The organism is Streptomyces cinnabarinus, from assembly GCF_027270315.1.
Taxonomy (GTDB): Bacteria; Actinomycetota; Actinomycetes; order Streptomycetales; family Streptomycetaceae; genus Streptomyces; species Streptomyces cinnabarinus.
Genome location: NZ_CP114413.1, coordinates 4,837,850 through 4,893,542, shown reverse-complemented (window position 1 = coordinate 4,893,542; position 55,693 = coordinate 4,837,850). Strand labels below are relative to the sequence as shown.

53 protein-coding genes (2 of these 53 cut by a window edge) are annotated in these 55,693 nt (G+C 72.0%); 16 read left to right on the top strand and 37 right to left on the bottom strand.

Features of this window, described 5'->3' with window-relative positions:
* Both STRCI_RS22115 and STRCI_RS22110 read right to left on the bottom strand, forming a co-directional pair.
* A protein-coding gene (locus tag STRCI_RS22115; RefSeq protein ID WP_269660692.1) for an aspartate-semialdehyde dehydrogenase crosses the window boundary here: on the bottom strand, positions 1–531 show its 5' portion. The gene continues 528 nt to the left of window position 1, outside the view; the window shows 531 of its 1,059 coding nt (coding positions 1–531); the start codon lies at positions 529–531; the stop codon falls past the left edge of the window.
* Positions 531–1,808: an aspartate kinase gene (locus STRCI_RS22110; RefSeq protein WP_269660691.1), complete on the bottom strand. Its 1,278-nt coding sequence runs from the start codon at positions 1,806–1,808 to the stop codon at positions 531–533. Before STRCI_RS22110 ends, STRCI_RS22115 begins: the two co-directional genes overlap by 1 nt.
* A gap of 187 nt (positions 1,809–1,995) precedes the next feature.
* Here STRCI_RS22110 and STRCI_RS22105 point away from each other — a divergent pair, with 187 nt between their 5' ends.
* Together STRCI_RS22105 and STRCI_RS22100 are read left to right on the top strand one after the other, a co-directional pair.
* Positions 1,996–2,685 carry a response regulator transcription factor gene (locus STRCI_RS22105; RefSeq protein ID WP_269660690.1) on the top strand — a complete coding sequence of 230 codons (690 nt, stop codon included), beginning with the start codon at positions 1,996–1,998 and terminating at the stop codon, positions 2,683–2,685.
* Positions 2,682–4,034, top strand: coding sequence for a sensor histidine kinase (locus STRCI_RS22100; protein WP_269660689.1), 1,353 nt, complete (start codon positions 2,682–2,684; stop codon positions 4,032–4,034). Before STRCI_RS22105 ends, STRCI_RS22100 begins: the two co-directional genes overlap by 4 nt.
* On the opposite strand, the gene STRCI_RS22095 is transcribed toward STRCI_RS22100, so the two are convergent.
* From STRCI_RS22095 to STRCI_RS22070, 6 genes are all read right to left on the bottom strand, one after another.
* Positions 4,000–4,494, bottom strand: a complete 495-nt coding sequence (locus STRCI_RS22095) for an SgcJ/EcaC family oxidoreductase (RefSeq protein ID WP_269660688.1) — start codon at positions 4,492–4,494, stop codon at positions 4,000–4,002. The two genes, STRCI_RS22100 and STRCI_RS22095, sit on opposite strands and share 35 nt — an antisense overlap.
* A 101-nt stretch (positions 4,495–4,595) precedes the next feature.
* On the bottom strand, positions 4,596–6,683 hold the full coding sequence (locus STRCI_RS22090; RefSeq protein ID WP_269660687.1) for a tetratricopeptide repeat protein: 2,088 nt from the start codon (positions 6,681–6,683) through the stop codon (positions 4,596–4,598).
* A complete protein-coding gene (locus STRCI_RS22085) occupies positions 6,683–7,096 on the bottom strand; it encodes a hypothetical protein (RefSeq protein WP_269660686.1) in 414 nt (137 codons plus the stop codon). Before STRCI_RS22085 ends, STRCI_RS22090 begins: the two co-directional genes overlap by 1 nt.
* A 154-nt stretch (positions 7,097–7,250) precedes the next feature.
* Entirely contained in the window at positions 7,251–7,910 is a 660-nt protein-coding gene (locus STRCI_RS22080) for a DUF5063 domain-containing protein (RefSeq protein ID WP_269660685.1), read from the bottom strand.
* Positions 7,903–8,502, bottom strand: a complete 600-nt coding sequence (recR, locus tag STRCI_RS22075) for a recombination mediator RecR (protein WP_269660684.1) — start codon at positions 8,500–8,502, stop codon at positions 7,903–7,905. Before recR ends, STRCI_RS22080 begins: the two co-directional genes overlap by 8 nt.
* A 59-nt stretch (positions 8,503–8,561) precedes the next feature.
* Complete coding sequence (locus STRCI_RS22070) at positions 8,562–8,900, bottom strand: YbaB/EbfC family nucleoid-associated protein (protein ID WP_269660683.1); 339 nt, start codon at positions 8,898–8,900, stop codon at positions 8,562–8,564.
* Between the two features lie 260 nt (positions 8,901–9,160).
* On the opposite strand from STRCI_RS22070, the gene STRCI_RS22065 reads away from it, so the two are divergent.
* Positions 9,161–9,910, top strand: coding sequence for an SLATT domain-containing protein (locus tag STRCI_RS22065; protein ID WP_269660682.1), 750 nt, complete (start codon positions 9,161–9,163; stop codon positions 9,908–9,910).
* 3 nt (positions 9,911–9,913) lie between these two features.
* On the opposite strand, the gene STRCI_RS22060 is transcribed toward STRCI_RS22065, so the two are convergent.
* The 4 genes from STRCI_RS22060 to STRCI_RS22045 all read right to left on the bottom strand — a co-directional run bounded on the left by STRCI_RS22060 (position 9,914) and on the right by STRCI_RS22045 (position 14,619).
* On the bottom strand, positions 9,914–11,467 hold the full coding sequence (locus tag STRCI_RS22060; RefSeq protein ID WP_269664612.1) for a PstS family phosphate ABC transporter substrate-binding protein: 1,554 nt from the start codon (positions 11,465–11,467) through the stop codon (positions 9,914–9,916).
* A gap of 129 nt (positions 11,468–11,596) precedes the next feature.
* The gene (locus STRCI_RS22055; protein WP_269660681.1) at positions 11,597–13,486 is read right to left on the bottom strand and encodes a serine/threonine-protein kinase; all 1,890 of its coding nucleotides are present in this window, start codon (positions 13,484–13,486) and stop codon (positions 11,597–11,599) included.
* 78 nt (positions 13,487–13,564) lie between these two features.
* Positions 13,565–14,023: a MarR family winged helix-turn-helix transcriptional regulator gene (locus tag STRCI_RS22050; protein ID WP_269660680.1), complete on the bottom strand. Its 459-nt coding sequence runs from the start codon at positions 14,021–14,023 to the stop codon at positions 13,565–13,567.
* Positions 14,020–14,619 (bottom strand): type 1 glutamine amidotransferase family protein, encoded by a 600-nt coding sequence (locus tag STRCI_RS22045; protein ID WP_269660679.1) that lies wholly within the window; start codon positions 14,617–14,619, stop codon positions 14,020–14,022. Before STRCI_RS22045 ends, STRCI_RS22050 begins: the two co-directional genes overlap by 4 nt.
* Positions 14,620–14,776: 157 nt before the next feature.
* Here STRCI_RS22045 and STRCI_RS22040 point away from each other — a divergent pair, with 157 nt between their 5' ends.
* The 3 genes from STRCI_RS22040 to STRCI_RS22030 all read left to right on the top strand — a co-directional run bounded on the left by STRCI_RS22040 (position 14,777) and on the right by STRCI_RS22030 (position 17,767).
* Positions 14,777–16,132 carry an aspartate aminotransferase family protein gene (locus tag STRCI_RS22040; protein ID WP_269660678.1) on the top strand — a complete coding sequence of 452 codons (1,356 nt, stop codon included), beginning with the start codon at positions 14,777–14,779 and terminating at the stop codon, positions 16,130–16,132.
* A 143-nt stretch (positions 16,133–16,275) separates the two neighbouring features.
* Positions 16,276–16,974 carry a GntR family transcriptional regulator gene (locus STRCI_RS22035; RefSeq protein WP_269660677.1) on the top strand — a complete coding sequence of 233 codons (699 nt, stop codon included), beginning with the start codon at positions 16,276–16,278 and terminating at the stop codon, positions 16,972–16,974.
* A 142-nt stretch (positions 16,975–17,116) separates the two neighbouring features.
* On the top strand, positions 17,117–17,767 hold the full coding sequence (locus tag STRCI_RS22030; protein ID WP_269660676.1) for a hypothetical protein: 651 nt from the start codon (positions 17,117–17,119) through the stop codon (positions 17,765–17,767).
* Here the strand turns inward: STRCI_RS22030 and STRCI_RS22025 are convergent.
* From STRCI_RS22025 to STRCI_RS22000, 6 genes are all read right to left on the bottom strand, one after another.
* Positions 17,760–21,143, bottom strand: a complete 3,384-nt coding sequence (locus STRCI_RS22025; protein ID WP_269660675.1) for an NACHT domain-containing protein — start codon at positions 21,141–21,143, stop codon at positions 17,760–17,762. The genes STRCI_RS22030 and STRCI_RS22025 overlap by 8 nt on opposite strands.
* Positions 21,144–21,270: 127 nt before the next feature.
* Complete coding sequence (locus STRCI_RS22020) at positions 21,271–21,567, bottom strand: hypothetical protein (RefSeq protein ID WP_269660674.1); 297 nt, start codon at positions 21,565–21,567, stop codon at positions 21,271–21,273.
* Positions 21,568–21,664: 97 nt separating this feature from the next.
* Positions 21,665–25,147 carry an NACHT domain-containing protein gene (locus STRCI_RS22015; protein ID WP_269660673.1) on the bottom strand — a complete coding sequence of 1,161 codons (3,483 nt, stop codon included), beginning with the start codon at positions 25,145–25,147 and terminating at the stop codon, positions 21,665–21,667.
* A 16-nt stretch (positions 25,148–25,163) separates the two neighbouring features.
* Entirely contained in the window at positions 25,164–25,550 is a 387-nt protein-coding gene (locus STRCI_RS22010; RefSeq protein ID WP_269660672.1) for a hypothetical protein, read from the bottom strand.
* Positions 25,551–25,622: 72 nt separating this feature from the next.
* Entirely contained in the window at positions 25,623–26,312 is a 690-nt protein-coding gene (locus STRCI_RS22005; RefSeq protein ID WP_269660671.1) for a response regulator, read from the bottom strand.
* On the bottom strand, positions 26,309–27,586 hold the full coding sequence (locus STRCI_RS22000; protein WP_269660670.1) for a sensor histidine kinase: 1,278 nt from the start codon (positions 27,584–27,586) through the stop codon (positions 26,309–26,311). Before STRCI_RS22000 ends, STRCI_RS22005 begins: the two co-directional genes overlap by 4 nt.
* Before the next feature lie 211 nt (positions 27,587–27,797).
* Here STRCI_RS22000 and STRCI_RS21995 point away from each other — a divergent pair, with 211 nt between their 5' ends.
* Together STRCI_RS21995 and STRCI_RS21990 are read left to right on the top strand one after the other, a co-directional pair.
* A complete protein-coding gene (locus STRCI_RS21995) occupies positions 27,798–28,520 on the top strand; it encodes an ABC transporter ATP-binding protein (RefSeq protein ID WP_269660669.1) in 723 nt (240 codons plus the stop codon).
* Positions 28,517–31,039 carry an ABC transporter permease gene (locus STRCI_RS21990; protein ID WP_269660668.1) on the top strand — a complete coding sequence of 841 codons (2,523 nt, stop codon included), beginning with the start codon at positions 28,517–28,519 and terminating at the stop codon, positions 31,037–31,039. Before STRCI_RS21995 ends, STRCI_RS21990 begins: the two co-directional genes overlap by 4 nt.
* Before the next feature lie 58 nt (positions 31,040–31,097).
* Here the strand turns inward: STRCI_RS21990 and STRCI_RS21985 are convergent, their stop codons facing one another.
* Positions 31,098–32,381, bottom strand: coding sequence for an adenylosuccinate synthase (locus STRCI_RS21985; RefSeq protein ID WP_269660667.1), 1,284 nt, complete (start codon positions 32,379–32,381; stop codon positions 31,098–31,100).
* Between the two features lie 186 nt (positions 32,382–32,567).
* Between STRCI_RS21985 and STRCI_RS21980 the strand changes: the two genes are divergently transcribed.
* Positions 32,568–33,413 (top strand): diacylglycerol kinase catalytic domain-containing protein, encoded by an 846-nt coding sequence (locus STRCI_RS21980; protein ID WP_269660666.1) that lies wholly within the window; start codon positions 32,568–32,570, stop codon positions 33,411–33,413.
* A 398-nt stretch (positions 33,414–33,811) separates the two neighbouring features.
* Here STRCI_RS21980 and STRCI_RS21975 read toward each other — a convergent pair whose 3' ends face one another.
* Complete coding sequence (locus tag STRCI_RS21975) at positions 33,812–34,324, bottom strand: GbsR/MarR family transcriptional regulator (RefSeq protein WP_269660665.1); 513 nt, start codon at positions 34,322–34,324, stop codon at positions 33,812–33,814.
* Between the two features lie 73 nt (positions 34,325–34,397).
* On the opposite strand from STRCI_RS21975, the gene STRCI_RS21970 reads away from it, so the two are divergent.
* Genes STRCI_RS21970 through STRCI_RS21960 form a run of 3 tightly spaced genes read left to right on the top strand, consistent with a single transcriptional unit; the run spans position 34,398 to position 37,141 of the window.
* Entirely contained in the window at positions 34,398–35,288 is an 891-nt protein-coding gene (locus tag STRCI_RS21970) for an ABC transporter ATP-binding protein (RefSeq protein ID WP_269660664.1), read from the top strand.
* The gene (locus STRCI_RS21965) at positions 35,285–36,865 is read left to right on the top strand and encodes an ABC transporter permease (protein ID WP_269660663.1); all 1,581 of its coding nucleotides are present in this window, start codon (positions 35,285–35,287) and stop codon (positions 36,863–36,865) included. The genes STRCI_RS21970 and STRCI_RS21965 overlap by 4 nt, the downstream gene beginning before the upstream one ends.
* 51 nt (positions 36,866–36,916) lie before the next feature.
* Positions 36,917–37,141, top strand: a complete 225-nt coding sequence (locus STRCI_RS21960; RefSeq protein WP_269660662.1) for a hypothetical protein — start codon at positions 36,917–36,919, stop codon at positions 37,139–37,141.
* Here STRCI_RS21960 and STRCI_RS21955 read toward each other — a convergent pair.
* On the bottom strand, positions 37,125–38,327 hold the full coding sequence (locus tag STRCI_RS21955) for a cytochrome P450 (protein WP_269660661.1): 1,203 nt from the start codon (positions 38,325–38,327) through the stop codon (positions 37,125–37,127). The genes STRCI_RS21960 and STRCI_RS21955 overlap by 17 nt on opposite strands.
* A gap of 74 nt (positions 38,328–38,401) precedes the next feature.
* Between STRCI_RS21955 and STRCI_RS21950 the strand changes: the two genes are divergently transcribed.
* Positions 38,402–39,220: a hypothetical protein gene (locus STRCI_RS21950; protein ID WP_269660660.1), complete on the top strand. Its 819-nt coding sequence runs from the start codon at positions 38,402–38,404 to the stop codon at positions 39,218–39,220.
* On the opposite strand, the gene STRCI_RS21945 is transcribed toward STRCI_RS21950, so the two are convergent.
* From STRCI_RS21945 to STRCI_RS21880, 14 genes are all read right to left on the bottom strand, one after another.
* The gene (locus tag STRCI_RS21945; RefSeq protein WP_269660659.1) at positions 39,221–39,886 is read right to left on the bottom strand and encodes a response regulator; all 666 of its coding nucleotides are present in this window, start codon (positions 39,884–39,886) and stop codon (positions 39,221–39,223) included.
* Complete coding sequence (locus tag STRCI_RS21940; RefSeq protein ID WP_269660658.1) at positions 39,883–41,211, bottom strand: sensor histidine kinase; 1,329 nt, start codon at positions 41,209–41,211, stop codon at positions 39,883–39,885. Before STRCI_RS21940 ends, STRCI_RS21945 begins: the two co-directional genes overlap by 4 nt.
* A 96-nt stretch (positions 41,212–41,307) precedes the next feature.
* On the bottom strand, positions 41,308–42,168 hold the full coding sequence (locus STRCI_RS21935; protein WP_269660657.1) for an alpha/beta hydrolase: 861 nt from the start codon (positions 42,166–42,168) through the stop codon (positions 41,308–41,310).
* Between the two features lie 179 nt (positions 42,169–42,347).
* Positions 42,348–43,535 (bottom strand): kynureninase, encoded by a 1,188-nt coding sequence (kynU, locus tag STRCI_RS21930; RefSeq protein WP_269660656.1) that lies wholly within the window; start codon positions 43,533–43,535, stop codon positions 42,348–42,350.
* Positions 43,528–44,367 (bottom strand): tryptophan 2,3-dioxygenase family protein, encoded by an 840-nt coding sequence (locus STRCI_RS21925; RefSeq protein WP_269660655.1) that lies wholly within the window; start codon positions 44,365–44,367, stop codon positions 43,528–43,530. The genes kynU and STRCI_RS21925 overlap by 8 nt, the downstream gene beginning before the upstream one ends.
* A 149-nt stretch (positions 44,368–44,516) precedes the next feature.
* Positions 44,517–44,930, bottom strand: coding sequence for a DUF3151 domain-containing protein (locus STRCI_RS21920; RefSeq protein WP_269660654.1), 414 nt, complete (start codon positions 44,928–44,930; stop codon positions 44,517–44,519).
* A 60-nt stretch (positions 44,931–44,990) separates the two neighbouring features.
* The gene (locus STRCI_RS21915) at positions 44,991–46,439 is read right to left on the bottom strand and encodes an MFS transporter (protein WP_269660653.1); all 1,449 of its coding nucleotides are present in this window, start codon (positions 46,437–46,439) and stop codon (positions 44,991–44,993) included.
* 78 nt (positions 46,440–46,517) lie between these two features.
* Positions 46,518–47,540, bottom strand: coding sequence for a class II fructose-bisphosphate aldolase (gene fbaA / locus STRCI_RS21910; RefSeq protein ID WP_269660652.1), 1,023 nt, complete (start codon positions 47,538–47,540; stop codon positions 46,518–46,520).
* Between the two features lie 153 nt (positions 47,541–47,693).
* A complete protein-coding gene (pyrE, locus tag STRCI_RS21905) occupies positions 47,694–48,242 on the bottom strand; it encodes an orotate phosphoribosyltransferase (RefSeq protein ID WP_190017087.1) in 549 nt (182 codons plus the stop codon).
* A gap of 10 nt (positions 48,243–48,252) precedes the next feature.
* Entirely contained in the window at positions 48,253–49,041 is a 789-nt protein-coding gene (locus STRCI_RS21900) for an aldose epimerase family protein (protein WP_269660651.1), read from the bottom strand.
* A gap of 31 nt (positions 49,042–49,072) precedes the next feature.
* Positions 49,073–49,909, bottom strand: a complete 837-nt coding sequence (locus STRCI_RS21895) for an SRPBCC domain-containing protein (protein WP_269660650.1) — start codon at positions 49,907–49,909, stop codon at positions 49,073–49,075.
* A 51-nt stretch (positions 49,910–49,960) separates the two neighbouring features.
* Positions 49,961–51,601, bottom strand: a complete 1,641-nt coding sequence (locus tag STRCI_RS21890; RefSeq protein ID WP_269660649.1) for a polyamine aminopropyltransferase — start codon at positions 51,599–51,601, stop codon at positions 49,961–49,963.
* Positions 51,602–51,680: 79 nt separating this feature from the next.
* Entirely contained in the window at positions 51,681–52,199 is a 519-nt protein-coding gene (locus STRCI_RS21885) for a DUF2617 family protein (RefSeq protein ID WP_269660648.1), read from the bottom strand.
* 385 nt (positions 52,200–52,584) lie between these two features.
* A complete protein-coding gene (locus STRCI_RS21880) occupies positions 52,585–52,854 on the bottom strand; it encodes a hypothetical protein (RefSeq protein WP_269660647.1) in 270 nt (89 codons plus the stop codon).
* Between the two features lie 139 nt (positions 52,855–52,993).
* Here STRCI_RS21880 and STRCI_RS21875 point away from each other — a divergent pair, with 139 nt between their 5' ends.
* Positions 52,994–54,208, top strand: coding sequence for a pyridoxal phosphate-dependent aminotransferase (locus STRCI_RS21875; RefSeq protein WP_269660646.1), 1,215 nt, complete (start codon positions 52,994–52,996; stop codon positions 54,206–54,208).
* 97 nt (positions 54,209–54,305) lie between these two features.
* On the opposite strand, the gene STRCI_RS21870 is transcribed toward STRCI_RS21875, so the two are convergent.
* On the bottom strand, positions 54,306–54,836 hold the full coding sequence (locus STRCI_RS21870; protein WP_015658966.1) for a YbjN domain-containing protein: 531 nt from the start codon (positions 54,834–54,836) through the stop codon (positions 54,306–54,308).
* A gap of 140 nt (positions 54,837–54,976) precedes the next feature.
* On the opposite strand from STRCI_RS21870, the gene STRCI_RS21865 reads away from it, so the two are divergent.
* Together STRCI_RS21865 and STRCI_RS21860 are read left to right on the top strand one after the other, a co-directional pair.
* Entirely contained in the window at positions 54,977–55,105 is a 129-nt protein-coding gene (locus STRCI_RS21865) for a hypothetical protein (protein WP_269660645.1), read from the top strand.
* A 16-nt stretch (positions 55,106–55,121) separates the two neighbouring features.
* Positions 55,122–55,586 carry a hypothetical protein gene (locus STRCI_RS21860; protein WP_269660644.1) on the top strand — a complete coding sequence of 155 codons (465 nt, stop codon included), beginning with the start codon at positions 55,122–55,124 and terminating at the stop codon, positions 55,584–55,586.
* Between the two features lie 58 nt (positions 55,587–55,644).
* On the opposite strand, the gene clpB is transcribed toward STRCI_RS21860, so the two are convergent.
* On the bottom strand, positions 55,645–55,693 hold the final stretch of the coding sequence (gene clpB, locus STRCI_RS21855) for an ATP-dependent chaperone ClpB (protein ID WP_269660643.1). The gene runs 2,564 nt beyond the window's last position; only the last 49 of its 2,613 coding nucleotides appear in the window; its start codon lies off the right edge, out of view; the stop codon is at positions 55,645–55,647.

Sequence of the window (55,693 nt, the reverse complement as noted above, 5' to 3'; positions counted from 1 at the left end):
CAGTTGCTGCCGCAGCGTCTCCACGCCGGCCCGGCCGGCGCCGCTGACCGCCTGGTAGGAGGAGACCACCAGCTCGCGCAGGCCGAACTCGGCGTGCAGCGCGCCGAGGGCCACGATCATGGACAGCGTCGTGCAGTTGGGGTTGGCGATGATGCCGCGCGGCCGGGTCCGGGCCGCGTGCGCGTTGACCTCGGGGACGACCAGCGGCACCTCCGGGTCCATCCGGAAGGCCCCGGAGTTGTCCACGACGACCGCGCCGCGCGCGGCGGCGATCGGCGCCCACCGGGCGGAGACCTCGTCGGGTACGTCGAACATCGCGACGTCGACCCCGTCGAAGGCCTCCTCCGCCAGGGCCACCACCTCGACCTCCTCGCCGCGCACGGCCAGCTTGCGGCCGGCCGAGCGCGGCGAGGCGATCAGACGGATCTCGCCCCAGATGTCCGCGTGCTGGGACAGGATCTGGAGCATGACCGTGCCGACGGCTCCGGTCGCTCCCACGACCGCGAGCGTCGGTCGTCCTTGAGGGGCCATCAGCGCCCGGTGCCTCCGTAGACAACGGCCTCGTCGCTGTCGGAGTCGAGGCCGAAGGCGGTGTGGACGGCGCGTACGGCCTCGTTGACGTCGTCGGCGCGGGTGACGACCGAGATACGGATCTCGGAGGTCGAGATCAGCTCGATGTTCACGCCCGCGTCGGACAGGGCGGTGAAGAAGTCGGCCGTGACCCCGGGGTTGGTCTTCATACCCGCGCCGACCAGGGAGATCTTGCCGATCTGGTCGTCGTAGCGCAGCGAGTCGAAGCCGATGCCGTGCTTGTTCTTCTCCAGGGCGTCGATGGCCTTGCGGCCCTCGGCCTTGGGGAGGGTGAAGGAGATGTCCGTCAGCCCCGTGGAGGCGGCGGACACGTTCTGCACGATCATGTCGATGTTGATCTCGGCGTCCGAGATCGTGCGGAAGATCGCGGCGGCCTCGCCCGGCTTGTCCGGCACACCGACGACCGTGATCTTGGCCTCGGAGGTGTCGTGCGCGACACCGGAGATGATGGCCTGCTCCACCTTCTTGTCCCCTTGCTCGATCGGCTGGCTGCTGACCCACGTGCCCTGAAGTCCGCTGAAGCTGGACCGCACATGGATCGGGATGTTGTAACGGCGGGCGTACTCCACACAGCGGTGGAGCAGCACCTTCGACCCGGAACTGGCCAGCTCCAGCATGTCCTCGAAGGAGATCCAGTCGATCTTCTTCGCCTTCTTCACCACGCGCGGGTCGGCGGTGAACACACCGTCCACGTCGGTGTAGATCTCGCACACCTCGGCGTCGAGCGCGGCGGCCAGGGCGACGGCCGTGGTGTCGGAACCGCCGCGGCCGAGCGTGGTGATGTCCTTCTTGTCCTGGCTCACGCCCTGGAACCCGGCGACGATGGCGATGTTGCCCTTGTCCAGGGACTCCCGGATCCGGCCCGGCGTGACATCGATGATGCGCGCTTTGTTGTGGACGGAGTCGGTGATGACGCCCGCCTGGCTGCCGGTGAAGGACTGGGCCTCGTGGCCCAGGTTTTTGATCGCCATGGCCAGCAGGGCCATGGAGATACGCTCTCCGGCGGTCAGCAGCATGTCGAACTCACGCCCGGCGGGCATCGGAGATACCTGCTCGGCGAGATCGATCAGCTCGTCCGTCGTGTCGCCCATCGCGGAAACGACGACGACCACCTGGTGGCCGTTCTTCTTCGCTTCCACGATCCGCTTGGCGACGCGCTTGATGCCCTCGGCATCGGCTACGGAGGAGCCTCCGTACTTCTGCACGACAAGGCCCACGTGCGCTCCTCGCTCAGTCCGTGTGTGTCGGCTCAGTTTAACGAGCGCAAGAATTTCACCTTCGCGGTATCGCATGGTGAGATTCCGGCGCCCAGGTCAGCGCATGCCCAGAGAACCACTCCGGGAAAAGTGCCAAGCATCACAAGGGGCCGCTGTGAATTAAGTTTCAAGCACTAAAGTGCGGGCTGTGCGCGTACTCCTGGTGGAAGACGATGAGCCGGTCGCCCAGTCCCTCAGACGCGGTCTGATCCGCTACGGCTTCACCGTCGAGTGGGTCTCCACGGGCGGCGCGGCACTGCGCCACGAAGGGCCCTACGACGTCGTACTCCTCGATCTCGGTCTGCCCGACACCGACGGTCTCGACGTCTGCAGGGCGCTGCGCGAGCGCGGCGCGGTGCCGATCATCGTGATCAGCGCGCGCAGCGACGAGACGGACCGGGTGGTCGGCCTGGAGCTGGGCGCCGACGACTACGTCTCCAAGCCCTTCGGGGTCCGCGAGGTCATCGCGCGAATACGGGCGGTCATGCGGCGCGTCCAGCCCCGTACCGCCGCCGCGGACAACGGCCCGGACCGCTACGGCTCCCGCCTCACCGTCGACCGCAAGGCGGCCCGGGTCCGGCTGGACGGCGCGGAGGTGGCCCTGGCGCCCAAGGAGTACGACCTGCTCGCCTTCCTCACCGAGGAGCCGGGCGCGCTGATGACCCGCGAGCAGATCATGGAAGCGGTGTGGGACGCGAACTGGTTCGGGCCGACGAAGACCCTGGACGTCCATGTGGCGGCGCTGCGCCGCAAGCTCGCCGGGGCGATCGCCATCGAGGCGGTGCGCGGGGTCGGCTTCCGGCTTGAGATCGTGGGCGCCGGCGACGGTACTTCATGAACCGTCAGCTCATCCGGAGCTACATCCTGCTCGTCGCGGTCGCCATCCTGCTGTTCACCGTGCCGGTCGCCTTCACCCTCACCAAGCAACTGCGCGACGACACCGAACTGTCCGTCCGGCGCGAGGCCCGGACGATGGCGCTGCTGCTCGGCAACGGCGACACCATCTCCTGCGACGCGCTGGAGCGCGTGGCGAAGGCGTACGGCGACGAGACGCCCGGCGATGTCCAGGTGACCCCGACCGGCACCTGCGCCCCGGATCTGCCGGAGCCCGCCCCGGACGCGGCGCTGACCCGGGCGGTGGGGCGCGACGACTCGACGACCGACTGGGGCTCGGACTTCATCTGGGGCGAGCGGCTGGAGGTCACGGTCCCCGCGCAGGGGCGGGGAGCGGTCCGGATCGTGTACTCGACCTCCGGGATGACCGACCGCCTGTGGCAGATCTGGGGCTTCCGGGCCGGGCTCGCCGTACTGGTCCTGGCAGCGGCGGCGGCGATCGGCGCGGTGGCGGCCCGGCGGATCACCCGGCCGCTGCGCGAACTGAACTCCATGGCCAGCAAGTTCAGCGACGGCGACCTGACCGCCCGCTCGCCGGTGACCGGCCCGCCCGAGACCCAGACCCTCGCCCGCACCCTCAACCAGGGCGCGGAACGCCTGGACACCCTGGTCGCCTCGCAGCGCATCTTCGTGGCGGACGCCTCGCACCAGCTGAGGACGCCGCTGACGGCACTGCGGCTGTCCCTGGACAACATCGCGGACGGGGTCGACGACGAGTTCGTCCGGGAGGACGTCGAGCAGGCGACGGCGGAGGTGGTCCGGATGAGCCGCCTGGTCAACGACCTGCTCGTGCTGGCACGGGCCGAGGCGAAAGTGACGGCGGCGGAGCCGACACCGCTGCCCGAGGTGGTGGCGGAGCGCCTCGCCGTCTGGCGGCCCGCGGCGGAGGAACGCGGGGTGCGGATCGCCCTGCGCCTGGACGCGGACGAACGTCCGGTGGTGTCGGCCAGCCCAGGCCACCTCGACCAGGTCCTGGACAACGTGCTCTCCAACGCACTGGAGGTCTCCCCCGACGGCGGCACGATCACCGTGCGGATCGAGTCCCGCGGCGACGCGGTGACCCTTGCCGTCCTGGACGAGGGTCCGGGCATGTCCGACCTGGAGAAGTCCCGTGCCTTCGACCGTTTCTGGCGCGGCCAGGGCCTGACCGGCCGCTCCGGCTCGGGACTCGGCCTCGCCGTCGTCAAGCAGCTGGTGTCCGACGACGGCGGGACGGTGACCCTGGCGGACGCGCCGGGCGGCGGTCTGAAGGTGCTGATCAGCCTTCGGGCATCGCAGAGGAGTGGTGGTTGACGATGAGCCACTCACCGCCGCGCTTCTCGTACTCGTAGGTGTAGCGGGCCTTGACGACCCTCGTCTCGCCGGTGTCGTGATCGGTGAGGGTGAACTGGTACACCCCGGCGTCGAGGGCGGAGTCGGCGTCGAGGACGTTGATGTGCGTCTCGACCTTCTTGCCGACGGGCTTGTTCTGGAGGAAGTGCTCCATGTAGTCGACGATCCCGGCGCGGTCGGTACGGACCTGGTTGGAGAGCGTCGGCAGCAGCACCGCGTCCTTGGCGTACCGGTCGGCGACCGTCTCCGCGTCCCCGGTGCGCAGGGCGGCGTTCCATCCGTCGAACAGCCGGGCGATCTCCCTCTTGCCCGGCCTGCCCTCGCCTCCCGCCGTGCCGACCCCGGCCGTGACCGTACCGGCGGTGACGAGCACGGCGACGGTGACGACGGCTGCGCGCTTGGATATGGAACGACGGGTCATCGCAACTCCCTTGCGGGTGTGGGGTACTGGGGTGACTCCACACTCGCGGGGAGCGGGTTAGGGCGGGTACAGGGGGTGTGCAGGGGGGATGCAAGGGGTGGTCACGCTTCGGTATCGGGGGGTTGGTCCAGCAGTTCGGCGAAGTCCTGGCGGAGTTTGTGGACTTGGGGTGCGTCCGGACCGACCAGGCTCTCCCAGTCGGCGAGGAGGGGGATGAGTACTTCGTGGGCGCGGGTCGGGTTGTTCAGGGCCTTCCATAGGAAGTGGGCGAAGAACTCGCGGGAGTGCAGGGTGAACCTTTCCGTCGCTCCGCGGTCTCGTACCATGCCCGCGATGTAGTCCTCGTACATGGCCGTGGCTCCCGCATGGTCGCCCGCCCTTCTCATGGTCAATGCCAGCGTCTGTCGCAGGCTCTGGCTGACGTTGCTTTCCGTGCCCGTGGCCTCCGTCGCCCTGGCCAGCAGTTCCTTGATGGAGTCACAGGCCTGCACGGCATAGCGGCCGGGATCCTGCCGGGCCAGGTCGCCCAGCACCTCGGCCCACAGCGACCAGGCTTTCAGCGATGCGGCGGCATCGGCCCCGAGCACCCGTTCCGCCTTCCTCGCGTTCTTCCTTGCCAGCCTCAGGGCATCCGCCAAACGTCCCGCCCGCCGGATCGCGTCGGCGAGCTCCGTTCTCGCGTCGATGGTCTCCGGGTGCCGGCGTCCGAACGTACGCACGTGATACGCGAGGTTCCGTTCGAGCAGCCTGATCGCGCTCTCGTGCCGACCGGCGTACCCGTAGGACTGAGCCAGGCTGTCCCGGGCCATGAGGGTGAGCTTGTGACGAGGTCCGCAGGCCCGTTCGGCCGACGCCAGGCACCTCTCGTGCAGATGGAGTGCGCGGGTGATGTCGAGATGGACGTATCTGAGCCCGCCCAGGTTGAACAACCAGATCTCTTCTTCGCCGTCGGTCTCCGGGGCGACGTGCGAAGCCAGGGATTCGAGGTGCGTCAGCCATCCCAACTCTGCCGCCGCATCCCGCAGTTCGTCTCCTGCGTCGTTCAGCAGACTGGTGGACCTGTGGGCGGACTCCATCCCCTCCGCCCGAGCCACCGCCTGCACCAGCCGATGCACCGAGATCGTCCCGTCCTCGTGCAGAGTGATCATGCTGTACGCCGCAAGCCGCCGAACCGCGTCGGTCACCTCGACCGGGCTGCCCATCCCCTGCAGATACCCGCGCGGAATCCCGTCCGGCGCCCACCACCCGATCAACCTCAGGATCTCCACCGCGAGCGGCGTGTCCACCAGCCGGTCCAGCGTCACGCGCCACACCCGGGCGACCGTACGCCCCGCGTCGGTCCCCTCCGCCGCCTGCGCGAACACCTCCGCCGGATACGCGTCCAGCAACTCCCGGTACCGCCCCGCCGAGATCCGGGCCTCCGCGCAGTAGGCAGCCGCCTGTTCCACGGCCAGCGGCAGACACCCCAGCTCCCGGCAGAGCTCGGCGACGTCCTCGGCGTCCTCACCCTGCTCGCGGCGGATACGGCCGAACAGCTCGACCGCTTCCGGTAGTTCGAGCACGTCGAGTGGCACCGGCTCGGCCACCCCCTGCCACCCCGTGGCCCGCCGCGACGTGATCAGCACCCGTCCGCCCGACGCCCGCGCCAGCAGTGGCTTCACATCGACCGGGTCGGACACGTTGTCCAGGACGAGCAGCCATCCGTCCCGCGCGGACAGCCACTGAACGGCCCGCTCCCGCAACGCCTCCCGGGACAGCACGTCCCGCAGCGCGGGCTGGAGGGCCACCGCCAGATCGGCGAGGCCCGCGTCGAGGTCGGCCGGGGTCTCGGCAGTGATCCACCAGACCGGGTTGTACGACTCCGTCCGACCCGCCGCCCATCGCGCCGCCAGCGTGGACTTGCCGATGCCACCGAGGCCGTGCACCGCCTGCACGACGACTCCGCCGACGGCCCGGAACGCCTCGTCCAGCAGCTCCAGTTCACGGTCACGCCCGACGAACAGTGCCGCTCTGTCAGGCAGGTTGACCAGACCCTCGGGCGCGCGGTCGGGCATCGCGAAGGCTTCGGCCGGCAACGCCAGTGACTTCTCGGTGTACATCGCGACCGAGGCGTCCCCGCTGACCGCCTGATTGATCGACTGCCCCGCGGCGATCGACCGGTCCCCCGACGCCTCCGCCGACGCGCCCATCAGGAGTCACCCGTCGATGCCGAGCCGATGTCACCCCCGGCGGCGATGGACCGATCGCCGGAGGCCGTGACGTTCCGGGCGGCCTGCGGAGAACCGGAGGAAGGCGGTGCGGGCGCCGCCCCCGAGCCACCCGAGACCCCGTCTCCCGTCGACGCGCTGCCGATGTTCCCACCCGCCGCGATCGACCGCGCCCCGCTCGCCGTCACCGACGTCCCCCCACCCGACTCCGAAGAGCCCCGGAAGGACGCGTACACGGCGAGCGCCAGCCCGATCAGCCCCGCCGCTCCCCCGGCCACGCTCGCCCAGGGGTCCGCCGCGTCGACATCGAGCACGCCGCCCACGACAAGCCCCGCCGCGCCCGCGACACAGAGCCCGATCCCCGTCCACATCAGCGCCTTCGCCCCAACTGCCATACGGCCATCATCGCGCCGTCGTTGGCCGGGTGGTGGGGGTTCCGGGGAGGATGCCGAGCCATGACGGCCCGTCCGCTCGTGCTGTCGCTTGCCCTGACGGGCGGGGTCACGGCCGTGACGAAGGGCCTGTGGGGTCTTTGAACGGACCCCGGAACTACTTCAGTTCCCGGATGCCCAGCGGCCCGGCGATCTCCTCGGCCATGACCTTGCCCGCCTCGAACTCGAGGGTGTCGTCGCCCATGGACTGGTCGGTGTCCAGGCCGTCGAGCTCTTCGAGCGGCTGGTTCAGGCGGACGTGGGCGAGGACGGACTGCAGCGCCCGCAGCGTCGCCGACGCGGTGGAGCCCCAGTTGGAGAAGTAGGAGAACTGCCACCACCACAGGGCCTCCGTGGTGCGGCCCGATCGGTAGTGGGCCATGCCGTGGCGCAGGTCGGTGATGACGTCCGCCAGGTCGTCGGAGATCCGGGCCGGGACGGGCGCCTTGCGGGGCTCGTAGGGGTCGAAGACCTCCGAGTAGACGTCCACCGGGTCGAGCAGGCGGGCGAGGCGCTCGCGGAGTTCGTCGACGTCCGGCTCCGGGCCCAGGTCGGGCTCGTAGCGCTCCTCCGGGACGATGTCCTCGTGCGCGCCCAGGCGACCGCCGGCGAGCAGCAGCTGGGAGACCTCCAGCAGCAGGAAGGGGATCGCCGATTCCGGCTCGTCGCCCTTCGCCACCTCGGTGACCGCTACGAGGAAGCTCTCTACCTGGTCCGCGATCTGGACCACGAAGTCGTCCGGGTCCTGCGAAGTCGCGTGCAGCGTGGCGTCAGACATCTAGGAGTCGTCTCCCCTCGAAGGCGCGGCCGAGTGTGACCTCGTCCGCGTATTCCAGGTCCCCACCCACCGGGAGGCCGCTGGCCAGGCGGGTGACCTTGAGGCCCATGGGCTTGATCATGCGGGCGAGGTACGTGGCCGTGGCCTCGCCTTCCAGATTCGGGTCCGTGGCCAGGATCAGCTCCGTGACCGTCCCGTCGGCCAACCGCGCGAGAAGTTCTCGTATACGGAGATCGTCGGGGCCCACGCCCTCGATGGGGCTGATCGCGCCGCCCAGGACGTGGTAGCGGCCGCGGAACTCACGGGTCCGCTCGATCGCGACCACGTCCTTCGGCTCCTCCACCACACAGATGACGGAGGCGTCGCGGCGGGCGTCCCGGCAGATGTTGCAGAGCTCTTCCTGGGCGACATTGCCGCAGGTCGCGCAGAAGCGGACCTTCGCCTTGACCTCCATGAGGGCCTGCGCGAGCCGCCGTACGTCCGTCGGTTCCGCCTGGAGGATGTGGAAGGCGATCCGCTGCGCGCTCTTGGGACCGACGCCGGGCAGCCGGCCCAGCTCGTCGATCAGGTCCTGAACCACGCCTTCGTACAACGGACTGCCGTCCTTCCTGGGGTTCCTTCACTACGTACGGTAGAGGGCCCACCGCTGTCTTAGAAAGGCAGGCCGGGAATGCCGCCGCCGAGGCCCTGGGCGAGCGGGCCGAGCTTCTGCTGCTGGAGGGTCTGGGCGTTCTCGTTGGCGGCCTGGACGGCGGCGACGATCAGGTCGGCGAGGGTGTCGGTGTCGTCCGGGTCCACCGCCTTCGGGTCGATCTTGAGGGCGCGGAGTTCGCCGGAGCCGGTGACGGTCGCCCTGACCAGGCCGCCGCCCGCCTGACCGTCGACCTCGGTCCGCGCCAGTTCCTCCTGGGCGTTCGCCAGGTCCTGCTGCATCTTCTGGGCCTGCTGGAGCAGCTGCTGCATATTGGGCTGGCCACCACCGGGGATCACGATCAGCTCCTCTTCCCGTATTCCCTACTGATTTTCCCGTTCGGCACGAGCCTACGTGGTCCGCGCAGGCATCGCCCCGGCACTCTTTCGAGTGAAGGGAATGGGAGGCGTATACCTGATCAAGGGCCACTTCCGAGCGGAAAAGCGGTGAAAGGCATCCCTTCGCCACCCATTGGGCGGTAGGAAGGGTCCGGCGCATGCGCATCAGATGTCACGGAACGTGATCGGTCGGATCGGTCGGATCAGGTAGGGAGTGCCGGGTGGGTCAGCCGGAGATGCAGCCCGAGGGTCCGCCGTACGACGGGCGGGGCGAGGGCGCCGCCGGGCCGCGGGCGGGCGATCTGACGGGGCGGGCGTTTCCGCTCGGTGACTGGGGTGAGCCCGCGGTGCGGCTGGACGAGCTGTACCAGTGGGTGGAGCGCGGGGCGCTCGACACGGCGGCCTGGTATCTCGCGGACCGGGTGTGGAAGCGGCGGGGGGCCCGGGTGCTGCGCGGGGGTGCGGCGGTGGGGGCGGTGTCGGGGGCCGCGCTGCCGTTGCTGGATCTGACCGGGGTGATGGGCGGGGTGGCGCCCTGGGGGTATCTGGCACTGATGCTGGCGGTGGCGTGTGTGGGGGTGGACCGGTTCTTCGGGGTCACGTCCGGGTGGATAAGGGATGTGGCCACGGCGCAGGCGGTGCAGCGGCGGCTGCAGATTCTCCAGTTCGACTGGGCGTCGGAGAGTGTGCGGGAGGTGCTGGGGCCCGCGGAGGGGACGGCGAGCGAGGCGACCGAGCGGTGTCTCGGGGTGCTGCGGCGGTTCTCGGAGGACGTGACGGAGCTGGTGCGCACCGAGACGGCGGACTGGATGGTGGAGTTCCGCACGGGCTCGGCGCCCATGGGCATCCAGGGAGCGGTCACGGGAGGCGGCCGCCAGGACGGAACGGTCGTCCACGGCCGCTTCCCGATGCCCCCCGGCGGCACGACCCGCCCGAACATGCCCCGCCAACGCCCCCCGGAGCCGCGGTGACGCTCAGCTCGCGTCCCCGCACAGGCGCTCGCCCTCAGGGGTCGCGCAGGGGACGTGGTCGTGAGTGCGGATCTGGGTCTCGCCGCTGGTTCTTATGTAGTTGAGGAAGCTGCCGGCGAGGGAGCCGCCCGGGGGGTCGCCGTAGGTGTAGGCGTACTCCACTCCGTAGTACGGGTAGGGATCGCGCGGGCGTTCTATCGCTTCCACCGACGCGGTCCCGCCCTCCAGACGGACCCGGCTGATGTGGGGCCGGCCCGTCGCGATGTTCAGTTCGCTGTAGCCGATCGCCCCCTTGATCTCCGCCACCTTCTCCAGCACCTCCTCCGTCGAGTCCAGTTCGCAGCGCACTGGCGCCGAGCGGTCCGTCCGGATGTCGCAGTCCAGCGAGGTGCTCGGCACGCCTTCCCAGGTGCCCTCCAGCACCTGGTCCTGGAAGACCTGACGGGTACCGGAGTCCGCGTCGCGGCTCACCAGGACCACCCGCCAGTGCGGCAGCGCGGGGTCCAGCTCGTCCCAGTACGTGATCCCGCCCGCGTAGATACGTCCGACGTCGGTGAGCGTGAGGCCGTCCGCCGGGAGTTTCAGGCTGTCGTTCACCACCAGCGTGAAGACGGACAGGGCGATGGGCAGGCGGGTCAGGTGCTCGCCCGCCCGTTTGCTCGCCCCGTCGTGGAACGCGATCATCGAGGACTGACGGCTGCGCGATTCGCCTTCCAGGGCGGCCAGTTCACCGACTCCCGCGGAGCTGCCTCGCGCCTCCACCGTGATCTCCGCGCCCTCGCAGTCCTTGGCGTACTCCTTCGCCAGGTCCCGTACCACCGGGGCGAACGCGGTGGAGCCGGTGATCGTCAGCGTGCCCTTCTCGCAGCCGAGCGGCGGCGGTGTGTCGTCGCGGACGACGACGATCGTGGCGAGGGTGAGCACCGAGACCGTGAGCATGATGGTGATCAGCCGGGCCGCACGGCTGAACAGCGGCGGCTTGTCGTCCGGTGTCGCACTGCGGTTGGGGTGCACCTCGCCGTCGCGGATACCGCCGATCAGCCGGATGTCCCGGCCGACGTCACCGCCCGACAGCAGCACCAGCAGCTTGAAGTGCTCGCCCCGGTTGAGCGGGACGCGCGGGATGCGCAGGGTGTTGCCGCCGGCGTCGTAGCCGAAGCCCGCGTGCGGGGTGAAGTGGCTCATCAGGTGGTCGGTGCCGGGCGGCTGGGTGACCGAGACACCGCGGATGCTGCGGTCCGTGAACACCGCGGTCAGACCGTGCAGTTCACGGCTGGTGTAGTCGTCGTGGCCGATGCCCTGCGAACCGTCGTTCTCGACGCGCAGCAGCACCAGCGTCGCCTGGTGCATACCGGGTGCCTCGTCGAAGAGGCCGAGCCGGACGTTGGCGCGGCCGGATGTCACGTCGTCGCCGATGGGGTTGTCCATCTGGACGCGGTATCCGATCCGCTTGCGCCGCGGCACCCGGCGTTCGTACCAGACCATCACGGCCGAGGCCACGATGCCGGCCACCGCCGTCGCCACGGCCACGACGTTCTCTGCGCTCAGCAACTCCACCGGGTGCCCCCGCCGCTCCCTGGAGCCGGACAATTGTGCGGACACCTTATGTTCGGGGGGTGGGGGATTCCGGTTCCGTCCGCAGATGTTCGCCGAGCATTCAACCTGTCGCGCACTGGGGCGAGTTGGTCACTCCTTGGTGTACGTCAGCTTCTCGCCCGTGTCGGTGTTCACCCGCTCCAGGCTGCCGTCCCCGAGCAGCGTGAGCTCGGTCGCGGCGCCCGGGGTGCAGGAGGCGGCCGGCTCGCCGACGGTGACGGTGGACGGGCCGATCGCCAACGCGCCGTCCCCGGCGGGTGCTTGGGTCAGCGACGCCTGGAAGACGCAGTGGTAGTCCGCGCCGTCCGCGACCAGCGAGAGCACGGTGTCGCCCACCTCGCCCTGCCGGATGGTCAGTTGACGGGTGTGGTGGCCCGCGTCGTTGTCGAGGGTGGTGGACCAGGTGCCGAGGTAGCCGGTGGGGATCGCGCCGTCCGCGGGCGCGGAGGACGAGACGTCGGGGCTCGGTCCGCCGGTCGTCGGCCCGGGGCTCACGGGTGCGCTCGACCGCGGCGGCACGGTGGGCGTGCCCTCGGTGCCGTCGTCGTCGGAGCCGTTCATCAGGGCGTACACCGACCCTCCGGCGGCCACCGCCACGACGAGCGCGACGGCGAGCAGCAGCGCGGTGGAACGACCGCTGCGCCGCGCGGTCTCCGGCGGCGGCACGGCCGGACCGTAGGGCGGGGTGGAGCCATAGGGCGGGGTGGAGTAGGAGGGGGGCAGGGGCTGGTAGACGGGATGGGGATGGCCGTACGACGGATGCGCGGGGCCCGGAGGCGCGGGCGCCCCGAAGGCCAAGGCCCCGGCGGGAGGACCACCCGGCGGCGCCGCGGGCATCGGTGGCGGGGTCTCCCCCGGCCCCGCGGTCACCGTGGGAAGGTGCCCCATGGGCCCGCCCACCCCAGGCTCACCCGGAGCGGGCGGCCCCGTCGGCACGCCCCCGAGCCGCACGGTCCCGGCATCGTCGGCGGCGGCCGCGTGCTCCGGCGACCCCGCACCGGGCGCGCCGCCCCCCACTGTTCCCGCGCCGCTGCCGCCGCCCTCGCTCTCCTCGTCCCCCACCGGATCCTCCGCGTCCAGCAACCCCACGGCATGGCGGCCGAGTTGGGCCACCAGGGCGCTCGGGAGCCAGGGGTCGCGGGAGCGGCCGTCGGAGACGGTGTCCTCCGCGCCGGTGTGCTCCAGGATGCGGGCGAGGGAGGGGCGGGCCGCCGGGTCCTTGCGCAGGCAGTCGCGGACCAGGTCGGCGATGCCCTCCGGCACCCCCTCCAGGTCCGGTTCCTCCTGGGCGATACGGAACATCAGCGCGTGCACTCCGCTGCCCCCGGCGCCGAACGGAAGGCGGCCGGTGGCGGCGTAGGCGAGGACGGAGCCGAGGCAGAAGACGTCGCACGCGGGGGTGATGCGGTCGCCGCGCACCTGCTCGGGCGCCATGAACCCCGGTGAGCCGACGAGCGCGCCGGTGCGGGTGAGGCCGGATTCGGCGACCGTCTCCAGGGCCCGCGCGATGCCGAAGTCGATGACGCGGGGCCCGTCGATGGTGACGAGGACGTTGGAGGGCTTCAGGTCCCGGTGGACGATCCCTGCGGCGTGGATGTCGGTGAGCGCGTGGGCGAGCCCGGCGGCGAGGATCCGTACCGAACGCTCGGGCAGTGCCCCGTGGTCGTGCCCGACGACCCGTTCGAGGCTGGGCCCGGCGACATAGCCGGTGGCCACCCACGGCACCGCGGCCTCGGTGTCGGCGTCGAGCACGGGCGCCGTCCAGTGCCCGCCGACCCGCCGCGCGGCCTGCACCTCCTGCCGGAACCGCGCCCGGAACTCCTCCTGCGCGGCGAGTTCCGCCCGCACCAGCTTCACCGCGACCGTGCGCCCCCGCTCCGAGCGGGCGAGATACACCTGCCCCATCCCGCCGGCCCCGAGCCGCGCCAGCAGCCGGTACGCACCGATGCGCTGTGGATCCCCCGGCCCCAGCTGGTCCATCCAGGCCCCTCCCCCGAAACGCCCCGTACGACAGGCCCACGATAGTGCGGGCATACCGGGAGGTGAGCGGGCCCCTGTCTACGGTTCCGTAACAGCCGGAGCGGTCTCCTCCAGGACCTTCGAGAGGCGTTCCAGCATCCGTACGGCGTCCGCGAGTTCGGCCTCGCCGAAGGCTTCCGCGAGCCGGTCGGCGAAGGCCGCGTGGCCGGGGTCGACGCGACGGATCGCGGCGAGGCCCTCGGCGGTCGGCGCGAGCAGCTTGGCGCGGCGGTGGGCCGGATTGGGGCGGTACTCCGCGAGGCCCCGGTCCACCAGCAGATCCGCGATGCGCTGCACGCTCTGCCGGGTGATGCCCATCGCGCGGGCGATCCCGGCGACCGGCAGCGGCTCGCGCAGCACCGCGCCCAGCACCTGCCACCAGGCCGCCGTGAGCCCGGCGGGCTTCGCCAACTCCTCGGCCACCGCCAGGAACTGGCCGTTCAGCCGGAAGACCCCGAGCGCTCCCCGGCTCAGCAGATCCTGCCGGTCACGGCTCATCCGGCGGCCTCCAGTACGGCGTAGGCCTCGGCGTCCGAGTCGTGGAACAGCCGGTACCAGGCGTCCAGGACCTCGCCCTGGTAGACCCCGAGCAGCCCGAAGATCTCGCGGGCGAAGGCGACCGGGTCGGTGGGGCCCGCGGTGATCAGTCCGCGGTCGGTGACGGCGTCGCTGTCGACGTAGCGTTCACCGCCGCCGTACCCGGTGGCCGCGAGGTAGAAGGAGACCGCGCTCGTGTGGTCCCGGTCGTCGAGCAGCCCTTCCCGGGCGAGCCCGGCGGTGGCCCCGCAGATCGCGGCGACCGGCACCCCGGCGGCCAGGAACTCGCGCGCCTTGCGGGCGAAGGGCGCGAGGTCCTCGGAGGTGTCCCACAGATCGGCGCCCGGCAGGATCAGCAGCGCGCTGTCCTCGGGCCGCAGGCCGTCCAGTGCCAGGTCGGGCGTGACGGAGAGGCCGCCGATGCTGCGGACGGGCGCGGTCGCGGGACCCGCGGTGCGGACCTCGTACCCGGCCCGGGCGAGGAACGCGGTGGCGTATCCGGTCTCCCAGTCGGCGAAGGTGTCGTAGACGGCGAGGTGTACGGGCTTGCGGCTCATGTCTGCCTCCTCGGCTTCGCTGCTTATGACAGTATCCTGTCATTAACGCAGCATGCTGTCAATAGGATGAGTGTCGACAACCTGTCGCATCGGTGCGGCGTCCCGCAGACAGGACGCCGATATCGCTTCCGCATCGCGGACATTTACCCTCGGCCGCATGACCCCTCAGCCAAACCCCGAGGCCGGCGCCGCCGTGAAGGCCGCGGACCGTGCGCATGTCTTCCACTCCTGGTCCGCGCAGGAGCTCATCGACCCGCTCGCCGTCGCCGGCGCGGAGGGGTCGTACTTCTGGGACTACGACGGCAACCGCTACCTCGACTTCACCAGCGGGCTCGTCTACACCAACATCGGCTACCAGCACCCCAAGGTCGTCGCCGCGATCCAGGAGCAGGCCGGGCGGATGACGACGTTCGCGCCCGCCTTCGCCGTCGAGGCGCGCTCGGAGGCGGCGCGGCTCATCGCCGAGCGGACGCCGGGGGACCTCGACAAGATCTTCTTCACCAACGGCGGCGCCGACGCCGTCGAGCATGCGGTGCGCATGGCCCGGCTGCACACGGGCCGCCCGAAGGTGCTCTCGGCGTACCGCTCGTACCACGGCGGCACCCAGCAGGCCGTGAACCTCACCGGCGACCCGCGCCGCTGGGCCTCCGACAGCGCCACCGCCGGGGTCGTGCACTTCTGGGCGCCCTACCTCTACCGCTCCCGCTTCTACGCCGAGACCGAGGAGCAGGAGTGCGCCCGGGCGCTGGAGCACCTGGAGACGACGATCGCCTTCGAGGGGCCGTCGACGATCGCCGCGATCATCCTGGAGACGATCCCGGGCACGGCGGGGATCATGGTGCCGCCGCCGGGCTATCTGGCCGGGGTGCGTGAGATATGCGACAAGTACGGGATCGTCTTCGTCCTGGACGAGGTCATGGCCGGGTTCGGGCGGACCGGTGAGTGGTTCGCGGCGGACCTGTTCGGCGTCGTACCGGACCTGATGACCTTCGCCAAGGGCGTGAACTCCGGGTATGTGCCACTCGGCGGGGTGGCGATCTCCGGGGCGATCGCGGAGACCTTCGGGAAGCGGCCCTACCCGGGCGGTCTGACGTACTCCGGGCATCCGCTGGCCTGTGCCGCCGCCGTCGCGACGATCAACGTGATGGCGGAGGAGGGGGTCGTCGAGAACGCGGCGCGGCTCGGCGCCTCCGTGGTGGAACCCGCGCTGCGCGAGCTGGCCGAACGGCACCCGAGCGTCGGCGAGGTGCGCGGCGTCGGCATGTTCTGGGCCCTGGACCTGGTGAAGAACCGGGAGACCCGGGAGCCGCTGGTGCCGTACAACGCGGCCGGCGAGGCGAACGCGCCGATGGCCGCCTTCGGTGCCGCGGCGAAGAAGCACGGGATCTGGCCGTTCGTGAACATGAACCGCACGCATGTCGTGCCCCCGTGCAACGTCTCCGAGGCGGAGCTGAAGGAGGGCCTGGCGGCACTGGACGCGGCCCTGTCCGTGGCGGACGAGTACACGGAGTAGCCGTCAAGAGCCGTTGCTGTGGCCGCTGCTGTGGCCTGGGTCACCCCCGAGCCTCCCCGTAGGGCGAACGCGTAAGGTGGCGTGCTCGTAGAAGTACGTGTACGCCATCCCGCGTCACCCCCCGACGAGGAGACCCTCCGACCATGCCCGGCCCCACCGGCAACGGTGCCGTGACCCGCAGCACCCTGCGTCAGCAGATCGCGGACGCGCTGCGGGACGAGGTGCTGGCCGGGCGGCTCCAGCCGGGGCAGGAGTTCACCGTCAAGGAGATAGCCGAGCAGTACGGCGTCTCCGCCACCCCCGTGCGCGAGGCCCTGGTCGACCTGGCCGCGCAGGGGCTGCTGGAGGCGGACCAGCACCGGGGCTTCCGGGTGCACGAGTACTCGTACGACGACTACCGGGGCATCATCGAGGCCCGCAGCCTGGTGACCGACGGCATGTTCAAGGCCCTCGACGATGGCCTCAAGGGCTACTCCGAGCCCGGCGATCCCCGTACCGCCGCCGCACTCGCCGGTGTCCGGCGCCGTGGCGAGGAGGCCCAGCGCGCCGCCACCGCCGGGGACCTGACCGTCCTCATAGGCTATGACCTGCGCTTCTGGCGCGAACTCGGGGCGCTGTTCGGCAACCCCTACCTCACCGACTTCCTGCACCGGCTGCGCGTGCAGTCCTGGGTGTGCGCGGTCCAGCACCTGCGTCTGCTGACCGATCTGCGCGGGGAGCTGTGGTCCGGCCACACCGAGCTGGTCGACGCCCTGTCCCGCCGTGACACCCGGGCCGCGCGGTCCATCGTCAGCGCGTACAACACCCACTCCCTCACCCTGATCGGGCGACTCGCGTCCTGAGGGCCGGGGTAGGGGACAGGCACCATCCGGCAACTACGGCACGATTCCGGCCCGCGACCGGTACTGGGGGGTTTCACCCCGGGCCGTACCGATTACTCTTCCCTGACCATGGCACTACGCCCCGCTACGCGAGGAGCCCCTTTTGGCCTGTGACCTGTGGCTGGTACCGCTCGTGGACGTGTTGTGCCACACCCCCGACAACCCGTTCGCCGACGAACTCGCGCAATACAACACGGTGCTCGCCGAGGCCGGGCTCCCGCCGGTGCCGGTGTACCAGTACATGCCGGGTCTGTCCGGCGAGGTCGCCCCGGTGGCCGGGTTCGACTACGACGCGCTGCACTTCCTGCGCCGGGCCTATCTGCTCCAGGTGTGCGGGCTGCCGGTGACGCCGGTGGACGAACTCGGCGGGGACTACGAGCAGCTCCTGGAGATGTTCGAGGGTACGGCGCAGCAGTCGCACCTGGTCTGGCACTACGACCACGCGGGGGCGTACGTCCCGGTGGACTTCCCGCACCCGCTCTCCAGCGATGAACTCCTCGCCGGGGGCGGCCCCTTGGGTTCCTCCCAGACCCTGCTCAAGGAACTGGAGTTCGTGGCCCCCTCGATCGGCATCGACCCGGCGAACCCGCCCGCGGCACCCCAACCGCCGCTCGCCCCGACCGAGTTGGAAGAACCGGCCATCCCCGCACCGTACGACCCGAGCCCCTTCGCCCGCGAACGGCATGTGTGGCTGGGGCTGCATGCGGCGGCTACGCGGAGTCTGGCGCAGGGGTCGATGATCATCTTCAGCTGAGGGGAGGGGAGATCTGCGTGTAGACGCTGTTGACGATCTTCTGGGCCATGTCGGGGGGCATTCCGTCCCCTTCCCACACGCTTGCGCGGACCAACACGAGTCGGGGGCTTCCCCCTTCGGGGATGTGCTGAGCGAGGAGGGACATCTGGTACCAGCCGCCCTGTCCACGGTCCACGGCGTACCGCACGCCTTGTGTGGGGGCGTCCCGCCAGGAGTTCGCCGCCCGCTGAAAATCACGGGTCTGCGCCGGCGTACAGCCACCTTCGGGGCACAGACGCTCGGTCATGTGCAGATTCAGGCGCCCAGTGGCCTCCTCGGCGCCCCAGCATGAAGCGTAGTGCGTCCCTTTACCCCCCTTCGCCGCGTTGTCGCAGGAGATCTCCGGCGGTGTCCGCACAGAAACACTGATGCCGTCGATGGTCTGGATGTCGGACGGATCGTCATCACGCCAGACTGCGCCGTACGCGGCTCGCTCCGGGCGCCGGTAGCCACTCACCCGCGTCTTCTCCGGAACCTCGGCCTCAGGGACGTCGGCCAGTTCGCGGTCCCCGACGTGGATCCTGTCCGGCGGTACGCCGGCCCCACGCAGGACTTCCTCGGCCAGGATCCGGGCCACCTCGGTCACCCGGCGCGCGGTGGCGTACTCCTCCGCGTACGCCACGGTGACGATCAGGTTCGCCGCCCGTACCGCGACCGTCGCTTCCGGTGCGCTGTGCGGCCCCAACGGCATCACGCTCCCCATCCACTCGTCGCCGAGACCCGGGGTCGGGGACCGCCCTCCGAGGTCGAAGTCGGAGCGGAGGGAGCTCCGCGCGTCCTCGATCCCGCTGGACCCCCAGAAAGCGCGCAGCGCGTTCACGCGGACCTCCAGCGTGCGCGCGGGCCGGAACGGCGATCTCTCGGAGTACTCACAGGAGAACTCGGACTCGGTGACCTTGACCGGCTCGACGATGACCGCCCGCACGTGCGTGACGGAGAGCAGCGCGCAGGGCGACTTCGCCGCCCGGTAGGGATACGTCAGCTGGGGGGCGAGGAAGTACACCGTCAAGCCTGCCGACACCAGGAGCAGGAACAGGTTGCCGAGCGCCTGGCCACCGATGCTCTCGATGGAGGTCTCCCGCTTGGCCGGGTCGGGTCCGCTGTCACCGTCCTCGGTGACCCCCGCCGCCTCGGCGAGGCGGTTGCGCAGCTCGATGTGGCGGAACCGGTACAGGCCCCCGGACTGGCGCAGCACACCCCGTCGGTGCGCATCGCTGAGGAAAGTCATCACCGGCCACGGCAGGGCACCGGTGGCGAAGAAGTAGAGCCGGGCCACAGTCAGCCGGCCGGCGGCCGACACCGACCACCGGCACAGGATCCACGCCAGGATCGCGAGGCCGACCGTACGGGACCAGGCCAGGCCGTTCATCAGGTGGTGGTCGACCGACATCTGCCACAGGAACACCAGAGTGAAGCCACTCATCAGCACCACCTCGGTCATGCAGCGGCGGTGAGTCGGACGGAGAGGCGCGGCCAGACAGAGCACCAACTGGGCGAGCAGGTCCGACCGGAGCAGCGCGGCGGGTTCCGGCGCGTCGGCCGGGTCTGCCGGGTGGCTCGTCAGACCCAGCAGACAGGTGAGCACCGAGATCGCCAACAACAGCAGGGTCGGCGCCCAGGTCTCCAAGTCGCCCAGCGGGAAGTCGTCCCACACGGCATCGAGCGCGACCGTGATGGCCAAAGCGAACAAGACGCCGACCGCGATCGGCCACAGCCATCGTTGCATTTCGCGCAGTTCTTCCCGAGCCGGCCGGTACAGCCGCTGCGGCGGATACCCGGGCGACGCCACCGCCCAGTCGAACAGCGCCGCTGTTGACCCCAGCAACAGGACGGCCGCCCATGGGGGCACAGGAATGTAGTCGCGCCATGGGGGATGGTCGTAACTCGTCAACCCCACAGCCACGGCGGCGACCCCGACCGACAGCCCCGTGCCCAGCCAGCGCACCGACCACGGGACGACCTCGCCCAGGCGCCACCACGCGATGTCCTGCTCGCCCCGGCGGCGCAGATGGGCCGCCAGATAGCCGACCCACTTCCTGGCCCGCTCCCCGCTGTCCTCGTACGCGGCGGAGAGGAACGCGTCGAACAAGTGGCGTTCCATGACCATGCGTTCGCGGAAGTCGGGGTTGGAGAGGAGTTCGCCGGGGTCCGCGCGGGTCTCGCTGTAGCCGAAGCGGGCGAGGCTCACCATGAGGGGGGTGCTGAGGACCGTGCGGAGGGTCAGGACCTCCGGGGCCCGGTCGGTGGGGTCGGCGAGGCGCTTGAGGACCGGGGTCCATTTCGTGGCCGCCGTCTCCGACGGGTCGGTGCGCAGGGCCGTTCTCGGGAGGTACGCGTCCAGGTCCGCCACCGCCAGCGGGTCCAGCCGCACCACCGCCGCCGCGGGGAGCACCGTCTGGGCCTCGGCGACCGCCCCCTCGTACTCCTCGAACCGGCAGGTCAGCACCAGGCGCGCGGGCTCGTTGAGGCTGCGGCGCAGGCGGGAGAGGGCCTTGGGGCGGGTGGCTTCGGGGAGTTCGTCCAGACCGTCCAGGATCGGCAGGACGCGGCCCGTGGTGATGAGGTCATGAGCGAGCTGGGGCGTGCGCAGACACCCGGGGTGCTGCGCGGAGAGGCGGCGGGCCGCCCAGATCCAGAGGTCCTCCTCCGTCGGGTTCCAGGAGGCGATGGGGAGCAGGACGGGAACGGGGGCGCCCGGGGCGCGGTCCTTCAGGCGCACCCTCGCCAGCCGCAGGACCAGGGCCGACTTGCCCGCGCCGGGGGCACCCAGCACCACCAGGCGGCCGCTGGGGACGGACTCGTAGAAGGGGCCGATCGCGTCGAAGTCGCCGGTGAGGTCCAGCGGGGCCGACCCGGCCGAAGTGATCGGCTCGCGGCGGATGTTGGCCTCGTGGTCGCTGAGCAGCGGGCTCGCCGCCGACCAGCGCACCGGGATCGGCGCCGGGTCGTGGATGTGCTGCTGGCGCTCGTCCCGCAGGTACTCGTCGGTCAGGGCCGTCGCCAAGTCGTCGGCGATCCGGTCGAGTTGTTCCGAGGGCGCGCCCTGGGCCCGCCGCTCCCGCATCCACTCCGCCGCCCACCACACAGCGCCCACGACCAGCAGCGCCGGACCGCTCAGCGCCGCGATCCGCCAGGCGTCCGGGGACAGCGAGCCGGAGTCGGCGTAGAAGGCCGTCGCGGCCCACACCAGCGCACCGGCCGCCGAGAGCACCAGGGCCCTGAGCCGCCGCGCCGACCGGGCCCCGGCCGGGCGCTCCTCCGGACGCGGGCTGTCGAAGTGCAGCGCGACCCGACCGGCCTGCACCACCGGGCCGTTGTAGGTGCCGCTCCCGGACATCCTGTTGTCCGTCCGGAAGTCTTCGTCGTGCTCCCCCGGCATCGCCAGCCGCCCGTCCCCCTACGTACCGTGCGTAGAGAGTAGGGCAAAGCGGGCCGGGTGGGCCGGAGTTGGACGGAGTCGGGCGTCAGCTTCCGCTCAGCTGGGAGAGCCCCTTCTGGAGGTCGTCGGCGTTCATAATGGGAGTGAACACGATCTTCGCGTTCAGCTCGGTGAAGAACGGCTCGGCCGTCGGCGGTAGTTGGGAGCTGTCCTGGAGGTCGAGGATCAGCCAGCAGGTACGGCATCCGTCCTCGGGCCCGAAGTACGCGGCCTCCGGCCTGAGCCTCTCCAGTGCATCCTTGAGGATCTCGGGCATCCGGCCGCTGCGGATCGCCTCGTTCCCCTTCTCGGTGTCCAGCGTCGCTTTCAGCATCATGCGCATCGCACTCACCTTCACCTTCTCCCCGCCCTGCTCCCCACCTCCTCCCTGTTCAGGATATGCCCGATTCATCACCCTTCGCAGAGCAGGGATACATCAGCTACCAGCCTGTCACCTGCGAATACGCCGCGTTGACCATCTTCTGGGCGAGCTCGGTGTCGTCCTTCTCGACCAGGGCGCGGAACCACAGCTGGTGCTCGCGGTCGCCGCGCCGGTCGGGCAGGAAGAGGATCAGTTCGTACTCCCCCTTGTCCGTGCGGCGCTCCAGATAGCGTCCGTCCCCCGACCCCGTCCGCTTCCACCGGTCAACCCCGGGGCCGGCCCACCGCTGCCGGAAGGAGTCGGTCACTGCCGCGGAGCAGCCGGTCGCGGCGCACGGCAGGTCCGCCATGTCCAGCAGCGGAGGATCGTCGACCTTGTTGCTGCATCGCGCGGTCCAGTCACCCTCGGCCAGCGGCTTCTTCGACTCGCTGCACGTGAAGTCGACGGGCACCCGGACCGGCACCTCCAGCCGTTTGAGGACCTGGATCTCCGAGTACTCCTCCCCCTTCCAGACCGGGCCGACCAGCGACCGGTCCGGCACCCACCGGTAGGCGGCGGTGCGCTGCCGGGCGGGCAGCTTCGCGGGCGGTACGTCGGCCAGGGCGCGGCGGTCGGTCCCGGTCACCTCGGCGGGGACCCCGGCCCGGCGCAGGGCCTCCCGGGCGATGACGACGGCCACCTCGGAGACCCGCTCGGGCCCGGCGTACTCCTCGCTGTACTCGATCCACACGGCCACGTTCCCGGCGCGCACATTGATCCTGGCCCTCGGCTCCTTGTGCGGGCCGGAGTTGTCGACCAGCACGGTGGCCTCGTCGCCGAGCCCGGCCAGCGGCTTCTCCCCGTCCATCGCGCTGTCGTCCATCAGCACCCGCGCCCAGTCGGCGCCACTGCCCTCACTCCAGAAGGACCGGTACAGACCCGAGGTGATCGTGAGCCGACGGTCCGGCCGGAACGGCGAGCGCTCGTCGAAGCCGCATCTGCCGTCCTCGGGTTCGCTCTCCATGACGCGGTCGACGAACAGTTCCCTGACATGGGCCGAGCTGACCAGCGCGCAGGGCTCGGGGAGATCCTTGTAGGGGAACTCGAAATCGGGGACGATCACCGCCGCCGAGAGCCCGAAGGCGATGCCGATCACCGACGGCCCGGGGTTCATCAGGTCGCTCAGCGACGGCCGTACGGCCTCCCGGCGAGCCCGGTCGGGGCTGCTGGTGCCGTCCTCGGTGACCCCCGCCGCCTCGGCGAGCCGGTTGCGCAGCTCGATGTGGCGGAAGCGGTACAGGCCCCCGGACTGCCGCAGCACTCCCCTGCGGTGCGCGTCGCGCAGGAAGGCCATCACCCGCCAGGGCAGGGCACCGGTGCAGGACAGATAGAGCCGGGCGACCGAGAGCCGGCCCGACGCGGACACCGACCAGCGGCACACCATCCAGGCCAGCAGCAACAGGCCCAGCGTGAGCGCCCAGTCGGCCCCGCTCACCGCGTCGCGGTCGGATACGCGCAGCCAGACCACCAGCATGATGGAGACCAGGATCAGCAGGCCCTCGGTGAGGATGCGGCGCGGAGGCAGCCGGAACGGCGCGAAGACACCGAGCAGGAGCTGGGTACGGCGGTCGGCGCGCAGCAGCTCCGCGGGCTCGGGGGCGTCGGCCGGGTCGGCGAGCCGGTTCAGCAGGTCGATCAGCCGGGTGGCGACGATCAGCGTCAGCACGATGCCGCCGAAGATCGCCGAGCTGAGCGCCCAGTCCCGCAGGTCCAGCGGCACCAGGACACCGATCCCCATGGTCACGAGCAGCACGGCGAAGAGCAGCGTGCGGGCCTCCGCGCGCAGGCCCCGCAGCTCCGCGAGGCCGGGCCAGTTCAGGCGCTGCGGCGCGTCCACGGGCGCGTCGAACGCCCAGTCCAGCACCGCCGTCAGCCCGCCCAGGAGCAGTACGGCGGCCCACGGCGGCACCGGGAACCACTCGTGCCACCACGGGTGGTCGTAGTCCGTCACGCCGACGGCGAGGGCGGCGACCACCATGGACAGGCCCGTGCCCAGCCAGCGCACCGACCGCGGCACCACCTCGCCGAGCCGCCACCACGCGATGTCCTGTTCCCCGGTGCGGCGCAGATGGGCGGCGAGATACCCGGCCCAGCCGCGGGCCTGCTCGCCGGTCCACCCGGCCCGGCCGGTGTGCTCGTAGGCGGCGGAGAGGAAGGCGTCGTACAAGTGCCGTTCGAGGTTGGTCTGTTCGCGGAACCGCCGGTCCTCGATCAGCTCGGTCGGGTCGGCGCGGGTGCCGGTGTAGACGATGCGGGCGAGGCTGACCATGAGCGGGGTGCTCAGGACCGAGCGCAGGGTCTCGACCTCTGGGGTCCGGTCCTCGGCGTCGGCCAGCCTGGTCAGCACCGGTGTCCACTTGGTGGCGGTCGGCGCCTGTGCGGTGGGGCGGGCGGTGCGCGGGAGGTAGCGCTCCAGGTCGGCCACGGACAGGGGCTGGAGCTGGACGACCGCGGCGGCGGGCAGCACCGTGTCGGCGTCCTCCACGGCCGCCTCGTACTCCTCGATCCGGCAGGTGAGGACCAGTCGCGCGGGGTCGTTCAGGCTGCCCCTCAGCCGGACGAGGGCCTTGGGGCGGGACACCTCGGGGAGTTCGTCGAAGCCGTCCAGGATCGGCAGGATGCGGCCGGTGGTGATCAGGTCGTGGGCGAGCTGGGCGGTGCGCAGGACCGCGGGGTGCAGGGCGGCCAGCCGGCGGGCCGCCCAGTGCCAGGGATCCTCCTCCGTGGGGTTCCAGGAGGCGATGGGCAGCAGCACCGGCACCGGGGCGCCGGAGGTGCGGGCGTCCAGCAGGCGCCGGGCCAGCCGCAGCACCAGCGCCGACTTGCCCGCGCCGGGGGCACCGAGGACCACCAGGCGCTGGCTGGGGACCCGGCCGAAGAAGGGGCCGATCTCGTCGAAGTCACCCTCCAGATCGAGCGGTTGGTCACTCGAGTCGGCCGCCGGGTCCGCGGCCCCGATCGGGCTGCGCCGGATGTTGGCCTGGTGGTCGCTGAGCTGCGCGCCCGCCGCGGACCACCGGACCGGGATGGGCGCCGGGTCGTTCACATGGAGCTGCTTCTCGTCGCGGGCGTACTCCTCCGCGAGCACCGAAGCCAACGAGGCGGCTGTCGCGTCGAGTTGCGCGGGCGTCAGTCTCCGGCGCGGGGCGCGCCGCTCCCGTAACCAGGCCGGCAGGCCCACCAGGACGGTCGCCCACCACAGCGAGCCGGTCACCACCAGGGCCGCGCCCGCCAGGGCGAGGACGCGCCGGGCGCCCGGGGACAGCATCTCCTCGCCCGCCCGCAGCGAGGTGATGACGAAGATGAGCACGCCCAGCAGCACGATGGTCCCGGCGGTGCGCTGCGGCGCGGACCGGGTACCGGCGGGCCGCTCCTCGGGCCGGGGACTGTCGAAGTGGACGGGACCGGTGATGTCCCGTGCCTGGATGACCGGCCCTTGGTAGGTGCCGCTCCCGGAGATCTCGTGCTTCGTTCCGAAGCCGTCGTCGCGCTGCTCCGGCATCGCCGCCGCCCGGGTCCTAACGGCCGAAGTTCAGGGGACCGTTGATGTCCCTCGCCTGGATGACCGGTCCTTTGAAGTCGCCCCCGCTGATCTCGTTGTGGACGCCCCCGGAGCCCGTCGGGCGGGCGGCGTCCCACGCCTCGGCCTTCTGCCGCCAGCTCTCCAGCGCCTGGGCGAACGCGGGATCCTGCACGGCGCGCAGCGCGAGTACGTTGGCCAGTTCCCGGGCCCGGTCGGCGTCGTCCGCGCTCCGGCCGAGCGCCTCCAGCTCCGCCTCACCACTGGGCGCCGCACCCTGCGGACGCCGTCTGAGCAGCCCCTTGAGCGACTCCCAGATCTGCTGCCCCGCCGCCCCTGCGGTGCCCGCCGCCAGCGCCATCAACAGTTCGGGTGCGATCTCCACGAATAACCCCTCCCCCGAGGTCGTGCGTCGAGAGTAGGGCAACAAGACCTCTTTCGGACAGACTTCCGGCGCTCAGCGGTCGCCCGCCCCCGGGGTGATCAGACCCGTCTCGTACGCCACGACCACGGCCTGGGCGCGGTCGCGGAGCCGGAGCTTGGACAGGATCCGGGCCACATGGGTCTTCACGGTGGCCTCGCTCAGGGTGAACCGCTCGGCGAGTTCGGCGTTGCTCAGGCCCGTGCCGACGGCCTGGAGGACCTCCGCCTCCCGCGGGGTGAGCACGGACAGGTCGCGGTGCAGGGCGGCGGTGCGGGTGTCCTGGGAGACGAACCGCTCGACCAGCCGCCGGGTGATGGCCGGGGCGAGCAGCGCGTCGCCGGAGCGGGCCAGGCGGACGGCGGCGACCAGGTGCTCGGGCGTGACGTCCTTGAGCAGGAAGCCGCTGGCGCCGGCGGTGAGGGCCGCGTAGACGTAGCGGTCCAGGTCGTAGGTGGTCAGGATCAGCACGCGCGGGGGCGGATCGGGGACGACGTCACCGGAGAGGATGCGCCGGGTGGCCTCAAGGCCGTCCACGCCCGGCATCCGTACGTCCATCAGCACCAGGTCGGGCCGGGTGCGCCGGACCGCCTCCACCGCCTGCTCACCGTCGGCCGCCTCCGCGACGACGTCGATGCCGTCGGCGGTGAGGATCATCCCGAACCCGGTACGGACCAGGGCCTGGTCGTCGGCGATCACGACGCGGGGGGCGGCGGGGCCGGTCATGACGCCTCCGCCGGAATCACCGCGCGCACCCGGAACCCGCCGGTCGGCCGGGTGCCCGTCTCCAGCGTGCCGCCGTACACCGCGAGCCGCTCCCGCAGGCCCGTCAGCCCCCGGCCGCCGCCCGGTCCGGCCGGGGCCGACGCCGTGCCGCCGGTGTCGGTCACCTCGACGCGCACCACGTCCCCGGCGTGCTCGACCTCGACGCGGACCCGTGCGCCGCCCGCGTGCCGGACGACATTGGTGAGGGCTTCCTGCACCACCCGGTACGCGGCCAGGTCGGCGCCCGGGGCGAGGGGCGCCGGGGTGCCGGTGACGGTCAGCTCGACGGGGACGCCGGTCGCGCGGACCCGGTCGGTGAGCGCGGCGAGCCGGCCGAGCCCCGGCTGGGGGGCCAGGTCCGGATCCAGCTCGGGGTCCGGGCCGGCCTCCCCGTCCATGGTCAACAGGCCCATGACATGGCGGAGTTCGGCCATGGCCGTACGCCCGCCCGCCTCCACGGCCAGCAGCGCCTCGCAGGCCCGGTCGGGCGCGGCGTCCATCACCTTGCGGGCCGCGCCCGCCTGAATCACCATCACGCTCACATTGTGGGTGACGATGTCGTGCAACTCCCGGGCGATCCGCGCCCGTTCGAGCTCGACCGCGAGCCGGGTCGCGGACTGCTGCTGGTCCTGGAGGTCATGGACGCGCTGCTGCCAGGTGTGGATCGCGTTCGCCGCGAGCCCCACCCCCAGCAGCACCAGGAACGGCACGAATCCGGGGGTGAAGGACGGCAGGTACTCCTCGTGGAGCACGGCCAGCAGCAGCCCGCCGAAGACCAGGGCGGACAGCGTGGGCAGCCGGTGCGGACTGTGCACGGCGGCGCTGTACGCGGCGACCACACAGGTCAGGAACGTGTACACCGTCGGGTCGTGCATCCCGGCGCGCTCGTGGAACAGCAGGCTCAGCACGAGCACCGCCCAGAACGCGGCGAGCGGATAGCGGCGCCGTGCGATCAGCGGAGCCGCTGTCAGCGCGGCCAGCACGAGGATCCCGGCGCCGGGCGCCAGCCCCTCCGGCGGCGGCGGGGGCGGGCCGACCGGCGGTTCCGGGATGACGAACGGCGCCACGACGTCCTGCTTGTCCTGGTCGCGGACGCCGGCGGCCGTGCACACGGCCAGCACCAGGGCGAGCACCGTGTCGGCCGTCCACATCCAGCGGGACGGCCGGGGCGCCGGGCCCGGCCGCAGCAGCACCGCGGCACGCTGCCGCCACCGTCGTGTTCCCGCCCCGTCCATGGGTCCAGTCTGGCAAGCGCCCGGCGCCCGCCACATCCCTCTCACCGCCGAGCCGTCGTACATCCCCCGCGTACATCCCAGGGATGACGTGCCCGCCGGGTCCGTCCGGTACGGCAGTCGCCTTCGGCGCCGCGGGCGACGACCCGGACCCGGCCGCGCCCCTAGCGTCCAGCCGAACCGTCCGACCGTTCGACCTCGGCTGGGAGACCCCATGACAGGCACCACGACCCCGACCGCACCACCCCTCATCGACATCCGCGACGTGAGCCGGACGTACGGCGAGGGACCGCCCGCGCTCGACGGGGTCGGGCTGAGCGTGCGGCCCGGGGAGGCGGTGGCCGTGCTCGGGCCGTCGGGCAGCGGCAAGTCGACGCTGCTCAACCTGATCGCGGGCCTGGACCGGCCGGACACCGGCAGCGTCACCGTGGACGGACTGCGGGTGGACCAGCTGGGCGAGGCGGCGTCCGCGAGGTACCGGCGGGCGCGGATCGGCATGGTCTTCCAGTTCTTCAACCTCCTCGACGACCTCACCGTCACCGACAACGTCCTGCTCCCCGCCCAGCTGGCCGGGGTCCCCCGCGCCGAGGCCCAGCGGCGCGCCGCGGAGTTGCTGGCCCACCTCGGCATCGAGCGGCACGCCGCCGCCCACCCCGGCCGGCTGTCCGGCGGGGAGCGCCAACGGGTCGCCGTCGCCCGCGCGCTGATGAACCGTCCGGCCCTGCTGCTGGCGGACGAGCCGACCGGCGCGCTGGACTCCGCCGCCGGTGCGGACGTGCGGGAGCTGCTGACCGCGCTCAACGCGGACGGGCAGACGATCGTGCTGGTCACGCATGATCCGGTGCTCGCCTCGGCCTGTACGCGGCGCACGGTCGAGCTGGTCGACGGCCGGATCGTGCGGGACACCGCGCGGGGCTCGGCGGCGGTGCTCCGGTGAGCGCGCTGGGCGGGGTGGTGCGGGCCGGGCTCGGGCGGCGCCGGCTCCAGACCACGGTGATGATCCTGACCACGCTGATCGCGGTGACCGCGTCCGTGGTCGCGGCCGGGGTGCTCGTCGCGTCCCGGGCGCCTTTCGAGCAGGCCATGTCGGAGCGGGCGGGGGCCCATCTGACCGCGTGGTTCGACGGGCGGAAGGCCACGGCGAAGCAGCTGGCGGCCACCGCGCGGGCGGCCGGGGTGACCGAGGCGGCCGGGCCGTTCCGGACTCTTTCGCTGGCACCGCGTACGGCGTCCGCGTCCGAGGGGCTGCCGTCCGGGGTGACGCTGCCCGAGCGGACCGTCGTCGGGCGGGCCGAGCCGGGCGGGGCCGTCGACCGGCTGGACGTGGTGTCCGGCAGGTGGGCCACCCGGCCCGGCGAGATCGTGCTGGCCGACGGCGAGGACGCGATCCAGCCGGGCACCCGTCTCGACCTCCCCGGGCTGCCGGGCTCGCCGACCCTGACCGTCGTCGGCCTGGCCCGCTCGGTGACCGGCACGGCGGACGCGTGGGTGACCCCGGCCCAGGCGTCGGCGCTCACCACGAAGGACGACAGCGCCGGGTACCAGATGCTCTACCGCCTGCGTGACTCCGGTACGGAAACGCAGGTGGCGGAGGGCCGGGCCGCGATCGAGGCCGCCGCACCGCAAGGCGCGCTCACCGGAACCCGCTCCCACCTCGCCGTCCGGCAGGAACAGCTCGCCAACGCGCTGGCGTTCGTGCCGTTCGTGGCGGCCTTCGGGGTGCTGGGCCTCGCGATGTCGGTACTGATCATCGGCATCATCGTCAGCGGCACGGTCGGCTCCGCCACGCACCGCATCGGCGTCCTGAAATCCCTCGGCTTCACCCCGGCCCAGGTGGTCCGCGCCTACGTCGCCCAGGCCCTGCTGCCCGCCGCCATCGGCGCCGCCCTCGGAGTGGCCCTCGGCAACGTGTTCGCGGGCCCGGTCCTGGGCGGCGTCGAGGACGTCTACAACGGCGCCCCGGCGGCCGTCCCCTGGTGGATCGACATCACGGCCCCCGCAATGGCCCTGGCCCTGGTCACCCTCGCCGCCCTGGCCCCGGCCCTGCGCGCAGGCCGCCTGCGCACCATCGAGGCCATCACGGCGGGCCGCACCCCGAACCCCGCCCGAGGCCGACTCACCCGGCGCCGCCCAGCACGACCGGCACCCCGCCCGGACACCGCCGCCCGCACACCGGACACCCACCACCCGACCGGCCGGCCGCGACAGCCGGGACCACGGACTGTCCCGCGATCCCCGGTCACCGCCCGAGGCCGACTCACCCACCGCCTGACCTCCCGCCTGCCCCGCACCGTCGGACTGGGCCTCGCCCGGCCCTTCGTGCGCCCCGGGCGTTCGCTGACGACCGCCGCCGCCGTCGCCCTCGCCACCCTCACGGTGACCTTCGCGGTAGGGCTGGCCCTGACCCTCGGTGCCGTGCAGTCGGAGCGGATGCTGGACTCCGCCGCGCCGGTCGTCGTGGAGACCGGCCGGGGGCAAGGGGGTCCGGGCGGTGCCGTGGCCGTGCCCGCGCCGGGACAGGAGCCACGACAGCCCGCCGATCCGGCGGCCGTGGTCACCGCCCTCGACGGCCAGGAGTCCACCCGCCGCTACTACGGCACCGCCCACGCCGAGGTGAACGCGACCGGGATCACCGGCCGGACCACGGTGACCGCCTACGACGGCGATTCGTCCTGGGGCGCCCCGCCGATGGTCTCGGGCGAGTGGCTCGGCGGCCCCGGCGAGGCCGTGGTCACCGAGCGGTTCCTCGACGCCGCCGGAATCCAGGTCGGCGACACCGTGAAGCTGACCGAGAAGGGCCGCGGCACGACCGTACGCATCGTGGGCGAGGCGTTCTTCACCGAGGACGACGGCATGAGCCTGCTGACCCGGACCGCCACCCTCACCGCCCTCGGCCTCGACACCGCCCCGGCGAGCTTCCACGTCCAGCCCGACTCCGGCACCGACGCCTCTGCCTACGTCACGGGGCTGAACAAGGCCCTCGACGGCACCGGCGCCGTCGCCCACACCAACACGGACAACTCCTCCAGCGTCATCGCCGCCATGGACGCCCTGATCGCCATGCTCACCCTGCTGCTGGTCGCGGTCGCGGGCCTGGGTGTGCTCAACACCGTCGTGCTGGACACCCGGGACCGGATCCACGACCTCGGGATCTTCAAGGCCCTCGGGATGACTCCCCGGCAGACCGTCGCCCTGGTCCTCACCTCCGTCGCCGTCATCGGCCTGCTCGCCGGAGCCATCGGCGTCCCGGCCGGAGTGGCCCTGCACCACTACGTCACCCCGCTCATGGGCGACGCCGTGGGCATGCACCTGCCCGGCGAGCACATCGGCGTCTACACCCCGCCCGCCCTGGCCCTGCTCGCCCTGGGCGGCCTGCTGATCGCCCTGGCCGGCGCCCTCCTCCCGGCAGGCTGGGCCGCCCGCACGGACACGTCCCGGGCCCTGCGCACGGAATGACAAACGCAGAAGAGGGGCGCCCCGCGGGACGCCCCTCTTCTCAACAGCCGGAGACAGCTCAGATGAACGAGTTGATCTCGATCGTCTCGTCCCGGCCCGGGCCCACGCCGATCGCGGAGATCGGAGCGCCGGACATTTCCTCCAGCGCCTTGACGTACGCCTGGGCGTTCTTCGGCAGGTCGGAGAACGACTTCGCCTTCGAGATGTCCTCGGACCAGCCCGGCAGCATCTCGTAGACCGGCTTCGCGTGGTGGAAGTCCGTCTGCGAGTACGGCAGCTCCTCGACCCGCCTGCCGTCGATCTCGTACGCGACACAGACCGGGATCTGCTCCCAGCCGGTGAGCACGTCGAGCTTGGTGAGGAAGAAGTCGGTCAGGCCGTTGACGCGGGTCGCGTACCGGGCGATGACCGCGTCGAACCAGCCGCAGCGCCGGTCACGGCCGGTGGTGACGCCCCGCTCGCCGCCGATCCGGCGCAGCGCCTCGCCGTCCTCGTCGAACAGCTCGGTCGGGAACGGGCCCGAGCCGACGCGGGTCGTGTAGGCCTTGAGGATGCCGATGACCCGGTTGATCTTCGTCGGGCCCACGCCCGCGCCCGTGCAGGCGCCGCCCGCGGTCGGGTTGGACGAGGTGACGAACGGATACGTGCCGTGGTCGATGTCGAGCAGCGTGCCCTGGCCGCCCTCGAAGAGCACGACCTTGTCGTCCTCCAGGGCCTGGTTCAGCACCAGCACCGTGTCGGCGACGAACGGCTTGATCTGCTCGGCGTAGCCCAGCAGCTCCTCCACCACCTGGTCCACGGCGATCGCGCGGCGGTTGTAGAGCTTGGTCAGCAGCTGGTTCTTGACGTCGAGCGCCGCCTCCACCTTCTGCTGGAGGATCGACTCGTCGTAGAGGTCCTGCACCCGGATGCCGACGCGGTTGATCTTGTCCGCGTAGGTCGGCCCGATGCCGCGCCCGGTCGTGCCGATCTTCCGCTTACCGAGGAAGCGTTCCGTCACCTTGTCGACGGTGACGTTGTACGGCGTGATGATGTGCGCGTTTCCGCTGATGAGGAGCTTGGACGTGTCGACGCCGCGCTCGTTCAGACCGCTCAGCTCGGAGAGCAGGACCGACGGGTCGACAACGACACCGTTTCCGATGACCGGGGTGCACCCCGGGGACAGGATTCCGGAAGGGAGAAGGTGCAGGGCGTACTTCTGATCGCCCACGACCACCGTGTGGCCGGCATTGTTGCCGCCCTGGTAGCGCACCACATAATCGACCGAGCCACCGAGCAGGTCGGTCGCCTTTCCCTTGCCTTCGTCACCCCACTGAGCACCGAGCAGCACAAGTGCGGGCACGCGCGTACACCCCTTCCGGGCGGGGCATGTCCAAGGTCAGGGGTGTACGCCGCACGTGTGCGGGTGATACACCGGCGACCTTCGTTGGCCGCAAACCGTCGGACCGGATGCCCCGGAATAGACGAAGCCCCTGGCGCAATAGCGCAAGGGGCTCTTGCACAAAGATGCTACCCGAGGAAGCGAGGCATGGCCGAGGTGGCGACTTCCGCGACGTCCGATCAGCTGCTGGTGGTCATCGACCCGGTCGCCCGGCATTGGGACGGGGAGTCCGTTCGGATCGCAAAAGACGTGCTCAGCGCGGGTGCCACCACCAAGGTGTGCCTGCCGGAGGGGCCCGAGGAATTCGCCCGCGCGCTCGCCCGAAGGGGTTCGCGGCGGCCGGTGGTGATCGGCGACGACCGGGCGCTGGTGCGTGCGGTGTCCCTGTTGCACCGGCGGCGGGAGCTGGCCGGATGCGCGCTGTCGGTGGTCCCGGTGGGCGCGATGCTGTCGCTGGCCGGGGCGCTGGGGGTGCCCATCGGCGCGGTGGCGGCGGCGCGGGCCGTGCTGGACGGAGTCGAGAGCCGGGTGGACGTGCTCGTCGACGACAGCGACGGGGTGGTGCTGGGCGCGCTGCGGATCCCGCCGGTGCCGCCGGGGCCGGGGAGCGCCGAGGCCGCGGAGGGGCGGCCCTGGCGGCGGACGTACCACTCCCTGGTACGGACGCTGGCGCCGACGCGGCCGGCTCCGGCGCCCTCGGGGGCCGGGCCCGCGCGGCTGCGGGTCGAGGTCGACGGGCTGACCCTGGTGGACCTGGACCAGCCGGTGGAGGGCGTCTCGGTGACCCCGCACGGCTCCGGCACGGCGTCGGTGGAGGTCCGCCCGGCCTCGATAGGCGCGGAGGCGGCGCCCCTGCTGGCGCGGGGCCGCCGGGTGACGGTGTCCGGGGCGGACTTCCGCTACCGGGCGGACGCGCTGGAGGCGGGGCCGGTCCGCAGACGGACCTGGACGGTGTGGGAGGGGGCGCTGGGGCTGGTGCTGCCGGGGAAATAACGGCGGACCGCCGGCGGAGGCCTGCCGGTGCCGGGCAGACGGGCGGTGCCGGGCCGCGGGCCGAGGCCTGGCCACGGGTCGCTGGCCGAGGCTGGGCCGCCGGCCGGTGCCGGGCCACGGGTCACAGGCCGGTGCCGGGCCGCAGGTCGCCGACCGAGGCCTGGCCGGTGCCGGGCCGCCGACGGGTGCCGGGCCGAGGGTCGCTGGCCAAGACTGGGCCGAGGGTCGCCGACCGCTGGCCGCTGGCCGAGGCTGGGCCGCCGGCCGGTGCCGGGCCGCAGGTCGCCGACCGAGGCCTGGCCGGTGCCGGGCCGCCGACCGGTGCCAGGCCGCTGTCCGCGGGGCCGGGCCGGGCCCAGACCGCATGCCACGCGCCGGAGGCGGGCCCGGACTGCGGATCACTCGCCGGAGCCCGGCCCGAACCGCTCGTCCCGGTGCGTCCGCCAGCGTTCCATCATCGCCGCGATCTCGCCCTCGATGAACTCGAAGAAGGCCAGCGTCTCGGCCATGCGGCGGCCCGCCGGGGTGTCCCGGCCGAGGCTCGCCACGCCGTCCCGCAGCGCGCCTTCCCAGCGCTTGATGACGGCCTCGCGGTTGGTGAGGGCCTCGTACCACTGGTCCCCGTGCACCCGGTAGCGCTCGCGCCGTGAGCCGGGCTCGCGCTCCCGGCTGACCATGTGGGTCTGGGCCAGGTAGCGCACCGCGCCGGAGACCGCGGCCGGGCTGATCCGCAGCTGTTCGCCCAGTTCGGCGGAGGTCAGCGCGCCCTCGTCGGAGGCGAGCAGCGCGGCGAAGACCCGGGCCGCCATCCGCTGCATCCCGGCCTCGACGAGCTGCGCCGCGAAGGACTCGACAAACCTCGACACGGCCTCCGTGTCCCGCCCCGCCGCCCCGGCCGCTGCTTCCGTCATGCGCCCATCCTATCGGCGATTCACACGCTTCCTTAACTTCACAAATTTCTGAAAGAAGCGTACGTTCAGAGCCATGACGAAGGCAATCACCGTCTCCGGACTGCACAAGCGGTTCGGGAGCACGCATGCGCTCGACGGCCTCGACCTGGAGGTGGAGACCGGCGAGGTGCACGGTTTCCTCGGCCCGAACGGCTCCGGGAAGTCCACCACCATCCGCGTCCTGCTGGGCCTGCTGCGCGCCGACTCCGGCGCCGCTCAGATCCTCGGCCTCGACCCCTGGGCGGACGCGGTGGAGGCGCACCGGCGGATCGCCTACGTCCCCGGCGACGTCACCCTGTGGCGCAACCTCTCCGGCGGCGAGGTCATCGACCTGTACGGCCGTCTGCGCGGCGGCCTGGACGCCCGCCGGCGCGCCGAACTGACCGAGCGCTTCGAGCTGGACCCCACCAAGAAGGGCCGCACCTACTCCAAGGGCAACCGCCAGAAGGTCGCCCTGGTCGCGGCCTTCGCCTCGGACGTGGACCTGCTGATCCTCGACGAGCCCACGTCGGGCCTCGACCCGCTGATGGAGGAGGTCTTCCAGCGCTGTGTGGAGGAGGCCCGGGAGCAGGGCCGGACGATCCTGCTCTCCTCGCACATCCTCAGCGAGGTGGAGCAGCTCTGCGACCGGGTGAGCATCATCCGCAAGGGCCGTACGGTCGAGACCGGGTCCCTCGCCGATCTGCGGCACCTCACCCGGACCAGCGTCGCGGCCGAACTCGCGGGCCCGCCCAACGGGTTGGCACACCTGCCCGGCGTGCACGACCTCGACATCCAGGGCCACCGCGTCCGGCTCCAGGTCGACACGGACCAGCTGGACGCCGTGCTGAAGTCGTTCGCGCAGTCCGGGGTCCGCTCGCTGACCTCCACCCCGCCCACCCTGGAGGAGCTGTTCCTGCGGCAATACCAGGAGGCGGACCGATGACCACGGCCACCGCCGAACTGGCGGGCACCGGGACGCTGTTGCGGTTCGCGCTGCGCCGGGACCGGCTGATGATCCCGGTCTGGGTGGCGGTGAACGCCCTGATGATCCTGTCGATGCCGGGCACGCTGGAGGGCGTGTACGCGACGGACGCGGACCGCGCGAAACTCGTCGCGGACACCGCCTCCAACGCCTCCTTCCGCGCCCTGATCGGCCCGGTCTTCGACGACTCGACCGGCGCGCTGACGACCTGGCGGGTCGGCGTGTACGCGGGCGCCCTCGCGGCCGTCGTCAGCCTGCTGGTCGTCGTACGGCACACGCGGGACGAGGAGGAGAGCGGGCGGCAGGAGCTGGTGGCGTCCGGGACGGTGGGCCGCCGGGCCTCCCTGACGGCGTCGCTGCTGGCGGCGGGCGTCGCAAACGCCGTACTGGCGCTGCTGGTCGCGGTCGGCCTCGCCGGGCAGGGCGCGGCCGGGGCGCTGGCCTTCGGGCTCGGCCTCGCCGGGGTCGGCATGGTCTTCGCGACGCTGGCGGCGATCGTCGCGCAGTTCACGGAGAGCGCACGGCTGGCCCGGGGTCTGACGGCGGGCCTGCTGGGCGCGGCCTTCGTCCTGCGCGCGGCGGGCGACTCGGCCTCGGACGACGGCTCGTCGCCACTGACCTGGGCCTCACCCCTGGGCTGGCTGTCGAACCTGCGGGCCTTCGCGGACGAACGCTGGTGGGTCCTGCTCCTGTTCGCGGCAGCGACGGCGGCCCAGGCGGCGCTCGCCTACGCCCTTGCGGGCCGCCGGGACGTCGGCATGAGCTTCTTCCCGTCCCGCCCCGGCCCCGCCGAGGGCCGCCTCGCCACGACCACCGCCCTCGCCTGGCGACTCCAGCGGGGCGGCGTGCTCGGCTGGAGCATCGGCTTCTTCCTCGCCGGGGTCGTCTACGGCGGCCTCACGGACGGTGTGACGGACCTAGTGGGCGACAACGAGAACGCCCGCGAGATCTTCGAGCGCATGGGCGGCCGGAGCGGCCTGACGGACGCCTTCCTCGCCTCGATGATCGGCATGCTGGGCCTGATCGCGTCCCTGTACGTGGTCTCCTCGGTCCTGCGCCTGCACGGCGAGGAGACCTCGATGCGGGCGGAGCCGCTCCTGGCGAACGCGGTGAGCCGCCTGCGCTGGTCCGCCGGCCACCTCCTCATCGCCTTCGCGGGATCGGCCTGGATCATGCTCCTGGCGGGCCTGGGCTTCGCCGCGGGCTACGGCGAGCAGATCCCCGCGATCCTGGCCGCCTGCCTCATCCAGCTCCCGGCGGTATGGCTGATCGGCGGCATCGCGGTCCTCCTCCACGGCGCCCTGCCGCGGGCCGCGATGGCGGCATGGGCGGTGGCGGCCGCGGTCCTGCTGATCGGCTGGGTGGGCCCGGCCCTGGACGCCCCGCAGGCCGTCCTGGACCTCTCCCCCTTCGCCCACCTCCCCAAGCTGCCGGGCGGGGAGATGGCGTGGGGCCCGGTACTGGCGCTGCTGGCGCTGGCCGCACTGCTCGTCGCCGCAGGACTGGCGGGGCTGCGGCGGCGGGACATGACGACGTAGGGCCGACGGCGCCCGGAACCTCCGACGGCCCCGCACGCGTCCGTCCCGGGCATGGGAGAACGCATGCAGGCCGCCGGGGGTTGTCTGATCGGCGCTCTCGGGGCGGGCGCCGGGCTCGCGGTGTGGGCCGTCGATGTCCGGGGGCGGTTCTGGCGGTTCGAGCAGGCGCCCGACTGGAGGGTGCTGTACGCCGAGCTGCCCTTGGCGGTGCTCGGGGGCACCGCCCTCGCTCTTGGGCTGTGGGCTCTGGCCCGGCGGCTCAGACCGCGACGCTGAGCCCTTCCAGGCCCCGGATCACGAAGTTCGGCTTCCGCCGCGGATCCTCCGCGAGACTCAGGGCCGGGGCCCGTTCCAGCAGCGCCGTCATCGAGGCCGCCAGTTCGATACGGGCCAGGGGGGCGCCGATGCAGTAGTGGATGCCGGCGCTGAAGGAGATGTGCGGGTTCTCCTGGCGGGTGAGGTCGAGGCGCTCGGGGTTCGCGAACACCTCGGGGTCGTGGTTCGCCGAGCCGAAGAGCATCGCGATCTCCGCGCCGCGCGGGATCGTCGTGCCGTCGATCTCGATCTCGTCCAGCACCCAGCGCTCGAAGAGCTGGAGCGGGGTGTCGTAGCGCATCAGTTCCTCGATCGCGGCCGGGACCAAGGTGTGGTCCGCGCGCAGGGCGGCCAGCTGGTCCGGGTTGCGGAACAGGGCGTACCAGCCGTTGACCGTGGAGTTCACCGTCGCCTCGTGCCCCGCGTTCAGGAGCAGGACACAGGTGGAGATCATCTCCTGTTCCGTGAGGCGGTCGCCCTCGTCGTGCGCCGCGATGAGACCGGAGATCAGGTCCTCCCCCGGCTCCTTGCGGCGCTCGGCGATCAGCTCCCGCAGGTACTCCGAGAACTCGACGGAGGCCCGTACCGCCTTCCGGGCCGTCTCCTCCGGCGGGTTCAGCTCGTACATGCCGCAGATGTCCGCCGACCAGGGCCGCAGGGGTGCCCGGTCCGCCTCCGGGATGCCCAGCATCTCGGCGATCACCGCGACCGGCAGCGGCTCGGCGACATCGGTGAGCAGATCGCCGCCGCCTGCGTCGACCAGGCCGTCCACCAGTTCCCCGGCCAGCCGTGCGACGTACGGCTTGAGCCGCTCGACCGTCCTCGGGGTGAACGCCTTGGAGACCAGGCGCCGGATCCTGGTGTGGTCCGGCGGTTCGAGGTCCAGCATCCCGTGGTCGTTCAGGGTGTGGAACGGCTCGTGCTCCGCGGGAGGGGCCGTCCGCCCGAACTCCTCGTGCGTGAACCGGTGCTGGTACGTCCGCCCGAGGCGGCGGTCCCGCAGCAGCGCCGAGACGTCGGCGTGGTGCGGCACCAGCCACTGGTTCGTCGGCTCGAAATAGCGCACACGGCCCTGGGTACGCAGCTCGGCGTAGGCGGGGTAGGGGTCGGCGAGGAACGCCGGGTCCCATGGATCGAAGGCTCCCATGAACGGACGCTAGCCCGGGATCCCCCCGTCTGACCAGGGGTGTCAGATCTTCACCCAACCTCTACGATCACGCCATGTCGATCATGCCACCGTCCGTCCCCGTCCTCCGGGGCCGCAGGGACACCCAACTCCAGTTCGACGGCTCGGCGTTGGTCCTGCGCCGACGGGACAAGGAACACCGCATACCCCTGGCCGCCGTCGCCCGCGTCCACAGCGCCGGCCGGGTGGTGGAGGTGGAGCTGACGGCCCCGCCCGGCGGCCGCCCGGCCGTCCACCGGATCGAGGACGTCGGCGAGGACGCGGGCCGGGCCTTCACCGACGCCGTCACCACCGCGCTGTCCGGCGTCCCCGAGCCCGCCGCCGACGGCTCCGCCCTCGTCACCGTCCGGACCCTGCACGACGAGAACCGACAGATCGGACAGCGGCGGGCGATCCGGCTCGGCTGGCTGGCGCTGATCCTCGTGCTGGCCGGGGAGACCGTGCTGCTCACGCTCACCGAAGACGCCGAGATGATCTTCCTGGTGTGGATCTGCGGCTTCCTCGGCGGAGTCTGCGTCCACATCGGGGTGCGCCTGACCCCGTTCGGCAAGCCGGTGTGGCGGCTGCCCAAGCACGGTGTCACGGTGCTCGCGCGGTACGACGGCTACCACGACGGGATGCACGTGTACGCGTTCACCGACCTCAACGGCAAGCAGTACGGCTACACGCCCCCCGGTTACCGCGGGGACACGATCGAGGTCGTCTACGACCCCCGCGACCCCTTCAGCGGCACCGAGCGGAGTCTGCTCATCGGCCGGGGGATCATGCTGCTCCCGCTGATCCTCTTCGGCGGTCTCGGCGGACTCATGCTCCTGCTCATCCTCGCGATGATCCCCGCCGCCCTGTTCGCCTGATCAGCCCGGCGTCACCAGCCGTGCCTCGTACGCGAACACCGCGGCCTGGGTGCGGTCCCTGAGGCCCAGTTTCACCAGGATCCGGCTGACGTGGGTCTTGATCGTCGACTCCGCCACCACCAGGCGCCCGGCGATCTCCGCGTTGGACAGGCCCTGGGCGATCAGCACCAGCACCTCCGTCTCGCGCTCGGTGAGGTCGCCGTAGGCCGCGTGGGCTCCGGTGAACGCCCTCGGAGCCTCGGACAGTTTGGAGAACTCCGTGATCAGGCGGCGGGTGACCGAGGGGGCGAGGAGTGCCTCGCCGGAGGCCACCACCCGCACCCCGTCCGCCAGTTGGCGCGCCGAGGCGTCCTTGAGCAGGAAGCCGGAGGCCCCGGCGCGCAGCGCCTGGTAGACGTACTCGTCGAGGTCGAAGGTGGTCAGGACCAGCACCCTCGCCGTGCCGTCCGCCGCCACGATCTCCCGGGTCGCCTCGATGCCGTTCAGCTCAGGCATGCGGATGTCCATCAGGACGACGTCGGGGGCGAGTTCGCGAACCTTCGCCACCGCCTCACGGCCGTTCACCGCCTCGCCGACGACCTCGATGTCCGGCATCGCGTTCAGCAGCACCGAGAAGCCCTCGCGGACCATCATCTGGTCGTCGGCGATCAGGACGCGGATCGTCATGCCTCGTCACCCGCGACGTCGCCCAGGTGCGGCACCGGGAGGAACACCGCCACCTCGTAACCGCCTTCGTCCGTCGCTCCGGCCGTCATCTCGCCGTTCAGCATGGTCACCCGCTCCCGCATGCCGGTGATGCCGTGTCCCGCGCCGGGCGAGGGCTTGATCAACGCAGGTGCCGGCGGCGGGGTGTTGACGATACGCAGGCCCAGGCCGCCCAGGACGTAGCCGATCTCCACCTTCGCCTCCGCGCCGGGCGCGTGCCGCAGGGTGTTGCTCAGGGCCTCCTGGACTATTCGGTACGCCGACAGCTCGACGCCCTGCGGCAGTTCGCGCACCGCTCCGGTCACCGTCTTGTCGACGCTCAGCCCGGCGTCGCGCACATTGGCGAGCAGCGCGTCGAGGTCGCCGAGCGTGGGCTGCGGGGCGTCCGGGGCCTCATAGTCCTCGGCACGTACGACGCCCAGGACCCGGCGCAGTTCGGTCAGCGCCGCCACCGCGTTCTCCCGAATGGTGGCGAAGGCCCGCTCCAGTTCCTCCGGCGGGTTCTCCACCCGGTAGGGCGCGGCCTCCGCCTGGATGGCGACGACCGACATGTGGTGGGCGACCACGTCGTGCAGCTCACGGGCGATCGTGGAGCGCTCCTCCAGCAGGGTCCGCTTCGACCGCTCCTGCGCGGTCACCGTCGCCTGCGCGGTCACCTCCTGCTTCGCCTCACGGCGGATGTGCCAGACGGCGACGCAGAGCAGGATCAGCGCGGAGATCGTCATCATCGGGCCGGTGTTGGAGCCGTAGTAGTAGCCGCGGCCGAACCCGGCCTCCGACACCAGGCCGTACGCCCCGGTCAGCAGCCACATCCACAGCGCGGTGCGCGGCCTGGTGCGCACCGCGACCACCGTCAGCACCGTCAGATGGCTGACGACGGCCCCGGCCATCCACGGCCACTCGCTCCAGGCGCCGCCGAGGACTCCGACGACCGGAGTGGCGGCCATGGACAGCCAGAACGCTCCGATGGGCCGCACCATGACCAGCAGGACGGGGATCGCGCAGAGCGGACCGGCCAGCGTGAGCGCGGTCTGGCTGTCCTCGTTCGCGGCGATCACCGCGAAAAGGGCGGCCACCGCGATCAGCGCGTGCGGGGTCCAGGCCGCGTACTCCCGCATCCGGGCGGGCAGCAGCCGGACCAGCGGGCCGTCGGTGCGCAGCCGGGGCAGCGGCCGGTAGGCGAAGGCGTCGTGGAACAGGTCCTGCCGCAGCCCGCGCAGGGCGTCAGCGGCCAGCCGGAACTCCGGGCTGAGGGTCTTGCTGGTCGTCTCGGTCACGTACAGCACGGTAGGCGCAGGCCCGGGTCGCCGTCGTCACCTGCGAGAAGGGTCCTTCGGGGTCCGTCTCAAGTACTACGGCGGCCACGGCACCGGGGGCACCCGTCACCAGGCGAGCTGGGCGATCTCCTCCGCCACCACCGCGCACGCGTCGGCCACCGGGTCGATCAGCGGGAAGTGGCCCACGTCCTCCAGCAGCGTCAGCCCGACCACCTCACCCGCCTTCGCCGCCGCGTCCGCGTACGCCTCGGCGACCGCCTGCGGCACATCCACGTCGGTGCGGCCCTGCACGAGGGTGGTGGCGATACCGGTGGGCAGCAGCAGCGCGGGGTCGGCGTACGGCCGCCGCTCGGCGAAGTGCTCGTCGCCGCCCAGGAGTTGACGTGCCGCGCCACCGCAGACGTCCAGCTTGTCGGCGACCAGGAAGTCGGCGATCGGGGCGAGCGCGACGACACCGCGCAGCGGGGCGGGGCCGTCGGTGCGCCAGGGCGCGTCGGCGGGCAGCACATGGCGGGCGGCCGCCCACAGCGCGAGCTGACCGCCGGCGGAGTGACCGGTGACGACGGTGCGCCGGGGGTCGGCCTGCGGGAGGTGCGTCCTGGTCAGCGCGGGCAGCGCGGCCAGCGCGGCGGCCACGTCGTCGAGGGTGTCGGGCCAGCGGCCGGCCACGTCCTTCGTGCCCTCCGCTCCCTTGCGGTACTCGACATTGGCCACGGCGAAGCCCCGGCGGGCCAGGAAGTCGCAGAACGGGGTGATGTGGCGGCGGTCGTACGGGGCGCGCCAGGCGCCGCCGTGCAGGACGACCACGAGAGGGGCGAGGTCGGTCTCGGTGCGCGGGGCGTAGAAGTCGATCACCTGGTCGGGGTGGTCGCCGTACGCGGCGCTCGCGTCGGGCTCGACGGGCGGGTGCGAGAAGGCCGACTGCTCCTCAGCGGCGGACCGGGCTGCGGCGGCGTCGTCCGGCATGCTCCAACCTCTCAGCGATGAAATCCAATTGGCGGACCAGGTGAAGAGATGCGCCCGTTGGCGGGGACGGTATCAGCCCGGTGACGTGCGCGGACACGCGGATGTCACGCTGGGTGAGGGGTAAACGGTTCTGTACCGCGCGGGCGGTGGGCGCCGGCCGGGCGGCGCCCACCGAGGGGTCACCCGGCGAGCGTCTCCGCCAGCGTCCGTGCCGCCCTCTCCACGTCCGCGAATCCGACGTACAGCGGGGTGAAGCCGAAGCGGAGGACGTCCGGGGACCGGAAGTCGCCCACCACTCCCCGCTCGATCAGCCGCTCCATCACCGTGGCCGCGTCGTCGCAGCGCAGCGCGACCTGGCTGCCGCGCTCCCCGTGCGCCACCGGGGTCAGGGACTCCACCCGGCCGCCGGGGACGTACTCCTCGACGCACTCCAGGAAGAAGTCCGTCAGGGCCAGGGACTTCGCGCGCACCGACTCCACCGAGACGTCGTCCCAGACCTCCAGCGCCGCCTCCAGGGCGAGCATGGAGAGGATGTCCGGCGTGCCGACACGGCCGCGCGGGGCGCCCGCCGCCGGTTCGTAGTCGCCGCGCATGCCGAAGGGGTCCACGTGGGAGTTCCAGCCCGGCAGCGGGGAGTCGAAGCGGTCCTGGAGATCCGCCCGTACGTAGAGGTACGCCGGTGAACCCGGGCCCCCGTTCAGGTACTTGTAGGTGCAGCCGACCGCCAGGTCGACGCCGTGCTGGTCCAGGCCCACCGGCAGGGCTCCCGCGCTGTGGCACAGGTCCCAGACCACCGGCGCCCCCGCCGCGTGCACCGCGGCCGTCAGCGACGGCAGGTCGTGCAGCCGCCCGGTGCGGTAGTCGACGTGGTTGAGCAGGACGGCGGCCGTCCGGTCACCCAGGACCGAGGGGACCTCGGACGGGTCCACCGGACGCAGCGTGCAGCCGGTCATCCGGGCCGCCGACGCCGCGATGTATCCGTCCGTCGGGAAGGTCGTGGCGTCCACGACGATCTCGTCGCGACCCTCCCCGGCCACCCTTACCGCCGCCACAAGTGCCTTGAAAACATTGACACTTGTCGAGTCGCCGACCACGATCTGCCCCGGCGCGGCCCCGACCAGCGGAGCGATCCGGTCGCCGATCCGCTCGGGGGCGGTCCACCAGCCGCTCTCCTCCCAGGACCGGATGCGCAGGGCGCCCCACTGACGCCGGACCACGTCCGCGACCCGGTCCGGCACGTTCGCCGGGAGCGCGCCGAGCGAGTTGCCGTCGAGGTAGACGGCCTCGTCGAGGACGAACTCGCCCCGCTTGGCGCTGAGTTCGTCCGCGGCGTCGAGCTTCTCCGCCCGGACCCTGAGCTCAGACATGGGACCTCGCCGTCCACAGCTCGGGGAAGACGTTCTTGCGGGCGCGCTTCTCCAGCCAGGCCACCCCGGCCGAACCGCCCGTGCCCGCCTTGGAGCCCATCGCGCGGCGGGTGGCGACCAGGTGGTCGTTGCGCCAGCGCCACACCAGCTCGCCGACGTCCGTGAGCGCCTCGCCCAGCCGGGCGACCTCGTCCCCGGCGTCACCGGAGTAGACGGCCGTCCAGGCGGCCTCGACCGCGTCGGAGGGCTCGTAGCGCGCGGAGACGTCACGGTGCAGCACGGAGGCGGGGATCGGGTGCCCGCGCCGGGACAGCAGCCGCAGCACCTCGTCGTACAGGCTCGGCTCGTGCAGCGCCTTCTCCAGTTCCGCGTGGACGCGGGGCGCGCCGCGGTGCGGGACGAGCATGGACGCGGACTTCTCGCCGAGCAGGAACTCCATCCGCCGGTACATCGCCGACTGGAAGCCGGAGCCCTCGCCGAGGGCGGAGCGGTAGGAGTTGAACTGGGCCGGGGTGAGCTGGCCGAGCGGCTTCCAGGAGGCGTTCAGCGCCTCCAGCTCCCGTACCGAACGCTTCAGCGCGTCGATCGCGACCGGCACCCGGTCCTCGCGCAGCGCGTGCGCGGCGGTCTCCCACTCATGGACGACGACGGTGAACCACAGCTCCATGACCTGGGTGGTGACCAGGAAGACCATCTCTCCGGGATCGTCGGAGAGGGTGTGCTGGAGATGGGTGAGCACGTCCGCCTTGACGTAGTCCTCGTACGGCGTCGTGCCTGCGAAGTCGAGATGCGGGGTCTCGGGCTCCTGGGTTTCGTGAGCCTCGTGGGACATCGCTGTCTCCTGTTGTGTACTCCGGGTAGCGGTCCGCCCCTGCCGTTATCGACACGGGGGCCCCGGTCCCCACCCGAATCCTCCGGGGTCCTCCCCGAAAAGTGCAAGGCCCGACTGGATCACAGCCGGACCCGCACTCAAGACACGGTCTAGCCGAGCGTCTGCGCAGCCGTCGGGGAGGAGTCCTTCAGGAACTGCGAGCAGCGCTCGTACTCCTCCTGCTCGCCGATCGAACCCGCGGCGCGGGCGAGGGCGTGCAGGGCGCGCAGGAAGCCGCGGTTCGGCTCGTGCTCCCAGGGCACCGGGCCGTGGCCCTTCCAGCCGTTGCGGCGCAGCGCGTCCAGGCCGCGGTGGTAGCCGGTACGGGCGTAGGCGTACGACTCCACGACGCTGCCCCGCTCGAACGCGTCGTCGGCCAGCTGTGCCCAGGCCAGCGAGGACGTCGGGTACTTCGCGGCGACATCGGCGGGCGCCGTACCGGACGCGAGGAGCTCACGCGGCTCCGGATCGTCGGGGAGGTGGGTCGGGGGCGGTCCCCCGAGAAGGTTCTCGTGAATCGTCATGGTTCCAGTCTGGTGTATCGGCCGCCCGACGCGCCGCTCGGGCCGGTCCCCTCCCGGGCGCTAGGTGAGCCGCTTCTTCGCCGGTTCCCCCTCCAGCGGTGGCGTCGTGATCGCCCCGTACGTAAGGCACTCCGGCTTCCGGCAGTCCGGTGGCAGGCTGCGTACCGTCGCGAAGGCCAGGACCGAGCCCGCCACCAGCACGCCCGCGCACCACAGCATGGCCTCCTGGAAGGCGCTGTCGAAGGCGTCCGGGTTGCGGTACGCCTCCTCGCCCATCCCGGTCAGCAGCGGCAGCGCGGCGACCGCGACGAGGCCAGCGGCACGGGCCGCCGCGTTGTTGATGCCGCTGGCCAGGCCCGCCCGCGCAACGTTCACGGAGGCGAGGACGGTGGCCGTCAGCGGGGCGACCAGGGTGACCAGGCCGAACCCGAAGACCAGGACGGCGGGCAGGACATCGGTGACGTAGTCGGCGTCCGGGCCGACGCGCAGCATCAACAGCAGCCCGGCCGCGCTCACCAGCGGTCCCACGGTGAGCGGGATGCGCGGGCCGATCCTGCCGGCGAGAGCGCCGGAGCGGGCCGACAGCAGCAGCATCAGGACGGTCGTCGGCAGCAGCGCCGTACCGGCGGCCAGGGCCGAGTAGCCGGAGACGACCTGGAGCTGGATCACGGCGAGGAAGAAGAACCCGCCGAGGGCCGCGTACACGCACAGGGTGACCAGGTTGACCGCGGTGAACTGGCGGGACGCGAAGATGTCCAGCGGCATCATCGGGTCCGGCCGCCGCTTCTCGACGTACACGAAGGCGACGCCGAGGGCCGCGCCCAGGACCGCGGTGATCCAGTCCGCCTCGATCAGCGCGTACGTCACCAGGGCGAGCGACAGCGCCCCGAGGGCCGCGCCGAGGACGTCGAAGCGGCCGTGCGCGGTGTCGTCCCCGGACTCGGGCACATGGCGCAGCGCGATGGGCACGCAGACCAGCGCCAGCGGCACGTTCAGCAGGAACACCCACCGCCAGCCGGGCCCGTCCACCAGCCAGCCGCCGAGGAACGGCCCCACGGCCGCCCCGATGCCGCCGAACCCGGACCACAGGCCGACCGCGCGCGCCCGGTCGTCGGGGTGGAAGGAGGCCTGGATGAGCGCCAGTGACCCCGGCGTGAGGAGCGCGCCGCCCACCCCTTGCAGGGCACGGGCGGCGATGAGGACCTCGGCGTTCGGGGCGATCCCGCACAGCAGCGAGGCCAGGGCGAACCACACCACACCGATGACGAAGATCTTGCGGCGGCCGTAGCGGTCGCCCAGGGAGCCGCCGAGGAGGATCAGCCCGGCCAGGGTGACCAGGTAGGCGTTGGACGTCCACTGGAGCGCGGAGAGGTTCGCGTCGAGGTCGCGGCCGATGGCGGGCAGGGCAATGTTGACGACGGTGGAGTCCAGCAGGGCCATGCTGGATCCGAGGATCGTGGTCAGCAGGATCCAGCGGCCCTGCGGGGAGGCGAGCCGTACGTCGGGCATGGCACCAGATATACAGCGAGCCCGGCGCCGTAGACAGTCGAGACTGCCGGACGCCGGGCTCAGGAGTGCACTACGGGACTACTTGATCTTCGTGCCCGTCGAGCGCAGGTGGCCGCAGGCCTCCAGGACCCGCGCGGCCATGCTCGCCTCGGCCAGCTTGCCCCAGGTGCGCGGGTCGTAGGTCTTCTTGTTGCCGACCTCGCCGTCGACCTTCAGGACGCCGTCGTAGTTCTGGAACATGTGCGCGGCGACCGGACGCGTGAAGGCGTACTGGGTGTCCGTGTCCAGGTTCATCTTCACGACGCCGTTCTCCAGCGCGGTGGCGATCTCCTCGGCGGTGGAGCCGGAGCCGCCGTGGAAGACGAAGTCGAACGGGCTCCCCTTGCCGTACTTCTCGCCCACGCCCTGCTGGAGGTCCTTCAGCAGCTCGGGGCGCAGGACCACGTTGCCCGGCTTGTAGACGCCGTGCACGTTGCCGAAGGAGGCGGCCAGCAGGTAGCGGCCCTTCTCGCCCAGGCCCAGGGCCTCGGCGGTGCGGAGCGCGTCGTCGACGGTCGTGTACAGCTCATCGTTGATCTCGTGGCTGACGCCGTCCTCCTCGCCGCCGGTCGGGGTGATCTCCACCTCAAGGATGATCTTGGCGGCGGCGGCACGGGGCAGCAGCTCCTGGGCGATGGCCAGGTTGTCGGCGAGGGTCTCGGCCGAGCCGTCCCACATGTGCGACTGGAACAGCGGGTTGCCGCCGGCCTTGACGCGCTCCTCGGACACGGCGATCAGCGGGCGCACGTAGGCGTCCAGCTTGTCCTTGGGGCAGTGGTCGGTGTGCAGCGCGATGTTGACGTCGTACTTCGCGGCGACGATGTGCGCGAACTCGGCCAGGGCGACGGCGCCGGTGACCATGTCCTTGCTGTGCTGACCGCCGAGGAACTCCGCGCCACCGGTGGAGATCTGGACGATGCCGTCGCTCTCGGCCTCCGCGAAGCCGCGCAGCGCAGCGTGCAGGGTCTGGGAGGAGGTCACATTGATGGCCGGGTAGGCGAACTTGCCTGCCTTCGCCCGGTCGAGCATCTCGTTGTAGACCTCGGGGGTTGCGATGGGCATCTGTCCGCTCCTTGTGATGTGCGGGTTGCGTTCTGCGTACTACGGCCCTGACCTAGACCTGGGATGCGACGTCATCGTCGACGTCGGGGCCATCTTTCCAGACGAACCGGGATGCTCCGAGAGCTGTCTCAGACGCTGTCCTCGGAACGGCTGTCAGTCGAGGCCGAGCTCGTCCTTGGAGAACGCGAAGCGGTACGGCACTCCCGCGCCCGCCTCGATCTTCTCGGCGGCGCCGGTCGCCCGGTCGACGATGGTCGCGACGGCCACGACCTCGGCGCCGGCCTCGCGCACCGCCTCGACGGCGGTCAGCGGGGAGCCTCCGGTCGTGGAGGTGTCCTCGACCACCAGCACCCGGCGGCCCGCGATGTCCGGGCCCTCGACGCGGCGCTGGAGGCCGTGCGCCTTGGCGGCCTTGCGGACGACGAAGGCGTCCAGCTTCCGGCCGCGCGCGGCGGCGGCGTGCAGCATGGCCGCGGCGACCGGGTCGGCGCCCATGGTCAGACCGCCGACCGCGTCGAACTCCAGGTCGGCGGTGAGGTCGAGCAGCACCTGGCCGACCAGCGGCGCGGCTTCCCCGTCGAGGGTGATACGCCGCAGATCGACGTAGTAGTCCGCCTCCAGACCCGACGACAGGGTCACCTTGCCGTGCACCACGGCCTTGTCCTTGATCTGCTGCAGCAGCGCGCCACGTACGTCCGTCATGCCGAACAGCTTAGAGGCGGGTCCAGCTCCAGGTGGTCGTGGCCTCCAGCGGCTCCAGCGGGGTGACCAGGCGCGGGAGCGTGTTCAGGCCGTCGGGCGGGCCGGTCTGCGGCTCCACGCAGACGGCGGCGTCCTGCTCGTCGTAGACGACGACCCACTGCTCGGGGCTGGTGACCTTGAGCGCGAGCCGTCCCGGCCAGGTCAGGGTGACGTCGACTCCGTCCGGCATGCCGAAGCAGTCGTCCCAGGGGCCCGGCTTGGGGTCGATCCGGTGGCCGGTGGGCAGATGGTCCGCCCCGCGCTCCTCCTGCCAGGCGGGGGCGAAGTCGAGGGTCACGTCCGCGCCGTCGAGGGTGCGGTGGAACCACGGGTGCCAGCCGATCTGCGCCGGGAAGGAGTCCTGGTACGTCTCGATCGACATGGTGAGCGTCAGCGAGCTCTCGGTGAGGGCGACGACCTGGGTGACGCGGGCACTGTGCGGCCAGGGGTCCACCAGGTCGTACGTGATCACCGCCTCGTCGGTGGTGGTGCGGGCGGTGCGCCAGGCGCCGTCGCGGGCCGTGCCGTGGATGGCGTGCGGCGGGGAGTTGAGCGGCATCCGGCGGACGGTGGCGCCGTCGCGGAAGCGGCCGTCCCTGATCCGGCCGCACCAGGGGACCATGGGGAAGCAGCCGAAACGGTCTCCCTGGCGCAGGAGTTCGGTCCCTGCCACGCGCAGGCCGCCGATTCTTCCGCCGTTGCCCGGTTGCACGGTCACCTGCGCGTCGCCCACGGTCAGCGTGATGTCTTCGTTACTCACGGGATGACCCTACTGGGGTTCGGTGGTGTGGTCAGCGGCGTCTTCTCAGGACCCGGCTGACGACGATCGCGGAGGCGACGGCGAGGGCGGCGGCGGGGGCGGCCCAGCGGAGGGTGTTGACCGGTGGGGTGGGCTGCGGGGCGGGGACGGGGGCGTATCGCCCTCTCGGCGGGGCGTGGTCGACCTCTTCCGCGGAGCGGCCGATCATGGTGCGTCTGGCGTGCGCCGCCTCCGGAGCGGTCTCGGCTTCGCCTTCGGCCGGTCTGTTCCCACCCGCAGCGCCCGTGCCGCTTTCGTCGTCGGGTGCGGGTGGCCCCTGCGGGGGTTCCTCGCCGTCGGCGGCCGCGGGCTCGGGGGTGGTGGCCGGGGGCTGCTCCGGCTGGTCCGGCTCCTGCTCCTGGCCCTGGGCCGGCTCCTGGTCCTGGTCCTGCTCCTGCTCCTGCTCCGCCGTCGTTCCCAGGTTCTCCGCGAAACGGGTCAGCAGTCTGGTGGCTGCCGAGTGGACCTGGTCCGGGGGGAGTTGGGTGATGCGGCCGTCCGCTGTCGCCGTGGCATCGATGGTGAGGGTCGTGCCGTTGTCCGATTCGCGGGGCCGCAGTGTCAGGGACAGCTTCACCGAGCCCGTCCCCCGCGCCTCCGTCGCCTCGCCCTCCAGGCCGTACGAGCCGTCCTCGCGGGCGGAGAAGGTCAGGGCACCCCGATAGGTGATCGTGTGGCCGCCCACCCGTACCTTCAGGCGGCCTGCCATCGGGGTCTCGGCGCCCGCGTCCTGTTGGAGCCCTGGCAGGGCGCGGGCTACTCGCGCAGGGTCGGCCAGCGCCTCCCGCAAGCGAGCCGTGGCAACCGGAACGAACACCTCAAGCTCCATGTCAGCGGAGCCTACCCAGGACAGCCGCCGCCGCACCCCCCGTCGGCGCAATCAGTAGCGCGGATGCACCAGCGTGGACGGCGGAAGCCCCCGTACCCGTGACTCCTCCGCCGCCCTCGCGTCCTCCCGCAGCCGCTCGTCCGTCAGGGTGCGCAGGCGTGGGCCCTCGGGGGAGAGCCGCGGCTCCGGTGCGGCGGGGCCCCGGGTCGCGAGGACAAAGCCCCAGTCGTGCGGGGCGTCCGCCCGGCCCGAGGAGCGGTCCGGGCCCGCCGCGAACCCTCGGTCCCGGCCCGCCACGGAGTACGGCGCGGTCCGCAGGCCCGCCGCCCGCAGCGTCGACTCGACCGTCCAGAAGGCCCGGGGCCGGGAGGTCACCGGGCCCGCGTGCACCACCAGGCGCCCGTCGGCCGTCAGCATCCGCCGGGTCAGGCCGTAGAACTCCTGCGAGTAGAGCTTGGTGCTCGCGGTGATCCCGGGGTCGGGGAGGTCGGAGACGACGACGTCGTAGCGCACCGTCGGGGTGCGGCGCAGCTGGCGGAAGGCGTCCGCTGTCACGACACGGACGCGCGGATCGTCGTACACCTGGCCGTTGAGGCGCTTCAGCGCCGGGTCCTCGCGGGCCAGTCGGACGACCTCCGCGTCGAGCTCGACGACGTCCACGCGGCGCACGCCCGGGTGGCGCAGCACCTCGCGGGCGGCCAGGCCGTCGCCGCCGCCGAGGATCAGCACCCGGGTGTGCGGGCCGTTCATCGCGGGGTGGACCAGGGCCTCGTGGTAGCGGTGCTCGTCGCGGCCGCTGACACGGAGGCGGCCGTCGAGGAAGAGGTCGACCGGGCGGCCGTCGGTGCCGCCGGTGAGGACGACCTCCTGCACGTCGGTCTGGAGCGCTACGCGGACGTCGGCGCCGTACACCGCGTGCCGGGCGGCCCTTTCGAAGTCGTCGACATGGACGGCGGCCGCGGCGAGCAGACCGAGGACGGTGCAGTTGGCGGTGAGCAGCAGCCAGCGCCCGCGCCGGGTCAGATCGCGGCCGAACAGACCGAGCACCAGCGCGCCGCCCGCCAGCACATTGACCGCGCCGGTGAGCAGCGCTCCCGTCAACTGGCCGAGCAGGGGCAGGAGAAGGAAGGGAAAGGCCAGGCCGCCGACGAGCGCGCCGACGTAGTCCGCGGCAAACAGGTCGGCCACCGCGCCGCCCGCGTCCTGGCGGCGGATGCGCTGGATCAGCTCCATCAGCAACGGGACTTCGGCGCCGATCAGCAGGCCGATGGCGAGCGAGAAGGTGACCAGCAGCACCCGGGGCCCCTGTCCCCACAGCCCGCCCCAGCCGCCGGTCCAGGCGAACACGCCGTACAGCGCCAGCGCACTGCATCCGCCGACCAGGGCGAGTACGGCCTCGATCGCGCCGAATCCGGCGGCGGCATGCCAGCGCAGTCGCTTGGCGACGAGGGAGCCGAGGCCCATCGCGAAGACCATGACGGACAGCACCACGGAGGCCTGGGTGACCGAGTCGCCGATCAAGTAGGAGGCGAGGGCGACCAGTTCGAGCTCGTACACGAGTCCGCAGGCCGCGCAGACGAAGACGCACGCCAGCACCAGGAACCGGCCTGTCGCCGGCCGGACGGGCAGCCGCGCCGGGCCGCCCCAGGGGGCCGGGGTGCCGGGCGGGGCGGGCGCGTGCGGTTCGATCACGCTGCGACGTTACGTCACACGGCCGTCACGCTTCGTCACCCACACGTGTGGAACTCTCGGCCTCAAACGCCCTACAGGCTCAGGCGCTCACCGGAACACGGACCCCGACCCGGGTCCGGGTCGCCACCAACTGGCCGTCCTGCGGGTAGGCGTGCCAGGTCCGCCAGTGCACCTGCCCCTCGTGCCGGTGCGCCAGCATCGCGGTGAAGGCGTGCGGGCTGCCGGGGAAGACCCCGGCCAGTCCGTGCGGGTGGTCGGCGACCAGAGCCAGCAACTCCTGGGCTCGGCCCGCGAACTGACCCGGCGCCAGCACCTCGACGCGGGCGGCGAATTCGTACTCCCAGTCCCCGACGCGTTTGGCGACGCCCAGGGGCAGGGGTGTGCTGCTGCCCGGGATGCATGCCACGGTCTCCGAACAGCCGCCCCGCTCCTCCTCCAGGAGCACCTGGTGGGATGCGCCGAGCAGTCTCAACTGGAGCTTCGCCCCGCACAGTTCGAGGTCGAGGGTGGCCAGTGCGGGGAGCGGCTCACGCCCCAGGGCCCAGGCGAGGTCGCCCGCGCGCGTGTCGGTGTAGGAGGTGTTCAGGGTCGTGAGCATGGATCGGCTCCGCTGGCACGCAAAGAAAGGGAGGTTGGGTCCGGCGCACCCCGGTCGGTACCGGGGGATCGGCCCGGTCTGCCCAGTCGACGAGTCAGTGGGGATGGCCGTGGGACGTCCGAGGGGCCGCGTTGGTGATTTAGAGGGAATCATGAACAGTGGCGCCACCACAGCGTTTTTACCCAACTTCGTAGGGTTTCCATCCCTCAGAGGGCTCCACAGCTCAACTGTTCAACCACGGCGTGCGCCGTGTCGGCTGGGGCGCGCCCGGAGCGCGGCCACCCGCCCCGCGCACGCAAGCGGGGCCCGCCCCCCGTGGGCGGGCCCCGCTGTCCGGATGCGGTTCCCCCGAAGTTCCCCCGAACCGGAGCTCAGCTGCCCCGTGTCAGCTGCCTCCGCCCCCGCATCCACCCCCGCCGCCCCCGCCGCCCCCGCACGACGAGGAGCTGCCGCACGAACTGCCGCCGCCGCAGGAGGAGCCGCTGCCGCCCCCGCCGGCCCACCAGCTGCCGGAGCTGCTGTCATTGCTGTCGCTGCGGCCGTAGTCGCGCCGCCGGGTCCCCTGGGTCATCTGCCGACGACCGGCCCCCACGATCGCCAGAGTGATCAGACCCGCGACCAGAACCGCCAGGATGATGCCGAGTGCCATGGGCATGACGTCACCCTCCTCTCATGTCTCCGCAGCTCCCCCGAAGCGGCCCCCCGTGGGCGCCTCGCCAGCTGCGTGAACGGGAAATGCCCTCCCCGCTCGCGCCCCAAAGCAGAGTTGAGGAACTCCAGAGCTTCGGCGCAGGATGGCCGCCATGACCTCAAGCGCGCGTCCCCTTCTGAATCGCAGCCTCGCCGAGTTCGGAACGACGATCTTCGCCGAGATGTCGGCGCTGGCCCTGCGGACCGAATCCATCAATCTGGGTCAGGGATTCCCGGACACGGACGGGCCCGAGGAGATCCGGGAGGCGGCGGTGCGCGCGCTGCGCGACGGGCGCGGCAACCAGTACCCGCCGGGTCCGGGCGTGCCCGAGCTGCGGCTGGCGGTGGCCGCGCACCAGGAGCGGCTGTACGGGCTGGCCCACGACCCGGACACCGAGGTGCTGGTGACGGCGGGCGCGACGGAGGCCATCGCGGCGGCGCTGCTGGCGCTGCTGGAGCCCGGCGACGAGGTGGTGGCGCTGGAGCCGTACTACGACTCCTACGCGGCCTGTATCGCGATGGCGGGCGCCCGCCGCGTCCCGGTCACCCTGCGCCCGTCGAGGGGCCCACGCGACGGAGTCGCAAATCGACACTTCCGCCTCGACCTCGACGAGCTGCGTGCCGCGGTCACCGACCGCACCCGGCTGCTGCTGATCAACACCCCGCACAACCCGACCGGCACGGTCCTCACCCGCGAGGAGCTGGCGGCGGTGGCGGAGCTGGCCGTGGAGCGGGACCTGCTGGTCGTCACGGACGAGGTGTACGAGCACCTGGTCTTCGACGGCGCCGAGCACCTGCCGCTGGCGACCTTCCCCGGGATGCGGGAGCGGACGGTCACCATCGGGTCGGCGGGCAAGACGTTCTCCTTCACCGGCTGGAAGGTCGGCTGGGTGACCGGGGCGCCCGCACTGGTCAGCGCGGTGCGCTCGGCGAAGCAGTTCCTGACGTACGTCGCCTCCGGGCCGTTCCAGTACGCCGTCGCCGAGGCGCTCGCGCTGCCCGGCACCTACTTCGCCGGCTTCCGCGCGGACATGCAGGCCAAGCGGGATCTGCTGGCGTCGGGGCTGGCGGAGGCGGGGTTCGAGGTGTTCACCTCGGCGGGCACCTACTTCATCACCACCGACATCCGCCCCCTCGGCGAGAGCGACGGCTTCGCCTTCTGCCGGGCCCTGCCCGAGCGGGCCGGGGTGGTCGCCATCCCCAACGCCGTCTTCTACGACCACCGGGACGCGGGGGCGCCCTTCGTCCGGTTCGCGTTCTGCAAGCGCACTGAGGTGCTCCAGGAGGCCGTACAGCGGCTGAAGCGGCTCGCGGGCTGACTCCCCCGCATACGGCAAGAGCCCGCCCCGGGCACCTGGTCGTGGTGACCGGTGCCCTGGCCGGGCTCTCGTGCGAGTGCGCCGTGTGCGGTGCCGACTACTCCTCGTCGCCCTCGGGCTTCTCGGCGTCGTTGATCTCCTGCTCCAGACCGAGCTGCTCGACGAGCCACTTGTCGAACTCGATGGCGGCCCGCACCCAGCTGACCGTGGAGGAGACGAAGTGCTCCAGGCTGACGCCGGTGCCGATCAGCATCTGCGCCTCGCCGATCAGGCGGACGGTGCCGTCGTCGTGGGTGTGGGTGTAGAGCTTGGGCCACAGGGTGCGACGGTTCCAGTCGTCGATGGACTCCAGCAGCTGCGGCTTCTCGTCGATCTTGTGCGGGCGGTCGTAGAAGGTCCGCACCGAGAAGACCTGCTGGTCACCCTCGCCACGGAACATGAAGTACGTGCGGAACTGCTCCCACGGCGCCGCGAGGTCTCCCTCGTCGTCGACGACGTACTTGAGCTCCATCTGGTCGAGGAGCTGCTTCACGAGGTCCTGATCCGGGACGACGGGGCCCGCCGGTCCTTGGGGCTGCGGCTCGGGCTGGCCCCCGAAGTTCGGAATCGAGGACGGGTCGATGCTCACCGTGTTTTTCCCTTCGTACGGATCCCGCCATCCTCCCCCATGCGGGGAGGGGGGTGGCAAGCCCCGCCGGGGCCTGTCAGCCTTCGGCTGACATGATCTGGCCGGTAGCGGCCGGTGCGGCGAGCGAGGGGTGTGGGTCCATGGCGATGACACAGGGCGGAGCGGCCGGGTACACCAGGTGGTGGATGGTCGCGCTCATCCTCGGACTGCCGGTGCTGGCCGTGACCGGCTTCCTCACCCTGATGGCCGTCTGGCTGCTGGTGGGCTGAGCCGAGGACGCGGATCTTGTCCAGGAGACGCCGCCGGCTGCTCGCCGCCCTCGTCGCGGTGCCGGTGCTGGTCCTCGCGGGGATCGTCGCGCTGACCGCGTGGGCGGTGACGGAGGACGGCGGCCTGCTCGGGGGCGGACCCGAGCCGGTGCCCTGCGCGGACGTCCTGCACTTCGGCGGGGCCGAGCTGCCGGAGGGTGCCGAGGTGATCGGGGAGTGCGAGGAGCGCGGCTTCCAGGATCTCCACTACGGCGCCCGCTTCCGGATGCCCCGGGCGGACGTCGAGGAGTGGCTCGCCCTGACGTATCCGTTCGCCCCGGTGCCCGAGACGGGCGGCTGCGGTGTCCATGACGCGGATCTGTGTGTGACCGCGGAGGATCCGGCGGGGCATCCCGACGCCGGCGCGCAGGTGGTGCGGGTGAGCGTGGAGTACGAGGACGCCACCACCGCGCTGGTGCGCTTCTCCGCCTTCACCCTGTGACGACGGCGGCCCGCCCCGGCGGTGTGCGGGGCGGGTCGTCGTCGGGCCGGGAACGGCGCTACAGCGTCTTGCCGGTCGCCGGGCCCACGATCAGGCCGTCGCCGAAG

Bases quoted from the DNA above. Each gene is read 5' to 3' on its own strand.
- STRCI_RS22100 (WP_269660689.1), top strand. From the start codon at position 2,682: ATGAACCGTCAGCTCATCCGGAGCTACATCCTGCTCGTCGCGGTCGCC.
- STRCI_RS22095 (WP_269660688.1), bottom strand. From the start codon at position 4,494: ATGACCCGTCGTTCCATATCCAAGCGCGCAGCCGTCGTCACCGTCGCC.
- STRCI_RS22090 (WP_269660687.1), bottom strand. From the start codon at position 6,683: ATGGGCGCGTCGGCGGAGGCGTCGGGGGACCGGTCGATCGCCGCGGGG.
- STRCI_RS22085 (WP_269660686.1), bottom strand. From the start codon at position 7,096: ATGGCAGTTGGGGCGAAGGCGCTGATGTGGACGGGGATCGGGCTCTGT.
- STRCI_RS22080 (WP_269660685.1), bottom strand. From the start codon at position 7,910: ATGTCTGACGCCACGCTGCACGCGACTTCGCAGGACCCGGACGACTTC.
- STRCI_RS22055 (WP_269660681.1), bottom strand. From the start codon at position 13,486: ATGGACCAGCTGGGGCCGGGGGATCCACAGCGCATCGGTGCGTACCGG.
- STRCI_RS22050 (WP_269660680.1), bottom strand. From the start codon at position 14,023: ATGAGCCGTGACCGGCAGGATCTGCTGAGCCGGGGAGCGCTCGGGGTC.
- STRCI_RS22045 (WP_269660679.1), bottom strand. From the start codon at position 14,619: ATGAGCCGCAAGCCCGTACACCTCGCCGTCTACGACACCTTCGCCGAC.
- STRCI_RS22040 (WP_269660678.1), top strand. From the start codon at position 14,777: ATGACCCCTCAGCCAAACCCCGAGGCCGGCGCCGCCGTGAAGGCCGCG.
- STRCI_RS22035 (WP_269660677.1), top strand. From the start codon at position 16,276: ATGCCCGGCCCCACCGGCAACGGTGCCGTGACCCGCAGCACCCTGCGT.
- STRCI_RS22025 (WP_269660675.1), bottom strand. From the start codon at position 21,143: ATGTCCGGGAGCGGCACCTACAACGGCCCGGTGGTGCAGGCCGGTCGG.
- STRCI_RS22020 (WP_269660674.1), bottom strand. From the start codon at position 21,567: ATGCGCATGATGCTGAAAGCGACGCTGGACACCGAGAAGGGGAACGAG.
- STRCI_RS22015 (WP_269660673.1), bottom strand. From the start codon at position 25,147: ATGCCGGAGCAGCGCGACGACGGCTTCGGAACGAAGCACGAGATCTCC.
- STRCI_RS22005 (WP_269660671.1), bottom strand. From the start codon at position 26,312: ATGACCGGCCCCGCCGCCCCCCGCGTCGTGATCGCCGACGACCAGGCC.
- STRCI_RS22000 (WP_269660670.1), bottom strand. From the start codon at position 27,586: ATGGACGGGGCGGGAACACGACGGTGGCGGCAGCGTGCCGCGGTGCTG.
- STRCI_RS21995 (WP_269660669.1), top strand. From the start codon at position 27,798: ATGACAGGCACCACGACCCCGACCGCACCACCCCTCATCGACATCCGC.
- STRCI_RS21980 (WP_269660666.1), top strand. From the start codon at position 32,568: ATGGCCGAGGTGGCGACTTCCGCGACGTCCGATCAGCTGCTGGTGGTC.
- STRCI_RS21975 (WP_269660665.1), bottom strand. From the start codon at position 34,324: ATGACGGAAGCAGCGGCCGGGGCGGCGGGGCGGGACACGGAGGCCGTG.
- STRCI_RS21970 (WP_269660664.1), top strand. From the start codon at position 34,398: ATGACGAAGGCAATCACCGTCTCCGGACTGCACAAGCGGTTCGGGAGC.
- STRCI_RS21965 (WP_269660663.1), top strand. From the start codon at position 35,285: ATGACCACGGCCACCGCCGAACTGGCGGGCACCGGGACGCTGTTGCGG.
- STRCI_RS21960 (WP_269660662.1), top strand. From the start codon at position 36,917: ATGGGAGAACGCATGCAGGCCGCCGGGGGTTGTCTGATCGGCGCTCTC.
- STRCI_RS21955 (WP_269660661.1), bottom strand. From the start codon at position 38,327: ATGGGAGCCTTCGATCCATGGGACCCGGCGTTCCTCGCCGACCCCTAC.
- STRCI_RS21950 (WP_269660660.1), top strand. From the start codon at position 38,402: ATGTCGATCATGCCACCGTCCGTCCCCGTCCTCCGGGGCCGCAGGGAC.
- STRCI_RS21945 (WP_269660659.1), bottom strand. From the start codon at position 39,886: ATGACGATCCGCGTCCTGATCGCCGACGACCAGATGATGGTCCGCGAG.
- STRCI_RS21935 (WP_269660657.1), bottom strand. From the start codon at position 42,168: ATGCCGGACGACGCCGCCGCAGCCCGGTCCGCCGCTGAGGAGCAGTCG.
- kynU (WP_269660656.1), bottom strand. From the start codon at position 43,535: ATGTCTGAGCTCAGGGTCCGGGCGGAGAAGCTCGACGCCGCGGACGAA.
- STRCI_RS21925 (WP_269660655.1), bottom strand. From the start codon at position 44,367: ATGTCCCACGAGGCTCACGAAACCCAGGAGCCCGAGACCCCGCATCTC.
- STRCI_RS21920 (WP_269660654.1), bottom strand. From the start codon at position 44,930: ATGACGATTCACGAGAACCTTCTCGGGGGACCGCCCCCGACCCACCTC.
- STRCI_RS21915 (WP_269660653.1), bottom strand. From the start codon at position 46,439: ATGCCCGACGTACGGCTCGCCTCCCCGCAGGGCCGCTGGATCCTGCTG.
- fbaA (WP_269660652.1), bottom strand. From the start codon at position 47,540: ATGCCCATCGCAACCCCCGAGGTCTACAACGAGATGCTCGACCGGGCG.
- pyrE (WP_190017087.1), bottom strand. From the start codon at position 48,242: ATGACGGACGTACGTGGCGCGCTGCTGCAGCAGATCAAGGACAAGGCC.
- STRCI_RS21895 (WP_269660650.1), bottom strand. From the start codon at position 49,909: ATGGAGCTTGAGGTGTTCGTTCCGGTTGCCACGGCTCGCTTGCGGGAG.
- STRCI_RS21885 (WP_269660648.1), bottom strand. From the start codon at position 52,199: ATGCTCACGACCCTGAACACCTCCTACACCGACACGCGCGCGGGCGAC.
- STRCI_RS21880 (WP_269660647.1), bottom strand. From the start codon at position 52,854: ATGCCCATGGCACTCGGCATCATCCTGGCGGTTCTGGTCGCGGGTCTG.
- STRCI_RS21875 (WP_269660646.1), top strand. From the start codon at position 52,994: ATGGCCGCCATGACCTCAAGCGCGCGTCCCCTTCTGAATCGCAGCCTC.
- STRCI_RS21865 (WP_269660645.1), top strand. From the start codon at position 54,977: ATGGCGATGACACAGGGCGGAGCGGCCGGGTACACCAGGTGGTGGATG.